Below are 55,749 nucleotides of genomic sequence, written 5' to 3'. Positions count from 1 at the left end.
CCAAGTAAAATCGGCCACGGTTTTAGGGCCGCGGCTTGGTGGGGTGGTTTTTTTGGGGGGCGTCTGCTGTTTTGTGGTCGTGTTTGATTGTTAGCCTAGAAGTGTGTAGTTGAGTTCTTCGCACACCCTGGCCAGTGGTAGGTCTAGGCCTGGGTGGTCCAGTGGTAGTAGTACGTCTGGTGCTGCTGGTAGGCAGGTTGCTCCTGGTGGGTCCCATAGGCATACTGCTGGGTCGCCTGAGTCCATTGATGAGCGGTACCAGAGGCCGTCTAGTTCTGGGTGGGCTGCGCGGATTGCTCTTGCCCAGGCCTGGGTTAGGTGTTTTGGGCCGCTGCTTAGTTCTTGTGATGCGCCTACTCTTGTTGGCCATAGGCCGGTTAGGTCTAGTAGTCGTAGTGTTCTTCTTGGTCTTAGTGCTACCAGGAATGGGCTTCTTGTTCGTCTGTCTACTACTGAGGTTGCCTGGAAGACTTCTGCGACGCTGGTTCGTACCGTTAGGCCGAAGTACAGGACGCCGTGTTCTTGCGCTACTGCTGGTGTGCCGTCTGCTGTTGGGGGTTGTGTGTCGAACCTGGCGTGGGGCAGGGGGCCTGTGTAGCGGAACGTGTTCCAGCGTTGGGGGTGTTGCCCTTTTGCTGTGAATACGCGCACCAGGCGGGTTGCTCGGTGTACTGCCACGACGTCTTCCGTTCGGCGCAGTATCGCCTGGAGAACGGCGGGAGCAGGCGGCTGGGGGAGCCGTGACATGCGGATCCTGGTGGCTAGGGGACGTGGGGCTAGACGGGGGTGCCGAGCATGCCCGCCAGGTCAGCCACGCGGCGGGGGTCGCCGCCTGCCAGTAGCCATTCGCGCGGGGTGGTCGGGGTGCCGTCCACCAGCAGGTCTTCCTGGGCGGTGGTCATGAAGGCGGCCACCACCAGTGCTGGCTGGTCTTGAGCGACCGTGGCCAGCACGGATTCCAGGCCGGGGAGGACGCCGGTGCCCGCGAACTGCCAGGCGGGGAGGCGCCAGCTTCCCTTGTCCTTCCAACCGACGAGTCTGCCGACGCCCAGGCGGTGGCGGATGCGGCTGGTGTCGACCTGCAACTGGTGGGCGGCCTCGGCGACGGTGAGGGCGGAGTCGCGGAGCACGGCCAGCGCGACGACCGTGCGCGCTCTTGGTTGTGCGTCCGCCGCGGTGAGCGGACCGAGGTCCAGGCCCACCTCGGTCAGCACGTCGCGCTGGTCCGGCGTGAAGTAGCTCGCGGGCTCCGGGTGGGGAGGTGCGAGCCGCTTGGCGGCCTCTTCGACCAGCGAGAGGAACTTGGAGGGCGTGACCTGTAGGCCGGCCTTGGCCAGCACCGTCTCCAGCGCAGGACTCATGCGCACAGAGTATCCCGCGCGTGCGCCTTTGTGCGCCCGATCGGGAAAATTGGTCGGAATGTTCCACTGTGCGCGCACAACTCACCACACTACGTAAGCGTGGGAGGTCCGGCACTAGCCGAAGGTCGTGAGTTGGCCCTCATCGGGGGCCGGCTACCATTCGGTCCGCGTCACTCGGCGCGCTCGGCGGTGCGGGGGTGGTTGTTCGATGGTGGCGGATGCCGGGTACTCGGTCCGGTCGGACAAGCCGACGCTCGCGGTCGTCGCGGCGTGGCTCGTGGTGATGGTCGGGACGCTGGTCTACGTGATGCTGCGGCCGCACGACTGGTCGCTCGACCTCCGCGTGTACCGCAACGGCGGTGGCGCGTGGCTCGAAGGCCTGCCGATCTACATCGACCACTTCGGGTCCGCGATGGGCGGCCCCGACCTGCCGTTCACCTACCCGCCGATCGCGGTGGTGCTGTTCAGCCCGCTGGCCGCGGTCCCGCTGCCGGTGGCGATCTTCGCCATCGCGCTGCTGAACCTCGCCGCGCTCACGGCGCTCTGCCTGATCGCCGCGGTCCGGGTGTGCGGTCGTGGTCCGCTGGCCATCCGCTACGGCCTGGGCGCCGCCGTCGTCAGCTCGGTCTTCGACCCGGTGCGCGAGACGCTGTCGTTCGGCCAGATCAACCTGCTGCTGGCGGTCCTCGTGCTGCTGGACTGCCTGCTCGCGCGCACCCGGTACCCGCGCGGCGCGCTCATCGGCCTGGCGGCGGCGATCAAGCTGACGCCCGCGGTGTTCGTGCTGTTCTTCCTCGCCGCGAAGCAGTGGCGGCCCGCGGTCACGGCGTTCGTGTCGTTCCTGGTGTTCGGCGCGGTGGGCTTCGCGATCATGCCGACCGACGCCCGGCAGTTCTGGTTCCACGCGCTGCTCGACCCCGGCCGCGTCGGCAGGCTGACCTACACCGCCAACCAGTCGCTGCGCGGTCTGGTGGCCCGGCTGGGCCTGGACGGCACGCCGCAGGTCGCGGCCTGGGTGCTGCTGAGCCTGGTGGTCGTCGTCCTGGCCGTGGTCGCCGCCGCGAAGGCCCGCCGCGCGAACGACGACGTGACGGCGTTCCTGGTCGTCGCGGTCGCGGGCCTGCTGATCTCCCCGGTGTCGTGGGGCCACCACTGGATCTGGATCGCCCCGGCGCTCACGCTGTTCGCCGTGCCCGCCCTGCGCCACGTGCGCCAGTTCTGGTGGTTCGCCGTGCCGGGCGTGCTCATCTTCCTGATCGGCCCGCACTGGCTGTTCCCCAACGACAACGACGTCGAGCGGAACTGGGCGTGGTGGCAGCAGGTCATCGGCAACGCCTACGTCTGGTTCGGCCTCGCGGTCGTCGTGGCGCTGGCGCTGGCCCGGCGGGCCAAACCCGCGGTCGTCTGACCCGTTTCCCCGACTCACGGGGGTGCGGGCGGTCCGTGTGGGACGATGACCGGCGATGGCTTCAACTCCGTCCCTCCCCCGATCGAGCGCCGTGCCCCTTGCGCCGCGTGCTGCTGTCAGCACGCCGCCCGAGCCCACCGGCATCCCGGTCAGGACGATCCTGCTCGGGGTCCTCGGCGTCTCGCTGATCGCGCTCGGTGGTGCCGGCGCGGGCGCGGTGCTCAAGACGGACCCGTTGTTGACCGACACGTCGTTGAGCTGGGTCCGGTACGGGCACGGTCGTGATCTGGCGACGGCGGTGCTGTACGCGGGTCTGGGGTTGGTGATCTGGGCGTGGGTGCGGCTGGGTCGGATGGTGCGCAACCGGTACGTGGGCAGTGCGGCGGTGGTGATCGCGATCGCGGCGTGGACGTTGCCGTTGTTGTTGTCGCCGCCGTTGTTCTCGAAGGACGTGTACTCGTACTTGGCGCAGGGGCAGTTGGCGTTGCACGGGTTCGATCCGTATCGGGTGGGGCCGGCTGCGTTGCCGAGTCCGTTGAGCGACAACGTGAGTTGGGTGTGGCAGAACACGCCCGCGCCGTACGGGCCGCTGTTCATCCTGATCGCCAAGGCCATCGTGTCGGTGACGAGCGGCAGCGTCATCGGCGGTGTGGTGCTGATGCGGTTCGTGCTGGCGGCCGGGTTGGCGCTGTTGTGCTGGTCGCTGCCGGGGCTGGCGCGTCACCTGGGTGGGCGGTCGGCGGTGGCGCTGTGGTTGGCGGGGGCGAACCCGTTGATGCTGGTCCACCTGATCGGTGGTGGGCACAACGACATCCTGATGGTCGGGTTGATGGCGGCCGGGGTGTTGCTGGTGTTGGACCGGCGGCACGTGATCGGGATCGCGTTGGTGACGTTGGCGGTGGCGATCAAGGCCACGGCGGTGATCGCGTTGCCGTTCCTGGTGCTGGTGTGGGCCGCGCGGCTCGACGGCACGCAGCGGGCCCGGATCGGTCGGGCGATCGGCAACGGTCTCGCGGTGTTCGTGGCGGTGTTCGCCGTCTGCACGGTCGTGGCGAAGGTCGACCTGGGGTGGATACCGGCACTGAGTTCGTCCTCGACGATCGTGAACTGGTTGTCGCTGCCCAGTGCGGTGGGTGATTTCGCCTTCACCGTGGTCAACGCGTTCGTGTCGGTGGAGCCCGGTGTCTTCATGACCGTGGCGCGCGGTGCCGGGTCACTGTTGTTGATCTACATCGCCTGGCGGCAGTGGCGCGCGGCGGAGGACGGTGGGCCGAACGCGATCCGGCACGCGGCGTTGACGATGCTCGCGGTCGCGCTGCTCTCACCCGCGACCCTGCCGTGGTACTTCAGTTGGGCGCTGGTGCTGGGGGCGGGGTTGGCGTGGACGTTGACCGGGCTGCGGGCGGTGGTGTTCTTCTCCTGCGTGCTGCTGCTGGTGACGTTCCCCAACGGCGACACGGGGCTGTACTCGTGGTTCTACCTCGCGTTCGTCGTCGCCGTCTCGGCGCTCGCCACCGTGGCCCTCACTCGGCCCGACCCGCTCGACCTGCGGCTCAGGCCGTTGCGGACTTCTTCAGCCGGAGGCTGAGCAGCACCAGCACGATCCCCCAGAGGATCGCGAACGCGCCGATCGTGACGACCAGCGCGAGCGCGCCGGTGCTCGGCGTCGACAGCAGGATGATCCCGAGCACGACGGACAGCAGGCCGCTCAGCGCGAGGAACCGCTCGTGCTCGATCACCTTGCGCAGCCGGACCGCCGTGACGATCTCCAGGACCCCGCCGACGATCGCCCACACGGCGATCACCACGAGCAGCACCAGCGCGGTGATGCCCGGCCAGAACAGCGCGACCAGGCCCGCGACCACGCCCAACGCGCCGAGCACGCCGTGCGCGAAGTCCTTGTGCGTGACGGCCAGGTACAGCTCCGTGGCGCCGTCGACCAGCGTGTACGCGCCCCACAGGACGACCAGCGCCACCAGCGTGAGGCCCGGCCAGATCAGCGCCAGCAGGCCGAACAGGATGGCGAAGCCACCGCGCAGCGCGAACAGCCACCAGCGGCGGGCGAGCATTTCCCTCATCGCGGGCCTCCCCGATCGGATCATCGCTCTCCCAATCGTGGCACCGCCGCGGGAAACGGCAACACGGGAGAACGACCCGGTGGAGGCCCGTCGCGGCGCCGGGGTGACCGGCGCCCGCGATGGTCAGTCCTCAGTGGACGGACGGCGGCTCACTGACCGGTGATCAGCGAGACCGCGACCTCCTTGGTCGCCTCGTCCACGGCGGGCGGCTGGAACCCCAGCCGCACGATGTGCGCGACGAACTCCGGCTCCGGCGGCAACCCGTACTTGCGCAGGTAGTGCGGCACCGCGCCCGCCCAGATCCACGTGCCGTCCGTGCGGAAGTTCAGCGGGACGTCCTGCTCACCGACCGAGAACTCGTCGAGGTCCAGGTTCCGCGCCGCCAGCACGACCGGCGCGCCCTCCAGGAACGCCGTCAACTGCTCCCGCATCCGCGGGTCCACCGGCGGCCGGTTCACGAACGGCCGCCCGTTCGGCGCCTTCCCGTCGTACACCCGCGCCGTCCGCAGCGGCGCCGGGACGCCACCGGGCGGCGTGTCGACCGGCGCTTCCAGCGGGGGCATCCCGATCCGGTGCCGCCACCAGTTCGGGATCCGCACGTCGGCGCGCGGGAACGTCCGCAGCTCGTCCTGCAACCCGATCGGCGGCGGCGGGTTGCGCCACCCCGGCTCGTCCTCGGAGTTGAAGTCCACCGTGAAAGCGCTGGGCGCTTCCAGCTCGTACACCGCGGTCAGCCACGTGCCCCGTTCAGCCGAGTGCATGCCCGCCCGCAACTGGCCCAGCGACGTCACCACGTCCATGGGAGGTCGGACCGGCTGCAACTGCCCGTCCGGGCCCGCCACCGCCATGTCGACCTCGATGTGCCGCCCGGCCGCCCGGTACTCGGCCCGCACCTTCTGCCACCCCTGCGGGAGCATGGGCAGCATCGCCCGCCCGATCTGCCGAACGAGCTGCTGCTGCTCCTGCTCGCTCAGCGGTGTATTCGGCTGGCTCATCCGTCGCGCACCCCTTCGAAATCCCCCCGGAACACCGGTGCGCCGATCTTAACGGCCTGCTTCCGGCGGCGTCGGCCGGTTGACCCGCGGTCCGCCCACGGGGCACGTTCTCGCCGCGCCGCGGCGGACGTCCCCGCCACCGATCACGTCGGGAACTCGCCCAGCCAGGAGCGTTTGACCAGGTGTTCCGGCAGGTAACCCGATTCGACCTCGACGGGGAACTCCGCGTCGTGCGCCAGGCAGGCCAGTGCCAGCGGGGCGAGCGCGACGAACCCGGTGGGGTCCCGGAACCGGTCCTCGTCGCCCGAGGTGAAGAAGTCCTTGTGGAGTTCGACGGCCTGGAGCAGGGCGGCGTTGAACTCGTCGTGCTCGTCGCCCACGAAGCGGTAGAACACCGGGAGCGGCGGGTAGAGGATCTTGAGGAGCAGGTCCCGGCTCACCGACGTCGCCACCTCGGGATCACTGCCCACGATGGCGGCCTGGATCTTGTCGGCGAGCCCGTCACCCTCCGACCAGTAGGTCCGCAGCGCGTCGACCCAGTCGTAGACGAAGGCCTCGTACTGGGCGCCCGAGGCCCGCAGCAGGTCGAGCGGCGTGGCGGCGAGCAGGTCGAGGCGCGCGGTGTCACGGCACACCACGGCCAGCCAGAACGCCGTCAGCCAGTTGCCCGCGTCGGTGTGCCGGTTCGGCCCCGTACCGGGCAGCGTCCTGACCTCACCCGCGATCCGGCACTCCACCTCGGCACCCGGCTCGGCGTTCGCGGTGGCGAACAGCGCCGAGGACACCTGCATGGCCGCGACGACGCTCTCCCAGGTCTCGAGCTTGTTCGCGGTGGGGTCCGACACGCACCTGGCGCCGAGCAGGATGAGCGCCGTGCTGAGCGCGCCACCGAGTTCGTCCGGGTCGGTGGTCGCGGAGGCGATGTCGCGGTCCAACGACTTGCCGAGCCGCTCAAGACCCCGGTCGGACACGGGGATGTCGGGCTCGTGACGCTCAACCGTGGTAGCCACCCGGCTGCGCCTCCTTGTCCAGGTCGAAGTGGGTCAGAGCGTATCCGTTGTACTCGCCACCGGCGTCGACCTTGGCCTTGACCATGACGTAGTCCACGTTGCCCGCCTTGAGCGCTTCCCGCAGCTCGTCGGCGAGATCACCCTCGACGTCGTCGAACGCGCCCCTCTTGTCCATCTCGGCCAGGATGGCCTCGAAGTAGTCCAGACGTCCTTGCTGGACCTTGCGGCCGGTCAGGCTGTCGCGGGCGCCGAGTTCGGCGGTGGGGGCCTTCGCCTCGACCACGACGAAGCCGCCGTCCTCGCGGCGCCAGATCTGGTCGAAGCGGTTGTTGCCGTCCGCGCGGTTGTCGATGCGTTGCGCGCCTTCGAAGTGCTCCGGGATGGCGTGGAGTTCGGCTGCCTTGTCGCCGAGGTCCTCGCCCGCCTTGCCCATCTCGTGGTGCGGGGCCCGGTGGCTTTCCTTCTGCTCGTCGTACTCCCGCTGCGCGGCGTCCTCTTTGGACTTCGCGTCCTCGTGCGCCTTCCTGGCCTCGGGGCTGTCCTCGGTGGCCAGCCGCTGCTGGGCGGCCTCGACCTCCTTCTTGGCATCCTCCAGCTCCGTCTTGGCCTTCCCCAAGGGCTTCTCGGCCTTGACGTCCTCCTCGATGGCCTTGGTGCGGCGTTCGACGGCCTTGTCGATGGTCTCGCGGTTCTTCTCGGGCAGGGTGTCCGCGCTGCCGTCCGGTTTGCCGTCGGGAGTGGGCTTGTCCTTCTTCGGCATGGGAGGCGGTGCGTCCTCGGTGGCCCGCCACTTGCCGGTGTCGGGGTCCCTGCTGATCTTCGGCAGCGGGTGCCCGTCGACCATGCGATCGGCGCTCAGGCGGTGGCCGTCTTCCCGGTAGTGCTTCTTGAAGAAGTCGTTGTCCGTGTTGGCGCGCTCGACCGCCCGGTCCCTGGCCGCGCGCGCCTCGTCCGGGTCGGTGGCGGCGCGGTCCCTGGCGCTGCTCGGGTCGAGCCCGTCCTTGTCCTTGTCGTGCGTGCCGGGGACGAAGCCGTCCTCGCTCGCCTTGGCCCTGGTGCCGTCCGGGTGGTGGGTTTCCCACTCGCCGTTCGGCGGGATCTTCGGCTGGCGGTTGCCGTGGGCGTCCACCTCGGCGTCGGAGGTGTAGACGCGGCCCTGGCTGTCGGTCCACGCCGGTTTCGTGGGGGCCAGCACGGGGGCGTCGGTGTGGGCCGCGAGGCGACGGGCGAAGTCGTTGCTGCCCGCGTCGCAGCCGATCAGCCGGATCGGGGTCTTGCCGTCCCAGCCGCTGCGGCGCAACAGGTCCCCGTACTCCTCGGGGCTGTAGGAGTGGTTGCCGATGCGGGCGCGGCCGTCGGGGGTGATGTGCACGTCGGCGGTGAAGTAGCGCGGGTCGTTCGGGACGCGGCTGGGCAGGTCGCCCATGTCGGAGTCGCCGCGGTGGTGCGAGACGCCGGCGGGGGTGGTTTCGCCGTGCCGCGCGTGCGCCTCGTCGATGTTCGGCCGCGGGTCGGGCTGGTGCGGTGGGCCGTCGGGGCCGGGCTGGTGCGGTGGGCCGTCGGGGCCGTGGTGCCGCGGTGGGGTGTCCGGGGTGTGGTGCGGGGCGTGCGGCTGGGCCACCGGGCCGCGGGGTTGTGGCTGGTGGGGGGTGTTCTGGTGCGGCGGGCCCTGGTGTGGGGGCCTCGTCTGGGGCGGGCCCGCGTGGGGTGGACCGGCCTGGGGAGGTCGGGTGGGTCCGGCGTGTGGTGGGCCGGACTGGGGTGGGCGGGTGGGTCTGGTGTGTGGCGGTCCGGCCTGGGATGGGCGGACGGGGCCGGTGTGCGGCGGTCCGGCGTGGGGAGGTCCGGCCTGGGGATGTCGGACGGGTGGTGGGCCCGCGTGTGGGGGACCGGCCTGTGGGGGACCGGCGTTCGAGGGGCTCGTGTGTGAGGGGCCAGCGTGCGAGGGGCTGGTGTGCGGTGGACCCGACTGTGGGGGACCGGCGTTTGAGGGGCCGGCGTGCGAAGGGTTGGTGTGTGAGGGGCCGGCGTGTGAAGGGCTGGTGTGCGGTGGGCCCGCCTGTGGGGGACCGGCGAAGGGTGGTCGTGCTTGCGGTGGTGGGCCTGCGTGTTGTGGTCGTGGGGTGCTGTCGGGTGTGCGGGACTGCGGGATGCCGGACGCGGTGTCGCCGCGGTGGCCGGACGTCCCGGTCCACCCGCCGCCACCGGTCCTGGGCGGACCACCCGCGCTCGGTGCGCCGCCGGGCGAGCCGCCGCCGTGGGGTGCGCCGCCCGCCGGTCCCTGCTGCGGGGGAGCGGATGACGGGGTGGTGTCACGGGGAGCGGCGTTCGGCTGGTCGGGCCTGGACGGCGCGTCGGGCGTGGTCGTGCTCGCCGAGTGCGTCTGGTCCGTGCGCGGTGGTGCGGGTGTCGGGCTGCTGCTCGGGGTCGTGCTCTGGCCGGTCGGGCTGTGGCCGGACGGCGTGGAGTCGGGACCGTGAGCCGACGGCGAAGGGCCAGGACCACCGTCCGGAGCACGGCCACCCGGAGCGGGGCTCGACGGCGTGCTGCCGCTGTGCGGGGTCGGCGAACCGGGCGACGACGACGGCCCGTCAGGTGAAGGCGAAGGGCCACCAGGAGACGACGACGTGCCGCCGGATGAAGTGCTGCTGGGCGAGTTCCCGCTGGGCGAACTTCCGCCGGGCGAACTTCCGCCGGGCGAACTTCCGCTGGGTGAACTTCCACCGGGTGAGCTGCCACCCGGTGAGCTGCCCCCAGGTGAAGAGCTACTGGGCGAACCACCGCTGGGCGAACTCCCGCCCGGTGATGTCCCGTCCGGCGAGTTGCCCCCGGACGACGTGCCCCCAGGCGAACCCCCGCCGGGAGAGCCAGGAGAACCAGGCGTGCCGGGAGAGCCGGGCTCCGTTGTGGTCCTCGATGGTGACGTGCTGTCAGGTCCGGAGCCGGGTGCGTCGCCGTCGGGACCCGACCCGTCCGACCCGTCCGACCCGTCCGACCCGCCGCCACGGCCACCGGACGGCCCGTCCACGCCGTCCCGCCCAGTCCGGCGCACGAACCCCGGATTGTCGATCTTCGTGCCGAGCACGTCCAGCCCGGTCGCCTTGCCCGCGAGCTTCCCCAGCACCTTCATGATCTTCTCGAAGACCTCCACCAGACGCTTGAGCATCGGCGAGACCTTCTTGATGGTGTCCAGCAGCTTCTGCACGAGCTTCGCGATGCGCGCGGCCCACTTCGCGATCGCGGTGATCGCCTGCGCGACGATCACCGGCGTCCCGAAACCCAGCGAGAACACCGCTTCCAGCACCCACGCGATCAGCTTGGCCACCAGGTCGGCGATCAGGTCGCGGACCATCTCGCGCACGAACGCCACGACCATGCCCATGACGCCGACGACAGTGCCGACGGACCCGGCGGCGCTGGCCGCGCCGGCCAGCGCGTCACCCTGCTGCGCGGCGGCCGCCCGGTAGGCGTCCGCGGCGACGCCGGTCCACCCCTCGGTGCCGGACTTCAGCGCGGCGGCGTAGTCCTGGCTGATCTTGCCCATCTCGGTGGCGACGTTGTTCCACGTCGTGGAGTACGACTCGATCACGGGCGGGTCGCCCGCCAGCCAGTCGAGCATGTCCTTCAACGGCTGGACGTGCTCCATCAGGAACGACGCCGCCGATGACATCAACGTCCCGAACGGGTCGATCGCCATCGACGCGGCGTCCGCGGCCAGGCCGACGACGCCCAGCCCGCCCTCGATCCAGTTGCCCTCCTTGAAGCCGTTGAACGTGTCCATGGCCGACTCGGCGATGGAGATCCCGGTGGCCCAGCCGTTGTCGCCGGTGCCCTGGTTGAACCCGGAGCCCTCCTGCGGGGCCTGCGCGACGAGCGGGTTCGTCATCAGGCACCGCTCCGGAACACGTCGGCGATGTCGTCGTCCTGCTGCCGGTACTGCTTGACCGAGGTGTTGACGCCGGTCGCGGTGGCGTCCATCGCTTCCACCGCACCGTTCAGCGCGTCCAAGCCCCACTGCTCGACCGGGTCGAGCATCATCCGGAACGGCTGGCACAGGATGCCGTACGCGTCGGTCGGCATGCTGACCGTGCGGGCGGCGTCGAGCGCGCCGCGCAATCGTTCGGAGAGGTCGTCGAGCTGCTTGCGGTGCCCGTCCAGGGCCTCACCGAGGACCTCGAACTTGTCGGCCATGAGAACCCCCAACGCGATCAGGACAGGAACGAGCCGCCGTCGAAGTCCTCGTCGTCGTCCGGACGGCGGGGACGGCGCGGTGCCGGTGGTGCCTGCGGTGGAACGGGTCGTGGCGGCTGGTCGTCCTCGATGCCGAACCGCAGCTCCTGGTTGACCGGCGGCGGCACGTCCTCGGCGGGCGCGGGCGGGAAGTTCTTGCGCGCCTCGGCGAACAGCACGTTCGCGGTCTCGTCCTGCGTGCCGATGGTCTCGGCCATGGCCTGCTGGAGCAGTTCGGGGATGCGCGACTGGGCCTTCTGCAACGTCCGCATGATCTCGGCGGAGACCTCGGACATCCGCTTGTCCCGCGCCGATTCCGCGATGTCCACAGAGGACAGGATGCCGTTCGACCCGATCGTCAGCCTGATCGTGCCGTCCCTGGAGGTCTCGGTGATCGACAGGCCCTGCACGCGCTCGGCCATGTCCTGGTAGCGCTCGGCCTTCTCCCGGATGCTGGTCTCCCACTGCGCGAGCATCCGCTCGGACCCGCCGACGTCGTCAGGCACCGCCATTCCTTCCCCCAGGCGAACAACTTCACCGGAAAGAATGACGCACGGTGGAACGCGCTGGTTCCGGTACGGATCAAATACCCCGAACGGACCAGAGCACGACGCAGCCCGCCCGCTCCGGGGAGCGGACGGGCTGCGGGGAAGCGGGGGCGGTCAGCTCACGGCGAGCAGGTCCACCACGAAGATCAGCGTCTCGCCCGGCTTGATGGCCGAACCGGCGCCGCGGTCGCCGTAGGCGAGGTGCGGCGGGATGACGAGCTGGCGGCGGCCACCGACCTTCATGCCCGCGACGCCCTTGTCCCAGCCCGCGATGACGCGGCCGCCACCGAGCGGGAACCGGAACGGGTCGTTGCGGCTCCAGGAGGAGTCGAACTCCTCGCCGGTGGCGTACGAGACGCCGACGTAGTGCACGGTGACGGCCTGGCCCGGCGTGGCCTCGGGCCCGTCGCCGACCGTGAGGTCGTTGATGACCAGGTCGGCGGGCGGCGGGCCCTCGACCAGGTCGACTTCGGGCTTCTGCGTGGCCATGCGGGTCCTCCTCGAACGGGAACAGGTCTGCCGGCGAGTCAATCACGTCGCCGTCGACGCTGCCGAATGGCCTACGTCTAGTGGAGCTTGTGGCGGCAGTAGTCGGTCTGTTGCTCTGTGTGCACCCCGGAAACGGGGTCACAACCCAAGGAGATGATCATGGCGGCAACCCTGCACCGCCTTCGGTCCTGGCTGGGCGCGCTCGTGGTGGCGATTCTGCTCCCACTGGCGGGTTTCAGCGTGGCCGCGGCAGCTCCGGCACCCCCGACCACCGACGGTGAGGTCGGTGCCCAGATCGTGGGCGGCACCCGTGCCAGCACCAGCACCTACCCGTGGGTGGTCTACCTGGCCACCAGCGGCGGCTCGCAGTACTGCGGCGGCACGCTGGTCGCCGCCAACAAGGTCGTCACGGCCGCGCACTGCACGGTCGGCGACTCGCCCTCCGTGGTCCGCGTCGTGGCCGGCCGCGACGACAAGCAGTCCACCGCGGGCGTCGTCGCGCGCGTCACGAAGATCTGGATCCACCCGAGCTACCGGGACGCGACCCAGGGCAACGACGTCTCGGTGCTGACCCTGGACCGCAACCTGACCCAGGCCAGGCTCCCGATCGCCACGTCGTCCGACACCGCGCTGTACGCGGCGGGCACGTCCAGCACGATCCTCGGCTGGGGCACCACGTCCTCCGGTGGTTCGGCGTCGCGCTACCTGCTCAAAGCCACCGTGCCGCTGACCAGCAACGCGACCTGCTCCTCGGCGTACGGCTCGGACTTCAAGTCGGCGCACATGGTCTGCGCGGGCTACACCCAGGGCGGCACCGACACCTGCCAGGGCGACTCGGGCGGCCCGCTCGTCGCGGGCGGCAAGCTGATCGGCATCACCTCGTGGGGCGAGGGCTGCGCGGCCGCCGGGTACCCCGGCGTCTACACCAGGGTCTCGAACTTCGCGACGCTGATCACGCAGCAGATCAACTCCTAGTTCCGGCAAGGGAAGTGCCGGGGGACCTCCGGGTCTCCCGGCAATTCCGCTTCCCTTGCAACGCGATCCGCCCCCACCACCGTCCTCCTGCCATGAAGCGCTCGGGAATGGTGTTGGCGGGGATCGTCGTCGTCGGGGTGTGCGCGGCGTCCGCGCCCGCGGTGCTGGACAGGGGATCGGTCCTGGTGCCGCCGGTCGCCACCGCGTCCGGTCCGGTCGAACTGGTGGCCTACGACTCGTGCGACGAGGTGCTGTCGCAGTTCAGAGCGGCTGAACGACCGCACCTCACCGAGTACGGCAGAGGCGCGTACGCCACCGACGAGGGCGGCGTGGTGATGAACTCCGAAGCCGGGGTGGCCGCCGACTCGCGGCAGAAGGCGGCTCCCGCCGCGCCACCGCAGGCGGACACGCCGGACCACTCGACCACGAACGCCCAGGAAGCGGGCGTCGACGAGCCCGACCTGGTGAAGACCGACGGCAAGCGGATCATCACCGTCGTCGACGGAACCCTGCGGGTCGTGGACGTGGCGTCCCGCGCCGTCACGGGTTCGCTCGAACTGCCCGGTGCGGCGATCTCCCAGCTCCTGCTCAGCGGTGACCGCGCCCTCGTCGTCACCACGTCACTCGCGGTGCTGGAGAAGCCGTTGGCGCCCAACGAGTTCGCGCCCACCGGCGGTGCGAGCCTGGTGCTGGTCGACCTGTCCGGCGCGCCGAAGGAGATCGGCACGCTGTCGGTCGACGGCGCCTACGTCGACGCTCGGCAGATCGGCGGTGTGGCGCGGGTCGTCGTCAGCTCGTGGCCCCGGCTGAACTACGTCTACCCGGACGGCGTCCGCACGACCGCGCAGGCCCTGCGGGAGAACGAGCGGATCCTCCAGGACGCGCCGGTCTCCGCGTGGCTGCCGCGCTACGAGCTGACCACCCCGACCTCCCGCGCCGACGGCACGCTGGTCGACTGCTCGAGGGTCAGCTTCCCGCGCCAGCCAACGGCTTCCTCGCTGCTGACCGTGCTCACGTTCGACCTCGCCGCAGCGCTGGGCACCGGCGACCCGGTGTCGATCGTCGCGTCGGGCGACACCGTCTACGGGTCGGAGAAGAACCTCTACGTCGCCGACCAGCGGCAGGTCTTCCAGGCCAGGGGGAAGGTCGCGCCGAACCCGTCGACCGCGATCCACCAGTTCGACATCTCCCAGCCCGGTCCGCCGAAGCACGTCGCCTCGGGCGTGGTGAACGGGATCCCGCTCAACCAGTACTCGTTCTCCGAGCACGCGGGGCACCTGCGGGTCGCGACCACGACATCGTCCGGGCGGGCCAAGTCGCAGAGCTCCGTCACGGTGCTCCGGCGCGAGGGCGACACCCTCGTGCGGACCGGCCAGGTCGACGGACTCGGTGTGGGGGAACGGATCTACAGCGTCCGGTTCCTCGGTGACGTCGGCTACGTGGTCACGTTCCGGCAGACCGACCCGCTCTACACGCTCGACCTCGCCGACCCGGCGAAGCCGCAGGTGGTGGGCGAGCTGAAGATCAACGGCTATTCCGCGTACCTGCACCCGGCCGGTGACGGCAGGCTGATCGGCGTCGGCCAGGACGCGACCGACCGCGGCCGGGTCACCGGGACGCAGGTGTCGCTGTTCGACGTGAGCGAACCGGCCAAGCCGGTGCGCCTCGCGCAGTACCACCTCCCCGGCGCGAGCAGCGAGGTCGAGTACGACGCGCACGCGTTCCTGTACTGGTCGCCCACCGGCCTGCTCGTGCTGCCGCTGGCCGACCGGGCCGGCGTTGACGGCGGCGGGTCGCTCATGCTCCGCTTGTCCGACAACGGGTTCAGCGACCTCGGCACCGTCAAGCACCCCACGGGCGTGGTGCGCCGCTCGCTCGTCATCGGCGACGACCTGTGGACCGTGTCGGACGCCGGGCTGATGGCCACCAGCGCCGACCGGGCCGCTCAGCTCGCCTGGGTGCCGTTCCGGTAGGGCTGGTAGGCGGGGACGCGGCCGGGTTGGCCGGTGATGAGGCGGTGCGCGAGGACCGTGCCGCCCGCCATCGCCGCGGGCATGACCACGATGGCCGCCAACGGGATCAGGCACAGCAGGTACGACGGCACGGCGAAGCCCAGCGCGGTCGCGCGCTTGGTCCGCAGCATCGCGCGGCGCTCCTTCAACGTCTTGCCGCGCCGGGTGAACGGGATGCCGGTCAGCTCGATCCCGAGCAGCCACCCGTTGACGCAGACGGCGATCACCGGCACGACCGTCTGCCCGACCACGGGGATGAACCCGGCCGCGAACAGGGGGACGGCGAACAGGATCGCGAGCCCGATCAGCAGCACCGCGTCGCGGACGCCGTTGAGCGCGGACCGCCACCACGGCACCTGCTCGGCGTCCGGCACACCGCCCAGCTCGGTGTCCTCGATCGTCTCGGCGATGTGCTCGTAGAACGGGCCGCCGATGACGATCGTGATCGCGGTGAACGCGAGCATGCTGACCGCCAGGAACGCGCCGAGCATCGAGATCCCCGCCGCGACGCGGGTCACCGTGCGGACGGTCTCGCTCCAGTCGTCGGCGAACGGCGTGGCCCACTCGGCGATGCCGTTGATGTTCGTCGCCAGCAGCACCAGGCTGCCGATCAGCAGCGCCGAGCTGATCACCGCCGGGATCGCGCCGATCAGCAGCAGCTTCGGCGACCGGAACACCAGGCCGAAGCCCTTCGCGAGCAGCCCGACACCGGTGGAGAAGTCCTTCAGCACCCTGATCACGCGGGCAGCTTAATGCCGTGGGCGCGAACATTCCCGCGAAGCGCCCGGAAAAGTGCCCGTCGCGGGGGTGACCCGCCCGGTCAGGCGGCGCCGTTCCCGGCTTCCGCGTTCACGGGGCCCGCGTTCCCGGCTTCCGCCTCGGCGACGCAGGCCGTGCCGATCCGGCGGAACCCGACCCGCTCGTACACCCGCGCGATGTCCTCGCTGCCCGCCGACAGGAACACCCGCTCGGCCCCGCGGTCCAGCGCGTCCCGCGCCAGGACCGCCGTGATCGCCGCGCCGAGGCCGCGCCGCCTGGCGAACGGCAGCGTGCCGACGCCGACCACCTCGGCCACCGCCCCGGCCGTCTGCGTCATGCCCGCCGCTACCGCGCCGTCGGTCGCGTCCTCGGCGAGCGCGTACCGGAACTTCGGCACGTGCACGGGGATCACGGTCGGCAGCAGCGTGTCCCGGTCCTTCGGCCCGGTGTCGCCCTTGTGCGTGCCGGGGGTGGAGAACGAGAGCTGTGCCACGGTCTGCACCACCGCCACGTCCTCCAGGAACCCGGCGGCGTCCGGGTCGAGCACGCGCAACGCGGCGTCGACCTCCGGCGCCACCAGCGGCTTGTCGAGCACCATCAGCGGCGCGCGCAGCACGGCGAACCCGAGGTGCTCCAGCACGGCGAGCAGTCCGGGGGTGGTCTCGTGCACCCACTCGAACGCCTCCGCGACCCCCAGCTCCCGCTGCCGGTCCCGCACCAGGCGCACGTCGACCGCCGTCGGCTCCCCGCCGTCGACGGAAGGCCGCGCGTAGTACGGGAAACCCTCACCGTCCCGGACGAACAGCGTCAGCGCGCCGTGCTGCTCCGCCCGCGCGTCGATGCGGGGGATGGCGTCGTAGAAGGACTCGAGCTGGTGGAATAGACCGTGGGGCACCTGCGGCAACGTAGTGGCCCGAGGCCGCTGTGGCCACCGGATTCCACGGGGGACGAGTGCCGCCCCCGCTAGCCGGTCGCCAGGAACAGGTAGCGGTTGAGGCTGAAGAAGTAGTCGGACCCGAGCGCCCGCTGGCCGTCGGCCCAGGCCTCGGCCTCCGCCGCGGTGATCCCGTCGCGCCCCACCACGAACGTCGCGACCAGCGCGAGCAGACCCTCGCTGAACGTGTCCGGCGCGTAGCCGACGTTCAGCACCGGCAGCACGCTCGTCCGCACGTCGCGGAACCCGGCGGCGGTCAGCGCGGCGGGCAGCTTGCGCGGCAGCCTCGGGTCGGCGAGGTGCTGCTCGAACGCGCGCAGCACCCGTTCGGTCAGCGCGTCGTCCGGCGACCGCCAGACGATCGAGTCCCAGTCGGTGTCCATCACCAGCAGCCGACCGCCGGGGCGCAGCACCCGCCGCACCTCGGCCAGCGCGCCCGGCACGTCCTCCAGGTACTCGAACACCTGGGTGGACACCACGGCGTCGAAACCGCCGTCGGGGTAGGGGATCCGGTCGGCCCCGGCCTGCCGGAACTCCACCGCCCCGCCCGACCGCCGCTCGGCCATGGCCAGCATGGACGCCGCCGGGTCGATCCCGCACACGACGCCGTCGGCGCCCACCTCCCCGGCCATCTCGACGGCGAGGAACCCCGGCCCGCTGCCGAGGTCGAGCACCCGCTCGCCCGGCCGCAGCGCCAGGGTTCCCCGCACGACCTGCCTCTGCCGCACCACGTCCGCCGTCAGGTACGTCGACTCGACGCGGCGGGACGTCCGCTCGTCGAACTCCAGTGCGCTCATGCGGACATGGTGCACGTCAGCGCCGACGGCGGAACGCGGGCCGCTTGACGCCCGCGCCCACACCGGCCAGGTGCAGGGCGACGCACAGCAGGCCCGCGGTGAGCAGCGTGCCGCCGGTGATGACCGATCCGATGGACGCGTCGGCGAGGTCGAGCAGCAACGCCAGCCCGAAGAAGACCGCGGCGATGATGGCGAGCATTGGTGCCTCCTTGTGTGACCTGAACTCCTGCCACGTCACTACCCGGCTGCGGAAGCCCCCAAGCGGGCATTCGGCCCAACTTCGAGGCCTGGAGGGCCAGGTCTCCGTGAGCCGGCAAGGAGGCGCCGGTTATTGAGAGCGCTCTCACTAGACCATGGCGGAAAACACTGTTTTAATGCGACCCGCACATTTGCGGAAAGGAACCCGATGGGGTGGTGAACGTCAACCGAATGGCCCAACTCGTGGACGAAAACTCCCGACTCGCCGCGATTCGGTTCAAAACGATCCCAAAGCGGTGCAATACTCTTCTACCGCACTACCTTCGGGTGATCACCGGGGCCCACCGGGTCACAACGAACGGTGGGTGTGATCCGATTGACGAATGAGCGAATGCCCGAGTTGCCATGGCTCCGGAATCGCCATGGACAGGAGCATCTGTGGAACCTGCGGCGGAATCGGCCAGGTCCCAGCGCCCCTGCGACCTGTGCGGTGGAGCGGGCGAGATGGTGTGGCTCCAACCAGAGCCCGGTCCGACGGGGTTCGTGCTGAGAGAACGCCGCCATCCCTGCACGAACGGCTGTTCGGGCTGGTGGAGGGCCCCGGCCGCAGAACGCCATGACACCGATGGCTGGGTCGTCCAGGCCAACGCCACCTTCTGGCCCCACCCGCTGACACCGTCCTAGGTCCAGCGGCCGTCCCGCAGTTTCGCGGCTCCGCTGGTCACGACCTCGGGAAATCGGCTTTTCCGATTCCTCTTCGCGACCTCCGGGCCCGGATCGTGAATCCTCAACCCCTGGCCAAGCCGCGTGGAATTCCGGTAATCGACTAATCGGCATCAGTGCTGTTCACGGCGGGAGTCCGGCGTCCGGGAGCGGTTTTCCCGGTGGTTCTACCGCGTTACCAGGCGCGGGGTGTTCCGGGGCAGGTCGATCTCCCCCGTGGTGCCGTCCAACGTCGTCGCCAACGCCTCCGCCCATTCGTGCAGGCCTGCGACGTCGATGCCGTGCGGCGGCCCCGACCGGTACTCCGCGACGTTCTTCGCGCCCCGTCGCAACAACGCGGCGCCGCCCGTCGTGTTGCCCCGCGCCGCGTGCGTGAGCCCGACCGCGAGCTGCGCCAGCCCGCGCCACAGCTCCCGCTCGGGGGCGTCGGATGTCTTCCACGCGTCCTCCAGCACCTCGTGCGCGTGGAACGGCATCCCGGCGTCCAGCAGGCGCTGCGCCTCCACCAGCGACTCGGCCGGGGTGCGCGGCACGCCTTCCGGCTGCCGCTCGACACCCGGCACCCCGTAGGGCAGCGGCCTGCCGAGGCCGTCGCGCGGACGGGCGTTGCGGGCCCTGCCGTCGGGGTCGCGGTCGCGGACGGACGTGGTCGCCGGAGCGGCGACCAGACCGTCCACGTGGCCGCAGTGCTCGCACGCCACCGACGCCGGACGTTCCCTGATCCGCCCGCACTCAGGGCAGACGGCGTCCAGCCAGCAGGCCGGGTCCCCGCGTTCGTCATCCACGACCCCGATCCTCCCACTCCGCCGGGGTGCTGGCCCCACCACGGGCACTGGTGTCGGCCCCATCGTGGAAAACCACTGGCACTCCTAGCTTTGGGTCTTCGCAACAGGGGGGACACGGAGCATGGACACGGTTGTCGACGCGCCTGCGCGGTCGCGGTTGTCGTACGGGGTGGCGGGGGTGGTGGTCGTCGCGCTGGTCGCCCTCGCGGGTGGGTACGGCTACCACGGTGACGAGCTGTACTTCCTGGCCGCGGGCCGCCACCTCGCCTGGGGGTATCCGGACCAGCCGCCGCTGACACCGCTCCTGGCGCGGCTGATGGACCTGATCGCGCCGGATTCGCTGGTGGTGCTGAGGGTTCCGGCGGCCGTCGCGGCGGGGCTGACGGTGCTGTTCGTGTCGTTGACCACCCGTGAGATGGGCGGACGGCCGCGCGCGCAGCTCATCGCCGCGTCGGCCGCGGCGGTGTCCGGGTTGGTGCTCGTGCCCGGCCACATGCTGCACACCACCACGATCGACATCTGCCTGTCCGCCGCGCTGGTGTGGCTGGTGGTCCGCGTCCTGCGCACCGGCGACCAGCGGCTCCTGCTGGTGGCGGGTGCGGTGCTGGGGTTGGGACTGCTGAACAAGTACCAGATCGCGGCGGTCGCGGTGGCGCTCGTCGTGGGCCTCGCGGTCGTCGGACCGCGCGGACTGCTGCGCAGCCCGTGGTTCCTCGGCGGCGTGGTGCTGGCGCTCGCGCTGTGGGCGCCGAACCTGTGGTGGCAGGCCCAGAACGGGTGGCCGCAGATCGCGATGGCGAACCTCCTCAGCGAACGCGGCGGCAATGGCGCCCGGCTTTCGTTCGTACCGCTGCAACTGGTGTACGTCAGCCCGTTCCTCGCGCCGCTGTGGATCGCGGGCCTGGTCCGGCTCGTGCGCACGCCCGCGTTCCGCTTCCTCGGGGTCGCCTACCTGCTGCTGGCGGCGGCCTTCATCGCCGCGGGCGGGTCGGCGCTCTACCTGTTCGGCGCCTACTCGGCGCTGCTGGCCGCGGGCGGCCTGGTGGTGGACGGCTGGCTCGACCGCGGCGCGACGGGCCGTCGTGTCACCGCCGGGGTGCTGCTGGGCGCGTCGGCGGCGTTCGTCGCACCGCTGGCGCTGCCGCTCGTGCCGCTGGACAAGCTGTCGACCATTCCGGTCGTGCAGCTCAACGGGCTCACGTCCGAGCAGTTCGGCTGGCCGGAGCTGACCGACACCGTCACCGGCGTCTACCGGGCGCTGCCCGCTGCCGAACGTGAGCACGCGGTGGTGCTGACCGAGAACTTCGGCGAGGCGGCCGCGCTGGAGCGGTACGCGACCGACGGCGGTCTGCCCGCCGTGTACAGCGGGTACCGGGGCTACGCGGACTGGGGGCCGCCGCCGGAGACGGCGACCACCGTGGTGATCGTGGGACCGGCGAAGAGGACCGAGCCGCCCGCCTGGGCCGTGCGCGCCTGCCGCGGTGGAGTCCGGCAGGTGGCGACGACGGACAACGCCCACGGCGTCCGCAACAAGGAGCAGGGCGGCCGGGTCTGGGTGTGCACCGGTCTCGGCGAGTCCTGGGCTTCCCTGTGGCCGGGCATCCGCCACCTGGACTGAGCCACTCCGACATCGGATTGCTCCGTATCGTTCATCCGCCAGTGGCGATTGTCGTGGCAGTCTTCATCCCATCGTGTGATGTTTGATCACACCGCGTTATCCCGTGGATCCCTGCCCACGGGAAGCGCACGCCCTCGGGAGAGGACACCACAGTGCTGAAATCCCGTGCCACCGGGTGGAACGCGGTGGGCCTGCTCGTCGTGGCGGCGGTCGTCGCCGTCGCCGTGCAGGCAGCGCCCGCCACAGCGGCCACACCGCTCACCGTCGCCCAGGCCATCGCCCAGCAGACCGGCGCCTCCGCGACGGTCCGCGGCTACGTGGTCGGCCAGCCCACCGCGACCACCACGGTCGTCCGCTCGAACTTCCCGACCGACTACGCGCTGGCCCTCGCCGACACGGCGGGTGAGACCAGCACGTCGAAGATGGTCTACGTCCAGATCACGGCGTCCTTCCGGGCCGCGTGGGGTCTGAAGACCAACCCGAGCCTGCTGGGCGAGCGGATCGACGTCACCGGCCCGCTCGGCGCGTACTTCTCGCACGCGGGCCTCACGGCGCCGACGGCGTTCGCGCTCGCGGGCGGCGGCACGACCCCGCCGACGACCACGACGACCACCACCCCGCCGACGGGCACGCCCGGCGACTACGACGGCACGTACTACAAGAACGCGATCGGCAAGTCCGGCACGGCGCTGCGCACGTCGTTGAACCAGATCATCACGCCGCAGACGAAGCTCACCTACGACCAGGTCTGGGACGCGCTGAAGCTGACCGACCAGGACCCCGCCAACTCCAACAACGTGATCCTGCTGTACTCCGGCACGTCACGGGCCAAGAGCCTCAACGGCGGCAACCCGGACGACTGGAACCGCGAGCACGTCTGGGCCAAGTCGCACGGCGACTTCGGCACCGCGACCGGCCCCGGCACGGACGTCCACCACCTGCGGCCGACCGACGTGACGGTGAACTCAAACCGCGGCAACAAGGACTTCGACCTCGGCGGCACCCAGTCGACCGAGGCGCCGGGCAACTACACCGACGCCGACTCGTGGGAGCCGCGCAACGCCGACAAGGGCGACGTGGCCCGGATGATCTTCTACATGGCCATCCGGTACGAGGGTGCCGACGGCTTCCCGAACCTGGAGGTCAACAACAGCGTCGGCAACGGCAGCAACCCGTACATCGGCAAGCTGTCCGTGCTGAAGCAGTGGAACACCCAGGACCCGCCCAGCACGTTCGAGAAGCGCCGCAACCAGGTCATCTACGACACGTTCCAGCACAACCGGAACCCGTTCATCGACCACCCGGAGTGGGTCGCCTCGATCTGGGGCTGACGTCGAAGGGGGTCGTCCTGCCGGGCGGCCCCCTTTTCTCGGGCTTTACATGTGACCAAATGGTCACCTATCCTTCCGGGGTGACCGACGACGACCGCGTGTTCAAGGCGCTGGCCGACCCCACCCGCCGGTTCCTCCTCGACCTGCTCTTCGAGCGCGACGGCCGCACGCTCACCGAGCTGGAAGCGGAGGTGGAGATGACCCGCTTCGGCGTCATGAAGCACCTGAGGGTGCTGGAGGAAGCCGGGCTCGTCGTCACCCGCAAGGCGGGCAGGGAGAAGCTGCACCACCTCAACGCGGTCCCGATCCGCCTCGTCCACGACAGGTGGATCGACAAGTACACCGAGCGCCGCGTCTCGGCGCTCGCCGACCTCAAGGCCGAGCTGGAGGCACGACATGAGCGCGAGCACCGTCCAGGTGAACAGGGTGTGGATCAAGGCGACCCCGCAGGCGGTGTGGGACGCGATCACCAGCACTGACTGGAACGACAGGTACGGCTACGAGTGCCCTAGCCACTACGACCTGCGCCCCGGCGGCTCCTACCGCGTCACCGCCAGCGACGCCATGAAGGAGCACGGCGCCCCCGACGTCATCATCGACGGCGAAGTCCTCGAATCCGACCCGCCGCGCAAGCTCGTGCAGACGTGGCGGGCGAACTTCTCGCCGGAGCTGACCGCGGAGGGCTTCACCACGCTCACGTGGGAGATCGTCGAGGAGTACGGGTCGGTGCGGCTGACCGTGACGCACGAGGTCGGCGGGGCGCCCATGGCGGCGGAGCAGGTCGCGGGCAACATCCCCGGCGCGGGCGGCGGCTGGTCGTACATCATCAGCGACATCAAGACGCTGCTGGAGACCGGGAAGTCCCTGGCGGGAACGGCCGCGCCGCAGCCGTGACGGCGGTGATGCCCGTGACTCGAGGCGCGGTGCGCGTGATAATCGTTCCCCGTGACGAGTTCCGAGCAGCAGCGGGTGGGTCCGTTCGACGTTCCGCTGGATGGCGAGCGCGTCCAGCTCGACGCGTTCGTCGAGGACTACCGCCGTGCCGTCGAGGCGACCCTCGACTCCCTCACCGAGGAGCAGGCCCGCCGCGGGCTCGTGCCGTCGGCGACGACGCTGTTGGGGCTGCTCAAGCACGTCACGTGGATGCAGCGGGTGTGGTTCGAGGAGTGCGTCGGCGGCACACCCCGCCAGGAACTCGGCCTGGTGGGCACCCCGGACGAGTCCTTCCGGCTCGCTGACGACGACACCGTCGCCTCGGTCGTGGCGGCCCACCGACGAGCGTGCGCCACGGCCAGGACGACGGTCGCGGACCTGCCGCTGGACGCGGTCGTGACCGGCCACCGCTCCGGCCCGCGCACGCTCCGCTGGGTGTACCTGCAAGTCCTGCGGGAACTGGCCCACCACTGCGGGCACGCCGACATCCTGCGCGAACAGGTGCTGGCTGACTGACCCCGGTCGTCGCCGGGTGCGTTCGCCCAGGTGACCGCATACTGGCCGACATGCCCGAGCCGTACTGGGTGCTGCACGTCGACCTCGACGAGTTCATCGCCGCGGTCGAGGTCGCGCGGAGGCCGGAGCTGCGAGGGAAGCCCGTGGTGGTCGGCGGCACGGGCGATCCGGCGCGGCGGGCGGTCGTGGCGACGGCGTCCTACGCGGCGCGCGCGTTCGGCGTCCACTCCGGGATGCCGTTGCGGCTCGCGAAGAAGCGCTGCCCGGACGCCGTGTTCCTGCCGACCGACCCACCCGCGTACGACCGGGCGTCCGCCGAGGTGTTCGCGGTGCTGCGGACGTTCGCCGTGGTCGTCGAGGTACTGGGCTGGGACGAGGGTTTCCTCGGGGCGCACACGGACGACCCGCACGCGCTCGCCGTGGACGTCCGGCGCGCGGTGCAGGACGTGACGGGGCTGGTGTGCTCGATCGGCATCGGCGACAACCGGTTGCGCGCCAAGCTGGCCACCGGTTTCGCCAAGCCCGCGGGGATCTTCCGGCTCACGCGGGACAACTGGGTCGAGGTGATGGCGGACCTGCCGACCGGGGCGCTGTGGGGGATAGGCCCGCGGACGTCGGCGAAGCTGGCCGAACTCGGCGTCACCACGGTCCGCCTGCTCGCCGCGGCCGACGACACCGACCTGGCCGCACGCTTCGGCCCCGCCACCGGTCCGCACCTCAGGCAGCTCGCGCTCGGCGCGTCGGCCACCGAGGTCACCGCGACCCCGCACGTGGCGAAGTCGCGCAGCCGCGAGACCACGTTCCAGCAGGACCTGACCGACAGGGCGCGGATAGACCGCGAGATCACCGCCCTGGCGGCACGGGTGGCGGAAGACGTGGCCGCCGAGGGAAGACCCGTGCTTCGGGTAGCGGTGAAGATCAGATTCGCCCCGTTCCACACCGCGACCCGCAGCACCACCCTGCCGAACCCGACCAGGTCGACCACCGACATCGAACGCGCCGCACTGGACGTCACGAACCGCTTCGACCTCACCCGCCCCGTCCGACTGCTCGGCGTACGGGCGGAGTTCTAGCGCTTGGTCGACCACCGGGCGCACGCCGAACGGGCCGTGGTGGAGGACTGTTCCACCGCGGCCCGTTCCGGGGGCTAGTAGCGGTACTGGTCCGTCTTGAACGGGCCCTCGACCTCGACGCCGATGTACTCGGCCTGCTTGGGCGTGAGCTTCGTCAGCTTCACGCCGAGCGCGTCGAGGTGCAGGCGGGCGACCTTCTCGTCCAGGTGCTTGGGCAGCACGTAGACCTGCCGGTCGTACTCGCCCTGCTTCGTGAACAGCTCGATCTGCGCCATGGTCTGGTTGGTGAACGAGTTCGACATGACGAAGCTGGGGTGGCCGGTGGCGTTGCCCAGGTTCATCAGCCTGCCCTCGGAGAGCACGATGACCGAGTGCCCGTCCGGGAACCGCCACTCGTGCACCTGCGGCTTGATCTCGACCTTCTTGATGCCGGGGACCTTCGCCAGACCGGCCATGTCGATCTCGTTGTCGAAGTGGCCGACGTTGCCGACGATGGCGTTGTGCTTCATCCTCGCCATGTCCGCGGCCATGATGATGTCCAGGTTGCCGGTCGTGGTGATGAAGATGTCGCCCTTCGCGACCACGTCCTCCAGCGCCACGACGTCGAGGCCCTCCATCGACGCCTGGAGCGCGCAGATCGGGTCGATCTCGGTGACGACGACCCGCGCGCCCTGGCCGCGCAACGACTCCGCCGCGCCCTTGCCGACGTCGCCGTACCCGCAGATCACGGCCAGCTTGCCCGCGATCATCACGTCCGTGCCGCGGTTCAGACCGTCCACAAGGGAGTGCCGGATGCCGTACTTGTTGTCGAACTTGGACTTCGTGACCGAGTCGTTGACGTTGATCGCCGGGAACAGCAGGGTCCCGTCGGCGGCCAGCTTGTAGAGCCGCTTGACGCCGTTCGTGGTCTCCTCGGTGACGCCCTTGATCGCCGCCGCGATGCGGGTGAACCGGCCCGCGTCCTCGGCCAGCGACCGCGCCAGCGTGGCCAGCACGATCTTGTACTCGTCCGCGTCGTCGTCGTCGGTCGGCGCGGGCACGGCGCCCGCCGCCTCGAACTCGACGCCCTTGTGCACCAGCATGGTCGCGTCGCCGCCGTCGTCGACGACCATGTTCGGGCCGAGCCCGTCCGCGAACTGGAAGAGCTGGTCGGTGCACCACCAGTAGTCCTCCAGCGTTTCACCCTTCCAGGCGAACACCGGCGTGCCGGTCGGCTCCTCGGGGGTCCCGTCCGGGCCCACCACGACGGCCGCCGCGGCCTCGTCCTGCGTGGAGAACACGTTGCACGACACCCAGCGCACGTCCGCGCCCAGCGCCACCAGCGTCTCGATCAGCACGGCCGTCTGCACCGTCATGTGCAGCGAACCGGCGACCCGCGCGCCCTTGAGCGGCTGCGCCTCGGCGAACTCGCGCCGGGTGGCCATCAGACCGGGCATCTCCTGCTCGGCGAGCCGCATCTGGTGCCGACCGGACTCCGCCAGCGACAGGTCCGCGACCGCGAACTCGATCCCGTTGACCTTCTGCAACTTGGAACTCAAAACCCACCAGCCTCCTGTGTCAGGAGGCGCCCTTGGGGGTTGGAGTCGTGAGCCGAGCGTGGCGGGCCGTGCCCGTCGCAGCGCCTCTCGACTCCCTTCCAGCATGGCAATCCCGCCCGCGCGTTGTCAACGTGGCCCGCTTGGCACAATCGGGTCATGCCGGGAAAGCGCAGTGCGGGAATCCTGTTGTACCGCGGGGCGGACGACACGACCGAGGTCCTCCTGGGCCACATGGGCGGCCCCTTCTGGGCCCGCAAGGACGAGCACGCCTGGTCCGTGCCGAAGGGCGAGTACCTGGACGACGAAACCCCCGAGGCCGCCGCCCGCCGCGAGTTCCGGGAAGAACTCGGCCTGCCGGTCCCCGACGGCGACCTGGTGGAACTGGGCGAGGTCAAGCAGTCCGGCGGCAAGGTCATCACGGCCTGGGCCCTGCACGCCGACCTCGACCCGGCCGACGTGGTGCCCGGCACGTTCGAACTGGAGTGGCCGCCGAAGTCCGAGCAGCTCAAGGAGTTCCCGGAGGTCGACCGGGTCGAGTGGTTCACCGTGGAGGTGGCGCGAACCAAGATCGTAAAAGCCCAGGCCGCACTGCTGGACCGCCTGCTCGCGCTGCCGTGACGCCTGGGGGACAGGTCGGCCGCTGAACAGGGCGTTCGACGCCTGGTGTCAGGCCGCTTCTCGGGAGATGTGGCTGATGTGGTGCGAGGTGGCCATCGCGATCCACTGCCACGACGCACCGGCGTTGACCCTTCCCTCCTTGCAGCCCAGGAGGCGTTCGTCGCCCCAGGAGTAGCGGTGGCCTGCGAAGTCCGGGAGCCTCACCAGTTCTCCCGCCAAGTCCGCGAAGCTCGAGGCGGCGGTGGATTCCACGTTCTCCCGGTCCGGTTTGCGGCGGAGCGCGATCCGCCTCCCCGTGACGGTGTAGTACAGGTAGGGATGGGGTTGCCGGAGTTCCGACGTGGTCCGGGGCCGCACGACCGGGTGCGCGATGCCGTAGTCGCCGTAGCGGACCGGTGGCTCGACCAGGCGGCTCACGTGTTGCCACAGTTCGAGTTCAGGTCGGTCTTGGGTGCTGGTGTCGTAGGTCGTCCGCTTGGTCGGCACCGATCCGGCCAGCAACGTCACCGAGCCGCAGCCCGCCGCCGCGCGCACGGTGTCCACCGCGTCACGCACCACCGGCGGGGTCACGGCGTCGACGTACCCGACGTCCACGACGACGTGCACCTGAGCCGGGTCGACGGAGGTCAGGTCGACGATCCGCCCGATCCGCCCGATCCGGCCCGCCAGGTCGCCGGCGGGCCGGGTGAGGTCGCGCACCCGCACCACCACCGGTCGATCGTGGTGCTCCCGCAACAGCGCCACCTTGCGGAGGACGTCGTCCGACGAATCCACCGCGACCACGGGGACGAGTGCGGGCACGCTAGGGGCGAACAACCCCAACCTGCGACTCAGCTCGCCCTCGATCATCTCGTCCAACTGCCCGAACGCGCCGCCCGGAGTGGACCGCAGCCCGCTCGCCGAGGTGAGCCAGTGCGCGTCGACCCACAACGACCGGTCGTCCCTCGCCAACGCGACCGCGGCGTCGACCAGTGGAAGTGATGGAGAGGCCGAGTCACCCGGCAGAGTGAAATAGTTCGTCGGATCGCGTACTGCCGAGGTGACGCGGGGTCAGCTCTCGAAGTTCGGCAGTGCTGCTCGGACGTCGTCGCTGCGGTCCTTGGGCAGTTCCCACTCCTCCTGCCGCCCCAACGCCGTCAGGTCGAGGTAGTAGTACGACCCGCCGGTCGCCTCGGTGCCCCGCGCGAACGTCGAGTACGTGTGGAACACCCGCTCCCCGTCGCGCAGGAAGAAGCTCTGACCAGGTGCTTCGCCCGGCGACGCGTCCTCGACCGGGCGGTAGTTGTACTCCGCGGGCAGGACCGCCGGGTCGAGGGTGACGTGGTAGTCGTAGTTGAAGTCGCTGCCGAACGACGAGTACCAGGGGAACGTCCAGCCCTTCTTCGCCTTGTAGGCCTCGATCTTCGCCAGCGGGGCGCGCGAGACGAACGCCATCGACGTGTCGCGGACCGCCAGGTGGCGGACCAGGCCGTCGGACACCTCGTCCGCGCCCGCGCTGCACGACGAGCAGCCGTCGTCCCAGCTCGGGTCGAACATGAAGTGGCCGAGGACGAGCTGGCGGCGGCCCTCGAACATGTCGAGCAGCCGCACCTCGCCGGACGGGCCGTCGAAGACGTAGTCCTTGTCGACCAGCACCATCGGGAGCGACCGGCGTTCGGCGTTCAGCTCGTCACGGGCGCGCGTGGCGGCCTTCTCCTTGACCAGCAGCGCCCTTCGGGCCTCCAACCACTCGGAACGCGACACGACCTCGGGCAGGCTCATGGAACTCTCCTCTCGTCACAGGGGTAGACCCGCGGACGGGGGAGAAGTCATCGGTCAGAGCGCCGCGAGTTGCGCCCGGCCGTGCCGGGACAGCCACATCTCGAACGTCATCAGCCCTGGGTGCAGCGCGCGCAGCGCCGGTACGTCGGCCTGCTCCGCCGCCGAGGAGTCGAACACGTCGGCCAGGCCGGGGTCGTGCTGCCTGATGATGTCCAGCGGGATCTGGTGGTAGGCGACGGGGTGGCCGAGCGCGCGGCCGAGGACCGTCGCGAGTTCACGGGGTGTGCGCTCGTCGCCCGCGATCGTCAGCGAGCGGCCCGCGTAGGACTCCGGGTCGGCGAACGCGAGCGCGGCGAACGCGCCGATGTCGTCCACGGCGATCATCTGGTACCGCGTGTCCGGCTCCAGGAGGTGGGCGAACGAGCCGTCCAGCACGTCCTTCGAGACGACCAGGTCCTCCATGAACGTCGCCGGGCGCAGCACGGTCGCGGGCAGGCCGATGGCCGCGATGTGCTGCTCGACCTCCCACTTGCTGTCGAACGACGGCACGCCCGTGCGCTCGGAGGCCTCGACCAGCGACGCGTAGACGAGGTGCTCGACGCCCGCCGCCTTGGCCGCGTCGGCGACCGCGCGACCCCACCGCGCCTCCGTCTCGGTGCTGTAGCCCATCGGGGCTCCGGGGTCGTGCGGCGCGGGCTGGACGCTGAACACGCCGTGCGCGCCCGCCATGGCTCTGACCAGCGAGGACGTGTCGTCCATGTCGGCGGCGACGACCTCGGCGCCCGCGGCTGCCAGCGCCGCGGCGGCCGGACCGGTGGTGTTCCTGGTGAGGGCGCGGACGTGCCACCCGGCGGTCAGGAGGTGGGCCGCTGTCGCGCCGCCCTGCTTGCCGGTAGCCCCGACCACCACGACGGTCTTGCCCAAAACTGCCTCCAAGGCCGGACTGTTTCGTCCCATACTATCTAGTACGGGACGAAACTGGTCAGGCCGCGGGAGGAGCGGTGCTGTGCCGCACGACCAGCGTCGTGGCCAGCTCGATCCGCCGGTGCTCCGGCTTCTCGCCGCGCGCCAGCGTGATCGCCAGCCTCGTGCCCGCGGCGGCCATGTCCTGCAACGGCTGCCGCACGGTCGTGAGCGGCGGGCCGACCCACTCGGCGAGCGGCAGGTCGTCGAAGCCGACCACGCTCAGGTCCTGCGGCACCCGCAGGCCCGCGGCGCGCGCGGCCTCGTACACGCCGAGCGCCTGGAGGTCGCTGCCCGCGAAGATCGCGGTGGGACGGTCCGGTCGGGACAGCAGCACGGTCGCCTGCTTGAACCCCGACTCGACGTGGAAGTCGCCGTACCGCACCAGTTCCGGGTCGACGGTGAGACCCGCGGTCTCCATCGCCGCGCGGTAGCCGTCCACCCTGGCCCGACTGCACAGCACGCGTTCCGGGCCGCCGATCATGCCGATCCGGGTGTGCCCCAGCTCCAGCAGGTGGCGGGTGGCCGTGAGGCCGCCGTTCCAGTTCGTCGCGCCGATCGACGGCGTCTCCGTGCCGGGCTCGCCGACCGGGTCGACCACGACGACCGGGATGTCACGGGCGCGCAGCTTCGCGAGCTGCGTCGCGCTCAGGTCGGAGAACACCGCGATCACGCCGAGCGGCCTGCGCGCGATGACGCTCTCCAGCCAGCCGTGACCGGGCGTCAGCCTGCCCTGCGACTCGGACATGACCACGGCCAGCCCGTGCTCGCGGGCGACCTGCTCGGCACCGCGGATGATCTCCAACGCCCACGCGCTCTCCAGCTCGTGGAACATCAGTTCGACCAGTGTGGACCGACGGGAGCGGTCGTCGCCCCGGCGCTGGTACCCGTGGCGCCGGATGATCGCCTCCACCCGTTCACGGGTGTGGGCGGCGACGTCCGTTCGCCCGTTCATCACCTTCGAAACTGTCGGCACGGACACGCCAGCCTCAGTGGCGATGTCGGCGATGGTGATCTTTCCCGACACGGGCCCGCCTGCTGCTGAGGGCTCGGCTTTCGCTGACATGCCCGCAGTCTACGGTAGGGGCCCACCAGGTCGAAACTATCGACACTTATTTGCCGAACCCGGCGGTCAGGCCGCTGAGCAGGTATCGCCTGCCGATCAGGTACACGACGAAGATCGGCATCACGGACAGCGTAACCGCCGCGAGCAGTGCGGGCACGTTGGTGCCGAACTGGCCCTGGAAGTTCCACAGCCCGAGCGTGAGCACCCGGCTCGACTGCGACTGCGTCAGCACGAGCGGGAACAGGAACCCGTTCCACGCGTTGAGCGCGGTGTAGACGACGACGGTCACGATCGCGGGCCTGGCCAGCGGCAGCACCAGGTACCGCAGCACGCCGAACGCGCTCGCGCCGTCGATCGTCTGCGCCTCGTACAGCTCCTTCGGCACGTCGCGGAGGCTGTTGGTCAGCACGAGCGTCGCCACCGGCAGCGCGAACGCCGCCGTCGGCAGGATGATCGCGGTGAGGCTGTCGTACAGGTTCAGCCTGGTGATCAGCAGGTACACCGGGATGATCGTGGCCTGGGCGGGGATCGCCAGCCCGGCCAGCAGCAGGGTGAACCCGCGCTGCACGAGCTTGCTCGGGCTGCGCGCGACGGCGTACGCGGCGGGCACGCCGAGCAGCACCACGATCGCGACCGTCGCCGCCGTGACGACGACGTTGTTGAAGAGGTAGCCGCCGAACCCTCCATCCAGGACGGTCCGGTAGTTGTCCAGGGTCGGGTCCTCCGGCGGCTTGAGCGGGCTGGAGGTCAGGTAGTCGGCCCGGCCGCGCAGGCTGGCCGCGACCATGAAGTACAGCGGTCCCACGACGAGGACCAGCCACACCAGCGCCGAGGCCCCCGCGGGCCAGTTGCGCTTCACGCGCCCTCCTGCTGACTGGTCATGGACCGGAAGCCGGTCACCCGCATCACGAGCAGCGACAACCCGGTGCCGACGACGACGAGCAGCACGGCCATCGTGCTGGCGTAGCCCATCTCGAAGCCGCTGAACCCGGTGATGTACATGTGCAGCGGCGCGATCCGGGACGCGGCGCCCGGTCCGCCGTTGGTGAGGATCAGGACGGTGTCGAACGTGGTCAGCGAGCCGACGATCATCAGGATCGACGACGTGATGACCGTGTACCGCAGTTGCGGCAGCGTGATGTGGAAGAACTGCCGCACCCGGCCCGCGCCGTCGATGGTGGCGGCCTCGTACAGGGTCTGCGGGATCGCCCGCGCCGCGCCCTGGTAGAGCAGCGTGTGGAACGGCACGTACTGCCAGGTGATCACGAAGGCCACGGTGTACAGGACGATCGACGGGTTGCCGAGGAACTGGACGTCGCCCAGCCACCCGCCGATCGACTGCGTCACGCCGAAGTTCGGGTCGAGCATCACCTGCCACAGCAGGGCGATGGCCGCCGTGGACAGCAGCAGCGGCAGGAAGAAGATGGAGCTGAGCACCGCGCGGGTGCGCTGGCGGCCCGCGGCCCAGACGCCGATCAGCAGTGCGATCGGCGTCTGGACCAGCCACGAGACCACCATCAGGATCGCGGTGCGGCCCACCGCGTCGCGCGCTTGACCGTCGTCGGCCAGCCGAGCCCAGTTGTCCACCCCGTTCGGTTGCGGTGTGCCCAGTCCGTCCCACGACGTGAAGCTGAGGAGCACGACGAGGACCATGGGCAACGCCGCGAACAGGGCGAAGAACGCGAAAGCGGGTGCGGCGTACCAGAAGGACGGTCGTTGGCGCATCGTCAGCCCGCCGCCAGCGCGTCGACGAAGGCCTGCGGCGTCACCTTGCCGAGGAACAGCTCCTGCAACTGGGTCAGCATCTTGGTCGACTGGTCGGCCGTCAGGTCCTGGTCCCAGGAGAGCTGGAACACCGTGGCCTTCTCGACCAGCTCGTAGATCCAGGTCGTGTACTCGGAGTTCGGGGCCTTGGCCAGCTTCTCCTTCATGCCGACCACCGCGGGCACGTCACCCGCGTCGATCAGCGACTGCACGTACTTCTCGTCGTTCAGGCCGGACGCGACGAACTTCTTGGCCGCGTCGACCGACTTCGAGGACTTCGTGATGGAGTAGTAGTTGGACGAGTTGCCCACCACGGTCCCCGGCTGGCCCTTGCCGCCGGGCAGCGTCGGGAACGCCACCCAGCCGAGCTTGCCGTTCTTGACGAAGTCCGGGCTCTGCTGGAGCTGGTTCGTGTACTCCCACGACCCCATCAGGTGCATCGCCGCCTTGCCCTGGGCCAGGATCGTCGACGCGCCACCCACGTCGTAGCCGACGGAGGCGTAGTTGGTGCCGAAGCCGCCGCGGTCGACGAGTTCCTTCACCTTGGTCGCCGCCTGGAGGACCGCCGGGTCCTTCCAGCCCGCGGGGCCCTTGTCCCTGATGTTCTTGAAGACGTCGGAGCCGCCCTGCCGGTCGAGCAGGTACTCGATCCACATCAGCTCGGTCCACGCCTGCGAGCCCGCCAGCGAGATCGGCTGGACGCCCGCGGCCTTGAACTTGTCCACGAGGGCCAGCAGTTCGTCCCACGTGGTCGGTGGCGTCGCGCCCGCCGCGGTGAAGACGTCCTTGTTGTAGAAGAGGACGACCGGCTGCATGCCGCGCATGGGGATGCCGTAGTACTTGCCGTCGATCTTCGCGCCGTCCAGGACGCTGGGCAGGAACGCGCTCTTGAGGGAGGGGTTCTCGTCCAGCACCGGGGTCAGGTCGACGATCTTGTCGGCGTCGACGTACTCCTTGAGGTTGCCGCCGCCCCAGTTGAAGAAGACGTCCGGTGCGTTGGGCGAGCCGATCGCGACCCGCAGCTTCTGCTTGTACGGGTCGTTGCCGAAGGTCTCCAGCGTGCCGCCCGCGCCTTCGGCGGAGGCCTTCTCGATCGGGTTGAGCGCCGGGTCCTGCAGCGCCCACACCTTGAAGGGGCCGCCACCGCCGCTCCCCGCTGAGGGACCGGATGTGCCGCACGCGGCCGCCACGGCGACCATCGCGACCATCGTGATCAGGGCGTGCGTTCTAGACCGGCGGAACATGCGACCGCCTTCCTCTCTGCCACGGTGCCGAGTTCGAAACATTTCGAAACCTGTTCGACTTGCGCAGACAGTAGGGCTAGGTCTTTAGGGTGTCAAGGGTCACTATCCTGGCCTATTTGTGCCGTTCTCCCAGCTCATTGTGTTTCGAAGTGTTTCCGATAGTATCGGTCACAATTCAGGAACTTGCGTTGAGGAGGAGTTGGAGTGCATCCCGATTCCCGCACCACCGGAGCGGCGTGGGCCGATCCGAGCCGTCCGGTCGACGAGCGGGTCGACCTGCTGCTCGCCGACATGACGGTCGAGGAGAAGCTCGCCCAGTTGGTCGGGGTCTGGGTGGGGGTTTCCCCCGACGACGCCGAGGTCGCCCCCGCCCAGCACGAGTTCTCCGAGCCGCTGCCGGAGTGGTCCGAGCTGACCAAGCCCGGTCTCGGCCAGCTCACCCGCGTGTTCGGCACGAGCCCGCTCGACCCCGCCGTCGGCGCCAGGGTCCTGGCCGACACCCAGCGCAGGCTGGTGGAGGGCAGCAGGCTCGGCATCCCCGCGATGGCGCACGAGGAGTGCCTGGCGGGGTTCACGGCCTGGCAGGCCACCGTGTTCCCCATCCCGCTGGCGTGGGGGGCGACGTTCGACCCCGACGTGGTCGAGCGGATGGCCACCGCCATCGGGGAGCAGCTCCGGGCCGTCGGCGTGCACCAGGGCCTCGCGCCCGTGCTCGACGTGACCCGCGACCCCCGCTGGGGGCGCACGGAGGAGACGATCGGCGAGGACCCGTACCTGGTCGGGCTGCTCGGCGCCGCCTACACCCGCGGACTGGAGTCGACCGGGGTCGTCGCGACGCTCAAGCACTTCGCGGGCTACTCGGCGTCGCGGTCCGGCCGCAACCACGCCCCCGTCTCGATGGGGCCGCGCGAGTTCGCCGACGTGGTGCTGGCGCCGTTCGAGATGGCGCTGCGGCTCGGCGGGCCGCGGTCGGTCATGCACTCCTACGCCGACGTCGACGGCGTGCCGCCCGCCGCGAACCCGATGCTGCTGACCGAGCTGCTGCGCGACACGTGGGGCTTCGACGGGGTCGTGGTGGCCGACTACTTCGGCGTCTCGTTCCTGGAGAGCGCCCACGGCGTGGCTTCCTCACCCGGTCACGCCGCCGCGCTGGCGCTCGCGGCCGGGGTCGACGTCGAGCTGCCGACCGTCCGCTGCTTCGGCGACCCGCTCCTCGAGCTGGTCCGCAACGGCGACGTGTCCCTCGACCTGGTCGACCGCGCGGTCACCCGCGTGCTGCGGCAGAAGTGCGAACTCGGCCTGCTGGACGCCGCCTGGAAGCCGACCCCGGCGGCCGAGGAGATCGACCTCGACCCGCCCGCGCTGCGCTGCCTCGCCAAGACCGTGGCGGAGCGGTCCGTGGTGCTGCTGGACAACGACCGGCACACCCTGCCGCTGGCGGCCCCGAGCCGCATCGCCGTGGTCGGCCCGTGCGCGGACGACGTGTTCACGATGATGGGGTGCTACTCGTTCCCCAGCCACGTCGGCGTGCAGCACCCCGACGTGCCGCTCGGCGTCGAGATGCTGACCGTGCTCCAGGCGCTCCGCGAGGAGTTCCCCGGCGCGGAGGTCGAGTACGCGCAGGGCTGCGCGGTCGACGGCACGGACCTCGGCGGCCTCGCCGAGGCCATCCGGGTTGCCCGCGACGCGGACGTGTGCGTCGCGGTGCTCGGCGACCGCGCCGGGCTGTTCGGCCGCGGCACGTCCGGCGAGGGCTGCGACGCGGAGGACCTGACGCTGCCCGGCGTGCAGTCCGACCTGCTCGCGGCGCTGCTGGAACTGGACGTGCCCGTGGTGGCGATCATGGTCGCGGGCAGGCCGTACGCGCTCGGCGACTTCCGCGGCGCGGCGGCGACCCTCCAGACGTTCTTCCCCGGCGAGGAGGGGGCGGGCGCCATCGCGGGCGTGCTCAGCGGGCGGGTCAACCCGTCCGGCAAGCTGCCCGTGCAGGTGCCGAACGGACCGGGCGGGCAGCCGTCCACCTACCTGCGCGCCAAGCTCGGTGGGCCGGGGGGCGTCAGCTCGGTCGACCCGACGCCGCGCTTCCCGTTCGGCCACGGCCTGTCCTACACCGCGTTCACCTACCGCAGGCTGGAGCTGTCCCGCGACACCGTGCCGATCGACGGCGAACTGGAGATCTCCTGCGTCGTCCAGAACACCGGCCTGCGCTGGGGGGCCGAGGTCGTGCAGCTCTACCTGCACGACCCGGTCGCCTCGGTGGCGCGCCCGGTGCGACAGCTCGCGGGCTTCGCCCGGATCGAGCTGGAGGCGGGGGAGTCGGTGCGCGTGACGTTCACGCTGCACACGGACCGCACCTCGTTCACCGGCGTCTCGGGGCGGCGGATCGTCGAACCCGGCGTGATCGACGTGCACGTCGGCGCGTCGAGCGAGGACACCCGGCTGTCGGGCAGCTTCTCGGTCGTCGGGTCGCCGCGCGAGGTCGGCTTCGACCGCGTGCTCACGACCCCGGTGGCACTCGGCTAGCCACGCGGTCGGCGTCGGCGAGCCTGCGCTGGGACCGGTACAGGGCGGAGGCTCGGCGCCACGCGTCGTGGGCCTCCGCGGTCCGGCCCAGCGCGGCGTACGGGTGGCCGAGGCGTTCCAGCGTCTCGGCCGCGCTGTGCGGGGCGTTGAGCTCCTCGTGCAGCGCCAGGGCTTCCCGGTGGTGCTCGACGGCGTCGGCGTGCCTGCCGTCCTCGTGCGCCACGACGCCCAGCGCGTCCAGCGCGCCCGCCACGCCGTGCCGGTTGCCGTGCGAGCGGCCCAGCGCCAGCGACTCGGCGCAGAGCCCCCTGGCCCGGTCGAGGTCACCGAGCCGCGCGGTCGCGAAACCGGCGGCGGTGAGCGCTATCGCCTCCCACAGGCGGTCCCCGGCGGCCCGGAAGAGCCGCACGGCGTCGTGCGCCTGCTCCAGGGCGCGACCGTTGTCGGCGCGCAGGAACCACGTCGCCGCGAGGCTCAGCCGCACGTGGCCCTCGAACCGCTGGTCCCGCCCCCGTTCCAGCGCGCGCTCCAGGTGCGCCAACGACTCGTCCAGCCTGCCGACGAGCGAACAGGCGTGCCCGAAGAGCTGGTGCGCCACGGCGAGCGCGTGCTCGTCGCCGAGGTTCTCCGCGGCTGCCAACGCCCTCCGCCAGGACTCGACCTGGTGCCCGTGGTGGGCGCGGCGGAAGTGGAACGGGTGCAGCGCCCACACCAGGTGCCACACCGCGAGGTCGTCGTCGGTGGTGCGCAGCGCGGCGAGCAGGCACTCGTGCTCGGTGTCGAACCAGCGCAGCGCGGCGGTGTCGTCGGCGAACGAGCCCTCGGGTGCCAGCGGGATCGGCGAGGGTTCCGGGTCGAGCGGGAGGCGGGCCGCGCCGGCAGTGCGGGTCCAGTGGTTGAGCAGTCGCGCCAGCGCGGCCGGGCGATCCTGGTCGGGCAGGTCGGCCGCGTACCGCCGGACCAGGTCGTGCATCCGGTACCGGCCGGGAACGTGGGCGGTGAGCAGGGACGCCCGTTCCAGCGCCCGCAGCACCGACTCCGGCCGACCGGTCGCCGCCACGGCCGCCGCGACGCCGATGTCCGGACCGGGAACACCGCCCAGCAGCCGGAACGCCGACGCCTGCTCCGGCGGCAGCGCCCGGTAGGACCACGACAGCACGGTCGACAGGTCGCCGTGGTCGGGGCGTTCCAGCGGGAAACCGGGGTGCGCCAAGGCCTGCCCGGCGACGAGCGCCAGCGCGAGCGGCAGACCGCCGCACCACTCCAGCAGGTCGTCGTCCGGAACCCGCCCGGTGCCCAGCCGTCGCGCCAGCACCGCTCGGGAGTCCACTTCGGACAGCACGTCCAGGTGCAGCGGCCTCGCCAGGTGCGCCGTGACGAGCCCGGCCAGCCGGTCGCGGCTGGTGACCACGACGGTGCTGCCGGACGTGCCGGGCAGCAGCGGCACGACCTGGGCGGCGTCGCGCGCGTTGTCCAGCACCACCAGCATCCGCCGGTCCGCCAGCAGGCTCCGGTAGAGCGCGGCCCTGGAGCCGGTGTCCGGCGGCATCGCGGCGGGAGGGACGCCGAGCGCGTCCAGGAAGCCGCGCAACGCCGTGTCGGGGTCCAGCGGCTCACCCGTCGGGTCGAACCCGCGCAGGTCGACGAAGAGCTGCCCGTCCGGGAAGCGCTGCCCGTGCGCCCAGTGCAGCGCCAGCCACGTCTTGCCGACGCCGCCGGTGCCGGTGATCAGCAGCAGCGGTGCGTTCGGGTCCAGCGCGGCCAGGTCGTCGGCTCGACCGGCGAACGCCGTCGGTGCGGCGGGGAGTTGGCGCGGCACGGGTTCGGTCAGCCTGGGGTCTGCGGCGAGGACGCGCCGGTGCAGGTCCGCCAGGTGCGGGCCGGGGTCGACGCCCAGTTCGTCGCGGAGTCGGGACCTGACGCGGCGGAGGTGGTCGAGGGCGTCGGCCTGGCGGCCCGCGCGGTAGAGCGCGGTCGCGAGCTGCGCGGCCAGGCGCTCGTCGAGCGGATGCCGTTGCGCGCGGCCCGTCAGCGGCGCGATGAGCGCGGGACCGCCGCCGCGCCGCAGGACCAGGTCGGTGCGGTCGAGGTCGGCGGCGTGCCGTTCCCGGCCCAGCTCCGCGCGGACCCCGGTCAGCCAGGGCGTGTCCAGGTCCTCGAACGGCTCGCCGCGCCACAGGTCGTCGGCCTGGGCGAAGAGCGTCTCCACGTCGTCGGTGGCGGACGTGCGCGCTTGCCGGACGAGCGCGCGGAACCGGTGCAGGTCAACGGTTTCCGGGGCGGTGGACAGCACGTAGCCGCCCGACCGGTGGGTGATCGGCACGCCGGGCAGCGCACGGCGCAGCCGCGTGAGATAGGTGTGCAGGGTGGCGCGCGCCCGTTGCGGAGCGCGGTCACCCCACACGCGGTCGACCAGGCGGTCGACGGGCACGATGGTGTTGACCTCCACCAGCAGCACCGCGAGCACGCACCGCTGCCTCGCCGGGCCGACGTCCAGCCGGGCACCGCCGTGCCACACCTCGACACCACCGAGCAGCCGGAACTCCACGCGACCCCCTGAACAGCGGATTCAAGCGTTCGTCCAGAAGTATCCCCGGCCCCTCGCGCACCGTGGGCGGCATGGGGAAACACGTGGGAGCGTTTCGGAGCCCGGCCGCGGAGGCCACGTTCGTCGAGGCATACCGGCAGGCGTTGACGCCGCCAGCGGAGACGCACGACGTGCCGACGTCGTTCGGCGTCACCAGGGTCTACCGCTACGGGCCGCCCGAAGGGGAGCCGATCGTGCTGCTGCACGGCTTCAACTCGACCTCTGCGCCGTGGAAGCCGTTCCTGCCGTCGTTCGCCGCGGCCAACCCGGTGTACGCCGTCGACTCGCTCGGTGAAGCGGGGGGCAGCGTGCAGACGAAGCCCTTCCGCGACGCGGCCGACCGGGCGAAGGCGCTCGACGAGGCACTGGCGGGGCTGGGGTTGAGCGGGGTGCACCTGGTCGGGGCGTCCGAGGGCGGCTGGTTGGGGACGACGCTGGTCGTGCACGCGCCGGACCGCGTGGCGACGCTCAGCCTGGTGGAGCCCACGACCGTGACGTCGCGGTACTCGTTCGCGGTGATGTGGCGGGGGCTGCTCGCGGGCCTGACGCGGTCGGACCGGCTCATGCGGCGGATGCTGGTGCACTCGATGGGCCGCGACCTGCTCGACCGGCCGGACGTGCGGGTGGTGTTCACCGGCGTGAAGGCCTACCGGCCACGGCTGCCGATGCTCGCGCCGCCGTCGGAGGACGCGCTGCGGGCGGTGCGGGTGCCGGTGCTGGCGTTGTTCGGGGCGCGGAACGTCGTGCACGACGCCGTGTCGGCCGCCGCCCGGTTGGGGGAACTGGTGCCGCACGCCGTGGTGGAGGTGTGGCCGGACGTGGGGCACGACCTGGGGCAGTTCGACGACACCCGGCCGGTGACCGATCGGGTGCTGAGGTTCGTGCGGGAGCACGCGCCCTGAAATTGTCGGTGCTCGTGGTTATGGTCCGGAGGACGTGATCGGACCTACCGGAGGACCCGCGATGAGCTACGTGACCGGCGTGCAGCCGAACGGCACGCCCACCTGGATCGACCTCGGCATACCCGACCTGGAGCGGGCGCAGGAGTTCTACGGGGCGCTCTTCGGATGGGAGTTCGTCTCGGCGGGCGCCGAGGCCGGTCACTACACGACAGCCCTGCTCGACGGGCGGCGCGTCGCGGCGCTCGCGCCGAACGAGGGGGAGAGCGAGTTCTGGTGGAACGTGTACTTCGCGGTCGACGACTGCGACTCGGTGGCGAAGGGCGTCGTCGAGGCGGGCGGGCGGGTCACCGTCGAGCCGGTGGACGTGATGGCGCAGGGGCGGATGGCCATCGCGCTCGACCCGACGGGGGCGCAGTTCGGGCTGTGGCAGGCGCGCGACCACATCGGGTGCGAGGTGGTGAACGAGCCGAACTCGTTGGTGCGCAACGACCTCGTCACACCGTCCGCCGGTCCCGCGCGTGAGTTCTACTCGTCGCTGTTCGGATTTTCGTTGGACCGCAACGAGGACGTGCCGGACTTCGACTTCACGTTCCTGCGGAGACGGGACGGGCACGAGATCGGCGGGATCTTCGGGAACCCCGAGGCGGCGCGGTCGCGGTGGGAGACGACGTTCGAGGTCGCGGACACCGACGCGGCGCTGGCGCGGGCCGTGGCGAGCGGAGGGGTGGCGGGGGAGGCGAGCGACATGGTGTACGGACGGATCGCGACGATCACGGACCCGTTCGGGACGGAGTTCTCGGTGATCACCAGGGCCTGACCGGCTATCCTCGTGGTGGCTCCTCGACCAGTGCAGCCCACCTCGCGTGCGTTTTCGGCGGAACCACCGCCTCGTCGTGCGCGGTCCCTACCGTGGATGTTCGAGGAGTTCGGTGATGAAGCACGTCGAGAGTTCGCCTGTCCGTGACCTGCTGGCCCTGATCGACCGGCCCGAGGTGATCTCGTTCGCGGGCGGGTTGCCCGCGCCCGAGCTGTTCGACCTGGACGGTGTTCGGGCGGCGTTCCACGAGGCGTTGTGCGAGCCCGTCGGGCGGCGGAACTTGCAGTACGCGCCGACGGAGGGGAATCCGGAGCTGCGGGCGTTGGTGGCCGCGCGGTTGAGCGCGCGGGGGTTGGCCACCTCCGGTGGTGATCTGCTGATCACGACCGGGTCGCAGCAGGGGTTGACGCTGGTCGCCGCCGCGCTGCTGGAGCCGGGGGCCGTCGTCGCCGTGGAGGAACCGACCTACCTGGCCGCGTTGCAGTGCTTCCGGATGACCGGGGCGCGGATCGTGCCGGTGGCGGGCGACGAGTTCGGCATGATCCCTGCGGCTCTGGAGGAGGTGATCAAGTCCGAGAAGCCGTCACTCGTGTACCTGGTGCCCACGTTCGCGAACCCGACCGGACGGACGCTGTCCGCGGATCGTCGCGTCGCCATCGCCGGATTGGCTGTGGCGCATGGGGTGTGGGTGGTCGAGGACGATCCGTACGGGGAGCTCCGGTATCGCGGGGAGGCGTTGCCGGCTGTCGCTGTCGGGGCGCCTTCTCGGGTGATCTACCTGGGGAGTTTTTCGAAGGTGGGGGCGCCTGGGCTGCGGATCGGGTGGGTTCGGGCGCCCGCGTCGTTGTTGCGGACGTTGGTGATCGTGAAGCAGGCGGCCGATTTGCACACTTCGACGATTGATCAGGCTGCTGCGGCTGTGTATCTGGGGTCTGTGGATCTTGATGCGCATGTGGAGGTGTTGAGGGGGGTTTATCGGGAGAGGAGGGATGTGATGGTGGGGGCTTTGCCGTTGGTGGCTCCGGATGGTGCTGTGTGGACGGATCCGGATGGGGGGATGTTCGTGTGGGTGAGGCTTCCTGGGGCGGTGGATGCTGGGGAGTTGTTGAGGGTGGCGTTGGGGTGTGGGGTGGCGTTTGTGCCTGGGGAGGCGTTTTTTGTTGGGGATGGGGATCGGGCTACGTTGCGGCTTTCGTTTGTGGGTAATGGGGTTGAGGTGATTCGGGAGGGGATGGGGAGGTTGGGGGAGGCTTTGGTGGGGGTTGGGTGAGGGGGGCTGGGGGTCGGGTGGGGGCTGGGTTGGGGGTGGGGTGGGTGGTTGAGGGGGGTGGTTTTGCCCCGGTGCGCAATTGTTTCGATGCCCGCTCTCGCTTGTCAAGGCGGGAAAGATGCCTTGACAAGCGAGAGCGGGCACGAAGGCGCTTGGGATCGGGGCGGCGGGGGAGGGCTGGGCAAAACCCGAGTCTGCGGATCGGTTGGTGGTTGGGAGGTGGGGGCTGGGTGGGAGGTGGGGGCTGTGAGCTGGGCGGGCTTGAGCGGCAGCATGGTTGGGTGGGGCAGTTCGGTCGGTCCTGCTCCGGCTTTGCCTGTTGGTCCGGTTCAGTCAGCCTGGCCCAGTCCTGGTAGCCAGTCCGGCTTAGCTCTGCCGGTCAGCCCGGCTCTGTTGCCCAGCCCAGCCCAGCCCAGTCCAGCCCAGCCCAGTCCCGTCCAGCCAGCCCAGTCCCGTACCCAGCCTGCCTGGCCTCGCCCGCCTCGGCCCTGCCCTGCCCAACTCGGCCCCGTCCAGCCAGCCCGGCCCAACTTGGCCCCGCCCAGCCAGCCCGGCCCGGCTGGCCCTGCCTGGCCCTTTCCAGCCCTGCTTCCCCTACCTTTCCCTGCCCTGCCCTGCCCTGCCCTGCCAGCCCGGCCCTTCCCTGCCCGTGGCTCTGTGGTCGGCTAGCGGCGGGTCCAGCGGTGCCACCAGTGGGTGCGTGGTGGTGATTCTGGCTTTGCCGGTTGTGCCGGGGTAGGTGTGCGCTGGTTTTCCGTGCGCCAGCGGTCCACTGTCTTGTCTGCGTTGACCGGGCCCAGGGGGACTCTTGGGCCGTCGCCGAAGCGGAGCCAGTTGACGATGCGGTGGTTGAGATCGGCGACCAAAGCGCGGACCTCTGCCTCGGTCTTCAGTGTCCGCACGGTGTCCGGTAGGGCGTCGACTTCCTTGCGCAGCAGCAGTGGTGTGGGTAGCAGGGCGTCGCTCGGCAGGTCTTCCCGGCGTAGGTAGTCCTTCAGCCACCACTGCTCCTCCACCGGTCCCTGCGCGCCCGGTAGTGGCTTTCCGGTGCCTGGGAGGTTGTCGAATTCGCCTCGGTCTGTGGCTTCGCGGATTTGCCGGTCGACCCACGACTCGAAGGTCATGTCGGTGGGTTTTCGCTCGGTCACCCTTCCGAGTGTGCCTGAGGTTCGTGTGCTCGGTCGGCGGCTTGAGCGAGCGGTTACCCTCCTTCGGTGACGGAAACGGATACCCCAGCCCCGACCGAGTCCCGACGACTGGTGGTGGTGCTCGCCATCGCGGTGGTCGTGCTGGTGCTCGACCAGGCGACGAAGTACTGGGCTGAATCCGCGCTCACCGGTAAGGCGCCGATTCCGCTCGTCGGCGAGTTCTTGCAGCTCAGGCTGCTCTACAACCCCGGTGCGGCGTTCTCCATCGGTAGTGGCTCCACGTGGATCTTCACGATCTTCGCCGCCGTCGCGGTGGTGGTGCTGGCGCGTCTTGCCACCCAGCCGCAGAGCCGGTCACGGGCCATCGCGTTGGCGTTGCTGCTCGGTGGTGCCTTCACCCACCTGCTGGACCGGCTGTTCCGGGATCCCGGCTTCGCGCGCGGGCACGTCGTGGACTTCATCGACTACAACGGGTGGTTCGTCGGCAACGTCGCGGACATCGCGCTGTTCGGCGGGGCTGTTCTGTTCGTGATCCTGACGTTCGTGCACGACCAGGCCGAGGCCAAGAAGGAGTAGTGCGCGCGAGGCTCCCCGCAGGAGGGGAGCCTCGCGCGATACGGGTCTAGCTGAACGGGTCGAGCGTGATGTACGCCTGGGCCGGGTTGCCGTCGTGGACGAGCGACTCGTGCGCGCCGACGTCGTCGAAGGCGAAGCCGTACGCCTTGCCGTCGACCATCTGGGCGTGGATCTTCTTGGAGTACTGGTTGGTCACGCCGTCCTGGTAGAAGCCCGAGTTGTTGGCGTCGGGCTGGTTGGGGTTGGACAGCAGGGTCGAGCGGTTGTACCCGGCGCACAGGGTGCGCGAGATCGGGCCGCGGACCAGGTCGTTCGGGGCGTCCAGGAGCTTGTAGCACCCGAAGATGCTGTCGGAGTCGGGCTTCTGGAACGAGGTGACGACCTGGCCGGCGCTGTTGGTGAAGTTCATCGTGTTGCCCGACACCCGGCCGAAGTACTTGAGGTTCGGCTGGTTGCCGAACGGCGTGACGGTGAGCGTGGAGGACGAGTACTTCGTCCACACGCGGTTCACGTAGTCGCTCAGGACGTTCGCGGGAAGCGCGCCCGCCTCGATGCCGTGACCCGGCGCGAGCGCCCGCACGATCGTGCCGTCCGAACGGGTGCGGATGAGGTTGGCCCAGCCGCCGGACTGGCTCCGCAGGGAGTTGTAGAAGGCGTTGTAACCGCCGGGCTTCAGCTTGCCGGTGGTCTTGGTCGCGCCGCTGACCGGGCGCACACCCACGTTGTACGGCGCGGAGACGAAGTCGACCTGGGTGCTGTTCAGCCAGAGGCCCGAGTCGTTCAGGGTGTACTCGGACCAGTTGAACAGGATGTTGACGTTCGGGTCGGACGGGTTCTGCACGGCGGGCTGCACGAGGCCGCCCGTGGTCACCTTGAAGACCAGCTTCTGGCCGTAGGAGAAGTAGACGCGGCCGGAGAACTTCGGCATCTGGATCGTCTTCGACTGGCCCTGCGCCGGGCCCGCGATCGACGCGTCCGGGGCCGCGGTCGGCGGGTTGCCCCCGGCGGGCCACGGGTGGAACCCGCCGTTCGCGTCCGCCCAGCCCTGACGGCCGGTCGAGAGCTCCGTGCCGAGGTTGTAGATGTAGATCGCGTCGCCACGACCCGAGTTGTTGGTGATCGTGAGCGGGATGGTGGCGGGTACGGCCTCGGCCGCGGTCGCCAGGGCCGTGAGTCCGGCCGCGGCGGTCACCGCGGCTGCTACCAGCGAGAACACCTTGTTTTTGACGTGCACCGGCTGTCCCCTCCTCAGGATGGAGTTGTGAGAGCGCTCTCACAGACTCGCGCGGAACCGGTGTCCGTGTCAACGCCCGGTGAAGTCGGGAAGTCAAACAGGTTTCTCGGACGTTCGGTTGGATGCTTTCCACCATTGGCGATACCGTGTGAGGTATCGACGTGGAGGTGGCCCGTGATCGCCGTCGTCCTGCTGCTGGGAGCCGCGATGCTCACGCCGATCTCGACCGCGCTGGTCGACCACCACGAGTGGCGCTCGGCCGCCTTCGCCGAAGGTGCCTCCGAGGGCGTGCGGCTCGCTGCGGACGGCCTGGTGGTCGACCACCCGATCGGCCGCGAGAACGGCTACGACTACGCCCGCTGGACGTCGCCGCCGCACGCCACGGGCTTCGGCGCGACGCAGGTCGTCCCGTCGTGGAACGCGGACACGCCTGCGGGGACGTGGATCCGGATCGACCTCCGCGGTCCCGAGACAGGCTGGTACGTCATGGGGCGCTGGGCCTTCGGCGACACCGACATCGCGCGCTCGACCGTGTCCGGGCAGTCCGACGAGAACGGTCGGGTCGACGTCGACACGTTCCGGGCGGCGGAGGGCCACTCCCAGCACGGGTTCCAGTTGCGCGTCACGCTCTACCGCGCGGCGGGCACCACGACGACGCCCACGCTGCTGATGGTGGGCGCGATGGCCTCGGCCGTCCCGGACGCGTTCACCGTGCCCGCCAGCGCGCCCGGCCCGGCGAGCGGCGTGGAACTGGCCGTGCCGCGGTACTCGCAGAACACGCACGTGGGCGGCGAAGCGCTGTGCAGCCCCACGTCCACGGCGATGGTGCTCGAGTACTGGGGTCGCGGACCGAAGCCGGAGGAACTCGACCCGAACCTGCCCGACCCCCGCGTCGAACACGCCGCCGAGCACGTCTACGACCACGACTACGAGGGCGCGGGCAACTGGCCGTTCAACACCGCGTACGCCGCGGCCTACGGCCTGCGCGGGCACATCACCCGGCTGAGGTCGTTGCCCGAACTGGAGGAGTACATCGTTCGCGGCGTCCCGGTGATCACGTCCCAGTCGTTCCGCGAAGATGAACTCGACGGCGCGGGCTACGGCACCGAAGGCCACATCATGGTGGTCGTGGGCTTCACCGAGGCGGGCGACGTGATCGCCAACGACCCGGCGTCCAGCTCGAACGAGACCGTCCGCCACGTCTACCCGCGCGCCCAGTTCGAGACGGTCTGGTTGCGCACCAAGCGCCTCGACGAGGACGGCGCCGTCGCGGAGGGGCCGGGAGGCGTCGTCTACGTCATCGAACCGGCGCCCTGACCAGGTCAGTCCAGGCCGTCGAGGTACTGCTTCGCCAGCCGCTTCGGTGCCCGCACCAGCCACGATTCGACGACCAGCTCCTCCAGTTCGGCGGAGCCGATCCTGTCCAGCCTGGCCAGGACCATCGCGTACCCGTCGAAGTGGGAGGTGGTGAAGTAGACGTCCGGGTCGTCGGCCAGCAGCGCCTCCTTCACGCCCAGGTCCGCCACCCGCAGGCCCAGGATCGGGCCGTCCGGCGCGTCCGCGCCCAGTTCCAGCAGGTCGGCCTTGCGCAGCGGGCGTTCGCAGACGAACCCCTTGCCCTTCACCCGCCAGTCGCGCGGCGACCGCTCCTCCGCTTCGGGCATCGCCATCGCGATCCGGTGTACCTCGTCCCAGGTGGCCATCCCGGCACTCTAGGACTCCACCGGCGTTCGGGCTCGCCGTGCTGTCACACCCGCGCGTCGGGATCCGTCATGCGGTCGACCGGACTCGACCAGACCCCCGAGGAGACGCCGTGCTCGGCATGAGCAGCTACCCCCAGACCTACATTGACGACTGCCGGGCGCGGATCGACGCCCAGGTCGACGCGTACCGCGCGGCGGCCGCGAGCCGCGACGCCGAGTTCGAGGTGGTGTTCTTCACGAACCTCGTGCTGGTGCTCGAACTGCACTTCGTGCACCGCCTCCGCACCAAGGAGCTGAAGGACGGGAACCCGCTGAACGAGGTCCGCCTGCTCAGCGGCTCCATCATGGCCAACGGCGGCGTGTTCACCGGCGAGAAGTCGATCAGGTGGGACCCGGAGAAGTCCGTGCTGAAGCACCGGGTCGGCGACGTGATCGCGCTGCGCGAGGCGGACTTCACCGCGTTGGCGAAGGCGTTCTTCGAGGACCTGGAGCGCAAGTTCCGCTAGGTCACCCGGTCGCAACGCGCGGCGCGTAGCCTCCACGTCCTCGACGAGGAGGCGCGCATGCCAGGTCGACGGCACCCGTCCGTGCTGATCAGGAAGCTGGTCAGCGAGCGTTCCGGCAGTTCGCAGGCCGCGATCCTCGCCGAGTTGCGCCGGTGCCTGCTCGACGGCGGGGTGCCGCCCGGCACGCAGATCCCGCTGGACGAGGTCGCGGCGGTGTTCGGCGTCAGCCGCATCCCGGTGCGCGAGTCGTTGAAGACGCTGATCGGGGAGGGGCTGGTGGAGCACCGGCCCAACCTCGGTTACACGGTCGCCAAGCTGACGGCCCGGGAGCTGCACGAGCTGTACCTGGTGCGCGGGGTGCTGGAGGCGGCGGCGCTGAGCGCGGCGGTCGGGGCGGCGAGCGCGGCCGACGACGTCGCGGCGCGGGCGGCGTACGAGAGCCTGGAGGAAGCGGTGCGGGCCGGGGACGTGCAGGCCTACCACCGGGAGAGCCGCAGCTTCCACCTCGCGCTCGTCGCGCCGTGCGGCATGCTCCGGCTGCTCGGCATGTTCGAGGCGGCCTGGAACGTCACCGAGCCGTTGCGCCCCATGGCACACGTGCCGGAAGCGGAGCGGACCCAGTTGCACAGCGACCACGACGCCATGCTCGCGGCGTTCGTGGCGCGGGACGAGGAGGCACTGCTGGAGGCCGCCAAGGCCCACCACCGGAGGCTCCAGTCGTCGCTGGAGCTGCTGCCCCGGCACACCGGGCTGTTCGCCGAACCGGACTAGAACGGCGGAAACCCCGGCAAGATATATGTTTCCCGTGATGGACGTGTAACATCGCGCTCCTACTTTTACCTGGCGTAGCCGTGATGGACTGGCGAGCCGGGAGTGACCATGACCGAGATCGTGCCGCACGCGCAGGAACTGCTCCCACCCGCCGAGGTCCCCGTGACCGGGGGCCTGAAGCCGGAGTACGACCCGAGACTCGCGAACGAGGACCTGGCCCCGCTGGAGAAGCAGACCTGGGGCTCCTACAACATCTTCGCCTTCTGGATGTCCGATGTGCACAGCGTCGGCGGCTACATCACCGCGGGCAGCCTGTTCATGCTCGGCCTGAATAGCTGGCAGGTGCTGGTCTCCCTGCTCGTCGGCATCGGCATCGTCTACTTCTTCTGCAACCTGGTCGCGAAACCCAGCCAGGTCACCGGTGTCCCGTACCCGGTCATCTGCCGCAGCGTGTTCGGCGTCCGCGGCGCGAACATCCCCGCGATCATCCGCGGCCTGATCGCCGTGGCCTGGTACGGCATCCAGACGTACCTGGCGTCCGCCGCGCTGGAAGTGGCGCTGCTCAAGCTGTTCCCCGGTCTCATGCCGTACGCGAGCGTGCAGGAGTACGGCTTCCTCGGCCTGCCGCTGCTCGGCTGGGCGTGCTACACGGTGCTGTGGATCCTCCAGGCGGCGGTGTTCTGGACCGGCATGGAGAGCATCCGCAAGTTCATCGACTTCTGCGGGCCCGCCGTGTACGTCGTCATGTTCCTGCTCACCGGCTACCTGCTGTACCGGGCGGGCTGGGGCGCGATCGACCTCAACCTCGGCGACGTCAAGTACACCGGCACAGCGGCCATCCCGGTCATGCTCGGCGCCATCGCGCTGGTCGTCTCGTACTTCTCCGGCCCCATGCTCAACTTCGGCGACTTCTCCCGCTACGGCAGGTCGTTCGCCGCCGTCAAGCGCGGCAACCTCCTCGGCCTCCCGGTGAACTTCCTGGTGTTCTCCATCCTCGTGGTGGTCACCGCCTCCCTCACCGTCCCGGTCTTCGGCGAGCTGATCATCGACCCGGTCCAGACGGTGGCCAGGATCGACAGCACCCTCGCGATCGTCCTGGGCGCGCTCACGTTCACCATCGCCACGATCGGCATCAACATCGTCGCGAACTTCATCTCCCCGGCGTTCGACTTCTCCAACGTCAGCCCGCAGAAGATCTCCTGGAGGGCGGGCGGCATGATCGCCGCGGTCGGCTCGGTGCTGATCACCCCGTGGAACCTGTACAACAGCCCGGACGTCATCCACTACACCCTGGAGACGCTCGGCGCCTTCATCGGACCGCTGTTCGGCGTCCTGATCGCCGACTACTACCTGGTGCGCAGGCAGAAGGTGGTCGTCGACGACCTGTTCACCATGTCCACCACCGGCAGCTACTGGTACCGCAAGGGCTTCAACCCACCCGCCGTCATCGCCACGGTCGTCGGCGCGGCCATCGCCATGGTCCCGGTCCTCTGGACCACGGGCCCCGGCATGAAGGGCGCCGCCCCGTACACCTGGTTCATCGGCATGGTGCTCGGCTTCGCCGTCCACGCCGTCCTCTCCCGGCGGCGGTGACCGTGCGCATCAAGGTCGTCAACCCCAACACCAGCGCGGCGATGACCCGGAACATCCACGGCGCGGCACGGGCCGTGGCCGCTCCGGGCACGACGATCGAGGCCACCAGCCCGGCGATGGGCCCGGCCTCGATCGAGAGCCACTACGACGAGGCTCTCAGCGTTCCCGGTGTCCTCACCGAGATCGCGGCAGGCGAACGGTCCGGAGTGGACGGTTACGTCCTGGCCTGCTTCGGCGACCCCGGCCTGGACGCGGCGCGGGAGCTGGCCACCGGTCCGGTCGTGGGCATCGCCGAGGCCGCGATGCGCACGGCCACCTACCTGGGCCGGACGTTCACCGTGGTCACGACGTTGGCGAGGACCCGAGGCCGGGCCTGGGACCTCGCCGAGCGCTACGGCGTGACCAAGTTCTGCGCGGGCGTGCACGACGTGGACATCCCGGTGCTGGAGCTGGACCAGGACCCGGACACGCTGCGGAAGCTCACCGAGGCCTGCGCGTCGGCCATCGCCGCGGACGACGCGGACGCCGTGGTGCTCGGCTGCGCGGGCATGGCGGACCTCTGCGCCGACCTGACGAAGGCGCTGGGCGTCCCGGTGATCGACGGGGTCCGGGCGGCGACGCTCCAGGTCCAGTCGTTGATCACCATGGCCCTGGCCACCGACAAGCGGGGCGAGTACGCCAAGCCCCCGGCCAAGGCCTACTCGGGTCTGCTCAGCACCTTCACGTCGCCGCTCTGACCACCACGGACACCAACCGCGCCTGACCACCGCGCCACCCGGTGCCGACCGCCAGGTATCGCGCGGACGTCCCGACCACGACGCTCGCCCTGCGCCCCCGCCCGACCACACCGGCGGGGGCGTAGGCGCGTCCGTCGACGCTCGTCGCCACGGCGGCGGACGGCACCGCGCCCGCCGTCCAGGTCAGCACGACCTCCCCGATCGCCACGACGGCGCCGAGGTCCACCACCACCCGCCCGTTCGCGCCGGGCGTCCACGAGGTCCGCGGGTCGTCGTCCACGACCGCGCCGGGGTCGGACATCCCGGTGGGCAGGGGAGCGGAGGGGAACGTCACCCGGCCCACGGCCAGGTCCGCCAACGGGTAGGGCCGCCCGCCGGGGAACACGACCTCGACGCCGGGCACCACCGGCAGTTCGATCCCACCGGCCTGCTCCACCAACAGCATCGCGGCGGGCCCGGTCACCCGCACCCGCTGCCCGTCGAGCACAGTCACGGTGACCCCGACGGGCACCGCGCCGCCGCCGACCCGCCGCACCGTGAACCGCGGGGCCTCGACGCGGGCCGAAGCCGCCTCCAGCACCACGTCGTGATCGGTGCCGACGGCCGTGATCCGCTGAACCCCCTGGTAGACCCGCACGGCCGTGCGCGACTGCCGCACCGAGACGACCCCGGTCACCCGTCGCGCGTCGAGGTTGAACAGGCTGAGGTACCCGTCCGCCACGCTGGCCCGCACGCCGTCGGGGCACACCGGGGCCCCCGCGGCGGCGATGGCCCGCAGGTCCCGCTCCGCCCCGACGTAGCCCTCCGCCACGAACCCGGCGGCGGGCCCGTCGGACAGCACCACGGTCGTCCCCCGGACCGCGATCGGGGCCGCGGAGCCGTGCACCACGAACCCCGCCCGCCCGTCCACGTCCAGCCACCTCCCGGTGCTGCGCAGGTCGTCGCGCGGGTAGGTGGCCACCACGTCCCACCGCGTGCCGTCGGGGGACGCCTCGACGCGGTACGCCTGACCCGCGGCGGCCTCCCAGTGCAGCCGCACCCGGTCCAGCGGCACCGCGGCCCCGAGGTCGACCGCGAGCCAGCTATCCGCCCTGGGCCGGTCCGCCTTCGACACGGCCCACCGCGTGCCCGCGTCCCCGTCGACCGCGAACCCCGGCTCGCGCCCGGTGTCGAACGAGGAGGCCGACGCCGTCCGTCCACGCGCCAGGTCCGCGCCACCGCCGTCCCGGACCTCGAAGGCGTAGAGCGAGTACCCGTAGGTGGGGTGCGGCGTGATCCCGACCATCCGCACGTACCGGGCGGTCGTCCTGCCGAACACGTGGTCGTCGGCACGTCCGACGCCCTCGGGCGCCCGCACGGTCGTGCTGCCCTCGGCGGCGGTGAACACCCGGTCCCCGTCCAGGCCGGGAACTCCGGGCATCGTCAGGTTGTGCACGGACACGCGACCTTCGCCCGCGGCGACCCCGGAGGTCGCGTAGACGACGGTCCCGGTCGGCAGCGTCACCATGCCCGCCCGGCCGCTGTCGAACGCCAGCACGCTCGCCGTGGCGTCGAACCCGTCCCGAACACCGTTGTACGCCTTGGCGAACCGGCCCCGCACCGCCAGCCCGGTGGACGGCAGGAGCATCGGCGTGCCGCCGCTGATCACGAACAGCCAGTCGTCGTGCGACGGCTGCCAGGCGAACTTCACCAGCCCGGCCTTGCTCACCGTCCCGGCCCAGGCCCGTTCGGACTGCTGGGCCAGCAACCCCGGTCCGGCGCCGAAGTCCGTGGCGCCGCTCGCGAACCGGAACAGCTCCGCCGACTCCACCGGCACCGGTCGCGGCCTCAGCTCGTGCAGCAGGTAGGCGATGGTGATCTCCGCGCGCGCCTCGGGCTCGTACTTCGGCTCCCCTGAGAACTTCGCCATCCGGTCGGCGGGCGGGTACGCCTGGTAGGCCTCGAGCCGGGCCGCGAGGTCCGCCTCGGCCCGAGCCGCGTACCGGTCGCCCAGCACCTGGGCCCGGAACGCCAACGGGATGACGTCCCGCCCGTACAGGTGCTCGCGGTCGGCGACCATCGGCATCAGCGGCTCACCGGCGTCGCTCATCGTCCCCAGGATGGTGCGCCACAAGCGGTCCCCGTTCGGCTGGGCGGTGATCACCTCGGGCAGCGGTCGTCCGGCCAGGAGGAAGTGGACCGCGTTCCGCGCGGACGTCCGCCACAGCTCCTCCTGGTAGTGCGGCCCGAACGACCCGTGGTTCTCCACGACGTACGTGTCGTGCACGTTCGCCGCGGTGTTCGCGCTGACCGCCACGCCGTCGACCAGGACCGGGTTCGCCAGGTCGGCCGCGGGCAGGCCCGCCATGTTCCGGCTCCACCGCCCGAACGCCGTCCGCCACTCCTCCGGCACCGTCGCCGCCCACGCCAGCCCCGGCGCGAGGGACTGCGCGTAGACGCCCATCTCCTCCAGCTTGGTGTCGCCCTGGTACCCGCCGGTCAGCCCGTTCGGCGTCCACGCGCCGGACCTCGGGTCGTTCCCGGTCCCCAGCGACACCGTGTACTCGGCCTGCGCCCGCGCGATCGTGTCCACCGCTTCGCGCGTGGCGGCGTCCAGGCCGGCCCACAGGAGCCGCGCGGCCAGCACGAAGTACGACTGGAACGTCGTGTCCCAGAACAGCGTCTTGCCCCACTCGGTGCCGCCGACCAGCGCGTTCGACGCCGCGAAGTGCTTGATCGTCGCCACCGTCCGCGTGCGCAGGTCGTCCTTCGAGATCCCGGTGACCTGCGCGTCGTAGGCGCCCCTGGTCAGCAGGAGCGCGTTCCCCAGTACCACGGCGAACCCGAAGTCCGTCCTCCGGTAGCGCCCGGCGGTGGCGTCGAACTGGGTCTCCGACCACCGCGTGTGCCGCAGCAGGACCCGGTAGTAGGTGTCCGCGACCGGGTCGGCGGCCTTCGCGGACGCGCTCCCGTCCCAAGCGCTCCCGTCCCACGTGACGGCCACGGTGCTCGCCCCGATCAGCCCCAGCAACCGCCGCCGGTTGAGCAGAAAGTCCGCCACGTCAGCTCCCGCCGCCTTGACAACGTTGTCGCACGTCCGTGCGGCCATGGAACCACGCGACCCCGTTCGCACAGGAGCTTTCTGTCCCGAACAAGTCAGGCCTTGCTCCCGATGGCGGCACCCCCGTTGGTCTGCCACGATGCTGGCCTGTCGCGACCAAGGAGCACGTCATGGCCTCTCGCCTCAACCCGTACATCAGCTTCGTGGACAACGCCCGCGAAGCGATGGAGTTCTACCAGAGCGTTTTCGGCGGCACCCTCGTGCTCAGCACGTTCGGCGAGTTCGGCGGCGCCGCCGACTCCGAGTTCGCCGACAAGATCATGCACGGCATGCTCGAAACCGAGAACGGCTTCGCGCTGATGGGCGCCGACACGCCGCCGGGCATGGACCACAACCCCGGCACCAACATCACCGTGAGCCTCAGCGGCGACGACGTCGACGACCTGCGCGGCTACTGGGACAGGCTGTCCGAGGGCGGCACGGTCAGCGTCCCGCTGGAGAAGCAGATGTGGGGCGACGAGTTCGGCGCGTGCGTCGACCGCTTCGGCATCCCGTGGATGGTCAACATCGCCCAGCCCCAGCCCTGAGGGGTCACGCCCCGAGGTGCCCGAGCACCAGGCCGACGGCCTGCTCGACGGCGTTCCGCGACTGCTCGGTGTGGTCCAGCACGTCGAACGCGTGCTGGCCGTCGGGCACCTCGACGACCTGGGCGTCCGGCGCCTGCTCCAGGAGCCGGTCGACGGTGACCTGCCGCTCGGGCAGTTCCAGCCCGACCCTGGTCACGACCAGCGGCCGTCCCGGTCGCACCTCGTCGGCCGACCCCAGCAGCGGGTAGCTGAACGCCAGGCACCGCAACCACTCCGGCGACTCCCCGAGCCACCGCCCGACCAGCAGCGCCCCACCCGAGAACGCCCACACCGCGACCCGGTCCCCGTCGACCTCGTCCGCCGCCCGCACGGCCTCCACCACCCGTGCCACCACCTCGGCCTGCTCGGCCACGTCCTCGACCGAGTGGTAGGGCTGGTCGACCACCACCCCGGCCACCCCCCGCGCCGCCACCAACCGGCTGTACCCCTGGTAGACCGGCCACTGCCGGGGCCGGAACGGGTACCTGGCAGGCGCGGGCCCAGGCACGACCACCACCGCGGGCACCGGTTTTTTCACGCCCGGCGGCAGGTACAGGTCGTACCCGTCACGCTGCTCGACGGCCCCGGAGAACGGCGCCTCGACGACGAACTCCATCTCGTGCGGAAGCTGTGGCATGCCACCATCCTGACAGCGCGGAACCCCTCTCTGCGATCCTCCGAATGCGCTGGTCCACAGTGGACGGTCGGCGAATCGCGCTTGTGCCCAGGGCTGGGGGCTGCGATCATCCGTCCATGACTGATCGAAAGGGCGGTTCCGCCCTGGCGCTGTGAGCGCCCGCCGCGGGCGAACAGCCCGGCCCCTCGCCCTTTGGTGGCGGGCGGTCACCCTCCGCTCCGAGTGGTTCGACCACGCCCTCTCCACCGCACCCGCCGACCGGCAGGCGTCCGAGGACGCCATCACCGACCTGTACGCCCTGGTAGGCAGGCCTCGGCCGTCATTCGTGTGGGTCGATTCACCCGCCGCCGCACAGCCGCTGCTCCCGCCGTCCGCGGGCATCCGCTCCGATCTGCCGCTGCCACTGGAGAGCCTCGTGGCGTCGCTGGTGTCGTCGCTGCGGGAACGGCTGGACCGCCGGATCGGCGCGGACCGCGACATCTCCTTCCAGCCTCCCGACCCTCCGCTCGACCCGGTGGCGAGCCTGCGTTCCGGCGTGCCGCTGCGGACCGTGCTGGAGGCGGGGGTCCGGGATCCGCTGCGCCGCACCGCGGGCGAGTCCGTCGCGGGAGCGATCCGCGCGGCGCTCCCCGAGCGGTCCGGTCTCGTCTGGTACGGCCAGCACGAGGCCGCGTGGGTGGCGCACTACGACGTGCACCGCCGCGTCGGCGTGTCCCTGTTCGGGGCCGATGACCTGGTGCAACTGGAGCTGTGGGCGACCATCGCCCGGTCGTGCGGCTGGTGGTGGCCGCGCGAGGGCGTGTGCGTGGTCGCCGAACGTCCGGCGGAGGTCCACGTCGAACCGGTGGCGGGCAGCGCGTACGGCGAGTCCCGCCTCCACCGGGACGACGGCCCGGCGGTCGTCTTCCGCGACGGTTGGTCGCTGCACGCGTGGCACGGCACCGCGGTGCCGTCCTGGGTCGTCGAGTCGCCCACGGTCGACCTCATCGCGGCCGAGCCCAACGTCGAGGTCCGCCGGTGCGCGATCGAACACCTCGGCTGGGCGGAGTTCATCGAGCGGGCGGGGCTGACCCTGGTGAGCCGGTCACCGGATCCGGGCAACCCCGACGCCGAACTGCGGCTCTACGACCTGCCCTACCAGCGCTGGGGCTCGCGGGCCCGGCTGCTGCTGGCCGTCAACGGCTCCGTCGAACGCGACGGCACCCGACGGCGCTACGGCCTGCGCGTCCCGCCGTGGTTCGACGACCCGATCGACGCCGCCGGGTGGTCCTACGGCCTCACCGGCCCCCAGTACGCCCAGCTCCAACGCCGCACCTGACCCTCCGAGACCACCACAGGTGATCACCTTGGAA

At 70.7% G+C, this 55,749-nt stretch carries 51 protein-coding genes, 2 pseudogenes and 1 riboswitch; of the genes and pseudogenes, 25 read left to right on the top strand and 28 right to left on the bottom strand.

The genetic code is table 11. From position 1 onward, the window contains the following. Nucleotides 1-90 precede the first annotated feature (90 nt). Entirely contained in the window at nt 91-747 is a 657-nt protein-coding gene (locus NZH93_RS14735) for an RES family NAD+ phosphorylase (protein ID WP_259623624.1), read from the bottom strand. A 29-nt stretch (nt 748-776) separates the two neighbouring features. Continuing rightward, nucleotides 777-1,361 (bottom strand): DNA-binding protein, encoded by a 585-nt coding sequence (locus NZH93_RS14730; protein WP_259623623.1) that lies wholly within the window; start codon nt 1,359-1,361, stop codon nt 777-779. Nucleotides 1,362-1,569: 208 nt separating this feature from the next. On the opposite strand from NZH93_RS14730, the gene NZH93_RS14725 reads away from it, so the two are divergent. Both NZH93_RS14725 and mptB read left to right on the top strand, forming a co-directional pair. Next, entirely contained in the window at nt 1,570-2,769 is a 1,200-nt protein-coding gene (locus NZH93_RS14725; protein ID WP_259623622.1) for a glycosyltransferase 87 family protein, read from the top strand. A gap of 55 nt (nt 2,770-2,824) precedes the next feature. Beyond that, nucleotides 2,825-4,357, top strand: a complete 1,533-nt coding sequence (gene mptB / locus NZH93_RS14720) for a polyprenol phosphomannose-dependent alpha 1,6 mannosyltransferase MptB (RefSeq protein WP_259623621.1) — start codon at nt 2,825-2,827, stop codon at nt 4,355-4,357. On the opposite strand, the gene NZH93_RS14715 is transcribed toward mptB, so the two are convergent. The 4 genes from NZH93_RS14715 to NZH93_RS51445 all read right to left on the bottom strand — a co-directional run bounded on the left by NZH93_RS14715 (nt 4,323) and on the right by NZH93_RS51445 (nt 8,278). Next, complete coding sequence (locus tag NZH93_RS14715) at nt 4,323-4,847, bottom strand: HdeD family acid-resistance protein (protein WP_259623620.1); 525 nt, start codon at nt 4,845-4,847, stop codon at nt 4,323-4,325. The two genes, mptB and NZH93_RS14715, sit on opposite strands and share 35 nt — an antisense overlap. A gap of 149 nt (nt 4,848-4,996) precedes the next feature. Continuing rightward, on the bottom strand, nt 4,997-5,842 hold the full coding sequence (locus NZH93_RS14710; RefSeq protein WP_259623619.1) for a hypothetical protein: 846 nt from the start codon (nt 5,840-5,842) through the stop codon (nt 4,997-4,999). Between the two features lie 143 nt (nt 5,843-5,985). Then, complete coding sequence (locus NZH93_RS14705) at nt 5,986-6,852, bottom strand: immunity 49 family protein (RefSeq protein ID WP_259623618.1); 867 nt, start codon at nt 6,850-6,852, stop codon at nt 5,986-5,988. Beyond that, nucleotides 6,836-8,278 (bottom strand): DUF8616 domain-containing protein, encoded by a 1,443-nt coding sequence (locus tag NZH93_RS51445; protein ID WP_505011377.1) that lies wholly within the window; start codon nt 8,276-8,278, stop codon nt 6,836-6,838. Before NZH93_RS51445 ends, NZH93_RS14705 begins: the two co-directional genes overlap by 17 nt. Nucleotides 8,279-8,652: 374 nt before the next feature. Between NZH93_RS51445 and NZH93_RS51240 the strand changes: the two genes are divergently transcribed. Then, nucleotides 8,653-9,984, top strand: a complete 1,332-nt coding sequence (locus NZH93_RS51240; RefSeq protein ID WP_372506649.1) for a pentapeptide repeat-containing protein — start codon at nt 8,653-8,655, stop codon at nt 9,982-9,984. Nucleotides 9,985-10,737: 753 nt separating this feature from the next. On the opposite strand, the gene NZH93_RS14695 is transcribed toward NZH93_RS51240, so the two are convergent. The 3 genes from NZH93_RS14695 to NZH93_RS14685 all read right to left on the bottom strand — a co-directional run bounded on the left by NZH93_RS14695 (nt 10,738) and on the right by NZH93_RS14685 (nt 12,119). Beyond that, a complete protein-coding gene (locus tag NZH93_RS14695) occupies nt 10,738-11,043 on the bottom strand; it encodes a type VII secretion target (protein ID WP_259623616.1) in 306 nt (101 codons plus the stop codon). A gap of 17 nt (nt 11,044-11,060) precedes the next feature. Beyond that, complete coding sequence (locus tag NZH93_RS14690; RefSeq protein ID WP_276023441.1) at nt 11,061-11,594, bottom strand: YbaB/EbfC family nucleoid-associated protein; 534 nt, start codon at nt 11,592-11,594, stop codon at nt 11,061-11,063. Nucleotides 11,595-11,744: 150 nt separating this feature from the next. Beyond that, a complete protein-coding gene (locus NZH93_RS14685) occupies nt 11,745-12,119 on the bottom strand; it encodes an FKBP-type peptidyl-prolyl cis-trans isomerase (protein WP_259623614.1) in 375 nt (124 codons plus the stop codon). A 159-nt stretch (nt 12,120-12,278) separates the two neighbouring features. Between NZH93_RS14685 and NZH93_RS14680 the strand changes: the two genes are divergently transcribed. Both NZH93_RS14680 and NZH93_RS14675 read left to right on the top strand, forming a co-directional pair. Further along, complete coding sequence (locus NZH93_RS14680; RefSeq protein ID WP_259623613.1) at nt 12,279-13,094, top strand: S1 family peptidase; 816 nt, start codon at nt 12,279-12,281, stop codon at nt 13,092-13,094. A 92-nt stretch (nt 13,095-13,186) separates the two neighbouring features. Next, nucleotides 13,187-15,067, top strand: a complete 1,881-nt coding sequence (locus NZH93_RS14675; RefSeq protein WP_259623612.1) for a beta-propeller domain-containing protein — start codon at nt 13,187-13,189, stop codon at nt 15,065-15,067. Here NZH93_RS14675 and NZH93_RS14670 read toward each other — a convergent pair. The 5 genes from NZH93_RS14670 to NZH93_RS14650 all read right to left on the bottom strand — a co-directional run bounded on the left by NZH93_RS14670 (nt 15,040) and on the right by NZH93_RS14650 (nt 19,185). Then, the gene (locus tag NZH93_RS14670; protein WP_308214198.1) at nt 15,040-15,846 is read right to left on the bottom strand and encodes an EI24 domain-containing protein; all 807 of its coding nucleotides are present in this window, start codon (nt 15,844-15,846) and stop codon (nt 15,040-15,042) included. The two genes, NZH93_RS14675 and NZH93_RS14670, sit on opposite strands and share 28 nt — an antisense overlap. Before the next feature lie 80 nt (nt 15,847-15,926). After that, a complete protein-coding gene (locus NZH93_RS50675; RefSeq protein WP_259623611.1) occupies nt 15,927-16,760 on the bottom strand; it encodes a GNAT family N-acetyltransferase in 834 nt (277 codons plus the stop codon). Between the two features lie 68 nt (nt 16,761-16,828). Beyond that, nucleotides 16,829-17,596: a methyltransferase domain-containing protein gene (locus NZH93_RS14660; protein ID WP_259623610.1), complete on the bottom strand. Its 768-nt coding sequence runs from the start codon at nt 17,594-17,596 to the stop codon at nt 16,829-16,831. 16 nt (nt 17,597-17,612) lie between these two features. Further along, entirely contained in the window at nt 17,613-17,795 is a 183-nt protein-coding gene (locus NZH93_RS14655) for a hypothetical protein (RefSeq protein ID WP_259623609.1), read from the bottom strand. Between the two features lie 889 nt (nt 17,796-18,684). Then, nucleotides 18,685-19,185: a DUF309 domain-containing protein gene (locus NZH93_RS14650; RefSeq protein ID WP_259623904.1), complete on the bottom strand. Its 501-nt coding sequence runs from the start codon at nt 19,183-19,185 to the stop codon at nt 18,685-18,687. 238 nt (nt 19,186-19,423) lie between these two features. On the opposite strand from NZH93_RS14650, the gene NZH93_RS14645 reads away from it, so the two are divergent. The 7 genes and pseudogenes from NZH93_RS14645 (at nt 19,424) to NZH93_RS14615 (ending at nt 24,773) form a co-directional block, all read left to right on the top strand. Continuing rightward, nucleotides 19,424-20,920, top strand: a complete 1,497-nt coding sequence (locus tag NZH93_RS14645) for a glycosyltransferase family 39 protein (protein ID WP_259623608.1) — start codon at nt 19,424-19,426, stop codon at nt 20,918-20,920. A gap of 152 nt (nt 20,921-21,072) precedes the next feature. After that, a pseudogene (locus NZH93_RS14640) lies at nt 21,073-21,477 on the top strand (DUF6359 domain-containing protein); the annotation flags it as partial. Nucleotides 21,478-21,567: 90 nt separating this feature from the next. Then, nucleotides 21,568-22,251, top strand: a pseudogene (locus NZH93_RS14635) (endonuclease I family protein); the annotation flags it as partial. A 59-nt stretch (nt 22,252-22,310) separates the two neighbouring features. Beyond that, nucleotides 22,311-22,730, top strand: coding sequence for an ArsR/SmtB family transcription factor (locus tag NZH93_RS14630; RefSeq protein ID WP_259623607.1), 420 nt, complete (start codon nt 22,311-22,313; stop codon nt 22,728-22,730). Then, a complete protein-coding gene (locus NZH93_RS14625; protein ID WP_259623903.1) occupies nt 22,678-23,145 on the top strand; it encodes an SRPBCC domain-containing protein in 468 nt (155 codons plus the stop codon). Before NZH93_RS14630 ends, NZH93_RS14625 begins: the two co-directional genes overlap by 53 nt. Before the next feature lie 75 nt (nt 23,146-23,220). After that, on the top strand, nt 23,221-23,700 hold the full coding sequence (locus tag NZH93_RS14620; protein ID WP_259623902.1) for a DinB family protein: 480 nt from the start codon (nt 23,221-23,223) through the stop codon (nt 23,698-23,700). A 50-nt stretch (nt 23,701-23,750) separates the two neighbouring features. Further along, nucleotides 23,751-24,773 (top strand): DNA polymerase IV, encoded by a 1,023-nt coding sequence (locus NZH93_RS14615; RefSeq protein ID WP_259623606.1) that lies wholly within the window; start codon nt 23,751-23,753, stop codon nt 24,771-24,773. A 74-nt stretch (nt 24,774-24,847) separates the two neighbouring features. On the opposite strand, the gene ahcY is transcribed toward NZH93_RS14615, so the two are convergent. Next, the gene (gene ahcY / locus NZH93_RS14610; RefSeq protein ID WP_259623605.1) at nt 24,848-26,311 is read right to left on the bottom strand and encodes an adenosylhomocysteinase; all 1,464 of its coding nucleotides are present in this window, start codon (nt 26,309-26,311) and stop codon (nt 24,848-24,850) included. A gap of 17 nt (nt 26,312-26,328) precedes the next feature. Further along, a riboswitch (S-adenosyl-L-homocysteine riboswitch) is annotated at nt 26,329-26,406 on the bottom strand. Between the two features lie 61 nt (nt 26,407-26,467). Between ahcY and NZH93_RS14605 the strand changes: the two genes are divergently transcribed. After that, entirely contained in the window at nt 26,468-26,929 is a 462-nt protein-coding gene (locus tag NZH93_RS14605; RefSeq protein WP_259623604.1) for an NUDIX hydrolase, read from the top strand. A gap of 48 nt (nt 26,930-26,977) precedes the next feature. Here the strand turns inward: NZH93_RS14605 and NZH93_RS14600 are convergent, their stop codons facing one another. The 7 genes from NZH93_RS14600 to NZH93_RS14570 all read right to left on the bottom strand — a co-directional run bounded on the left by NZH93_RS14600 (nt 26,978) and on the right by NZH93_RS14570 (nt 33,727). Beyond that, nucleotides 26,978-27,880: a beta family protein gene (locus NZH93_RS14600; RefSeq protein ID WP_259623603.1), complete on the bottom strand. Its 903-nt coding sequence runs from the start codon at nt 27,878-27,880 to the stop codon at nt 26,978-26,980. A 99-nt stretch (nt 27,881-27,979) separates the two neighbouring features. Beyond that, nucleotides 27,980-28,690: a DUF899 domain-containing protein gene (locus NZH93_RS14595; RefSeq protein WP_259623602.1), complete on the bottom strand. Its 711-nt coding sequence runs from the start codon at nt 28,688-28,690 to the stop codon at nt 27,980-27,982. A 54-nt stretch (nt 28,691-28,744) separates the two neighbouring features. Then, on the bottom strand, nt 28,745-29,626 hold the full coding sequence (locus tag NZH93_RS14590) for an NmrA/HSCARG family protein (RefSeq protein WP_259623601.1): 882 nt from the start codon (nt 29,624-29,626) through the stop codon (nt 28,745-28,747). Nucleotides 29,627-29,672: 46 nt separating this feature from the next. Further along, entirely contained in the window at nt 29,673-30,719 is a 1,047-nt protein-coding gene (locus NZH93_RS14585; RefSeq protein ID WP_259623600.1) for a LacI family DNA-binding transcriptional regulator, read from the bottom strand. Nucleotides 30,720-30,765: 46 nt separating this feature from the next. After that, the gene (locus NZH93_RS14580) at nt 30,766-31,578 is read right to left on the bottom strand and encodes a carbohydrate ABC transporter permease (RefSeq protein WP_259623599.1); all 813 of its coding nucleotides are present in this window, start codon (nt 31,576-31,578) and stop codon (nt 30,766-30,768) included. Continuing rightward, nucleotides 31,575-32,444: a carbohydrate ABC transporter permease gene (locus tag NZH93_RS14575; RefSeq protein ID WP_259623598.1), complete on the bottom strand. Its 870-nt coding sequence runs from the start codon at nt 32,442-32,444 to the stop codon at nt 31,575-31,577. The genes NZH93_RS14580 and NZH93_RS14575 overlap by 4 nt, the downstream gene beginning before the upstream one ends. 2 nt (nt 32,445-32,446) lie before the next feature. Then, on the bottom strand, nt 32,447-33,727 hold the full coding sequence (locus NZH93_RS14570) for an extracellular solute-binding protein (RefSeq protein WP_259623597.1): 1,281 nt from the start codon (nt 33,725-33,727) through the stop codon (nt 32,447-32,449). Nucleotides 33,728-33,931: 204 nt separating this feature from the next. Between NZH93_RS14570 and NZH93_RS14565 the strand changes: the two genes are divergently transcribed. Then, a complete protein-coding gene (locus tag NZH93_RS14565) occupies nt 33,932-36,250 on the top strand; it encodes a beta-xylosidase/alpha-l-arabinosidase (protein WP_259623596.1) in 2,319 nt (772 codons plus the stop codon). Here the strand turns inward: NZH93_RS14565 and NZH93_RS14560 are convergent. Further along, nucleotides 36,225-38,798, bottom strand: coding sequence for an AfsR/SARP family transcriptional regulator (locus tag NZH93_RS14560; protein ID WP_259623595.1), 2,574 nt, complete (start codon nt 38,796-38,798; stop codon nt 36,225-36,227). The two genes, NZH93_RS14565 and NZH93_RS14560, sit on opposite strands and share 26 nt — an antisense overlap. Nucleotides 38,799-38,869: 71 nt before the next feature. Between NZH93_RS14560 and NZH93_RS14555 the strand changes: the two genes are divergently transcribed. From NZH93_RS14555 to NZH93_RS14545, 3 genes are all read left to right on the top strand, one after another. Beyond that, nucleotides 38,870-39,739, top strand: a complete 870-nt coding sequence (locus tag NZH93_RS14555; protein WP_259623594.1) for an alpha/beta fold hydrolase — start codon at nt 38,870-38,872, stop codon at nt 39,737-39,739. Nucleotides 39,740-39,800: 61 nt separating this feature from the next. Beyond that, nucleotides 39,801-40,556 (top strand): VOC family protein, encoded by a 756-nt coding sequence (locus NZH93_RS14550; protein ID WP_259623593.1) that lies wholly within the window; start codon nt 39,801-39,803, stop codon nt 40,554-40,556. A gap of 115 nt (nt 40,557-40,671) precedes the next feature. Beyond that, the gene (locus tag NZH93_RS14545; RefSeq protein ID WP_259623592.1) at nt 40,672-41,826 is read left to right on the top strand and encodes an aminotransferase-like domain-containing protein; all 1,155 of its coding nucleotides are present in this window, start codon (nt 40,672-40,674) and stop codon (nt 41,824-41,826) included. Nucleotides 41,827-42,491: 665 nt separating this feature from the next. Here the strand turns inward: NZH93_RS14545 and NZH93_RS14540 are convergent. Then, nucleotides 42,492-42,974: a DnaJ family domain-containing protein gene (locus NZH93_RS14540; RefSeq protein WP_259623591.1), complete on the bottom strand. Its 483-nt coding sequence runs from the start codon at nt 42,972-42,974 to the stop codon at nt 42,492-42,494. A gap of 66 nt (nt 42,975-43,040) precedes the next feature. Here NZH93_RS14540 and lspA point away from each other — a divergent pair, with 66 nt between their 5' ends. Beyond that, nucleotides 43,041-43,550 (top strand): signal peptidase II, encoded by a 510-nt coding sequence (lspA, locus tag NZH93_RS14535; RefSeq protein ID WP_259623590.1) that lies wholly within the window; start codon nt 43,041-43,043, stop codon nt 43,548-43,550. A 46-nt stretch (nt 43,551-43,596) separates the two neighbouring features. On the opposite strand, the gene NZH93_RS14530 is transcribed toward lspA, so the two are convergent. After that, nucleotides 43,597-44,784 (bottom strand): glycoside hydrolase family 64 protein, encoded by a 1,188-nt coding sequence (locus NZH93_RS14530; RefSeq protein WP_259623589.1) that lies wholly within the window; start codon nt 44,782-44,784, stop codon nt 43,597-43,599. 207 nt (nt 44,785-44,991) lie between these two features. Here NZH93_RS14530 and NZH93_RS14525 point away from each other — a divergent pair, with 207 nt between their 5' ends. Next, the gene (locus tag NZH93_RS14525) at nt 44,992-46,101 is read left to right on the top strand and encodes a C39 family peptidase (RefSeq protein ID WP_259623901.1); all 1,110 of its coding nucleotides are present in this window, start codon (nt 44,992-44,994) and stop codon (nt 46,099-46,101) included. Between the two features lie 5 nt (nt 46,102-46,106). On the opposite strand, the gene NZH93_RS14520 is transcribed toward NZH93_RS14525, so the two are convergent. After that, the gene (locus tag NZH93_RS14520; protein ID WP_259623588.1) at nt 46,107-46,487 is read right to left on the bottom strand and encodes an MmcQ/YjbR family DNA-binding protein; all 381 of its coding nucleotides are present in this window, start codon (nt 46,485-46,487) and stop codon (nt 46,107-46,109) included. A 119-nt stretch (nt 46,488-46,606) separates the two neighbouring features. Between NZH93_RS14520 and NZH93_RS14515 the strand changes: the two genes are divergently transcribed. The 4 genes from NZH93_RS14515 to NZH93_RS14500 all read left to right on the top strand — a co-directional run bounded on the left by NZH93_RS14515 (nt 46,607) and on the right by NZH93_RS14500 (nt 50,094). Then, nucleotides 46,607-46,993, top strand: coding sequence for a hypothetical protein (locus NZH93_RS14515; RefSeq protein WP_259623587.1), 387 nt, complete (start codon nt 46,607-46,609; stop codon nt 46,991-46,993). 57 nt (nt 46,994-47,050) lie between these two features. Beyond that, nucleotides 47,051-47,764 (top strand): GntR family transcriptional regulator, encoded by a 714-nt coding sequence (locus NZH93_RS14510; RefSeq protein WP_259623586.1) that lies wholly within the window; start codon nt 47,051-47,053, stop codon nt 47,762-47,764. Between the two features lie 108 nt (nt 47,765-47,872). Beyond that, a complete protein-coding gene (locus NZH93_RS14505; protein WP_259623585.1) occupies nt 47,873-49,357 on the top strand; it encodes an NCS1 family nucleobase:cation symporter-1 in 1,485 nt (494 codons plus the stop codon). After that, nucleotides 49,354-50,094, top strand: a complete 741-nt coding sequence (locus NZH93_RS14500; RefSeq protein ID WP_259623584.1) for an aspartate/glutamate racemase family protein — start codon at nt 49,354-49,356, stop codon at nt 50,092-50,094. Before NZH93_RS14505 ends, NZH93_RS14500 begins: the two co-directional genes overlap by 4 nt. Here the strand turns inward: NZH93_RS14500 and NZH93_RS14495 are convergent. Further along, complete coding sequence (locus NZH93_RS14495) at nt 50,078-53,134, bottom strand: discoidin domain-containing protein (protein ID WP_259623583.1); 3,057 nt, start codon at nt 53,132-53,134, stop codon at nt 50,078-50,080. The two genes, NZH93_RS14500 and NZH93_RS14495, sit on opposite strands and share 17 nt — an antisense overlap. A gap of 170 nt (nt 53,135-53,304) precedes the next feature. On the opposite strand from NZH93_RS14495, the gene NZH93_RS14490 reads away from it, so the two are divergent. Beyond that, nucleotides 53,305-53,721, top strand: coding sequence for a VOC family protein (locus NZH93_RS14490; RefSeq protein ID WP_259623582.1), 417 nt, complete (start codon nt 53,305-53,307; stop codon nt 53,719-53,721). A 4-nt stretch (nt 53,722-53,725) separates the two neighbouring features. Here the strand turns inward: NZH93_RS14490 and NZH93_RS14485 are convergent, their stop codons facing one another. Then, on the bottom strand, nt 53,726-54,397 hold the full coding sequence (locus NZH93_RS14485) for a hypothetical protein (RefSeq protein ID WP_259623581.1): 672 nt from the start codon (nt 54,395-54,397) through the stop codon (nt 53,726-53,728). 151 nt (nt 54,398-54,548) lie between these two features. Between NZH93_RS14485 and NZH93_RS14480 the strand changes: the two genes are divergently transcribed. Further along, a complete protein-coding gene (locus NZH93_RS14480) occupies nt 54,549-55,715 on the top strand; it encodes a DUF6745 domain-containing protein (protein ID WP_259623580.1) in 1,167 nt (388 codons plus the stop codon). Nucleotides 55,716-55,749 lie beyond the last annotated feature (34 nt).

Source organism: Umezawaea endophytica (assembly GCF_025061645.1).
Lineage (GTDB): Bacteria > Actinomycetota > Actinomycetes > Mycobacteriales > Pseudonocardiaceae > Umezawaea > Umezawaea endophytica.
Note: the sequence above shows the minus strand (reverse complement) of the source record. Positions and strands in the feature narration are given on the sequence as shown.

What these genes read in the sequence shown, in the direction of transcription:
- NZH93_RS14735 (WP_259623624.1), bottom strand. Translation starts at nt 747, where the DNA reads ATGTCACGGCTCCCCCAGCCGCCTGCTCCCGCCGTTCTCCAGGCGATA.
- NZH93_RS14730 (WP_259623623.1), bottom strand. Translation starts at nt 1,361, where the DNA reads ATGAGTCCTGCGCTGGAGACGGTGCTGGCCAAGGCCGGCCTACAGGTC.
- NZH93_RS14725 (WP_259623622.1), top strand. Translation starts at nt 1,570, where the DNA reads ATGGTGGCGGATGCCGGGTACTCGGTCCGGTCGGACAAGCCGACGCTC.
- mptB (WP_259623621.1), top strand. Translation starts at nt 2,825, where the DNA reads ATGGCTTCAACTCCGTCCCTCCCCCGATCGAGCGCCGTGCCCCTTGCG.
- NZH93_RS14715 (WP_259623620.1), bottom strand. Translation starts at nt 4,847, where the DNA reads ATGAGGGAAATGCTCGCCCGCCGCTGGTGGCTGTTCGCGCTGCGCGGT.
- NZH93_RS14710 (WP_259623619.1), bottom strand. Translation starts at nt 5,842, where the DNA reads ATGAGCCAGCCGAATACACCGCTGAGCGAGCAGGAGCAGCAGCAGCTC.
- NZH93_RS51445 (WP_505011377.1), bottom strand. Translation starts at nt 8,278, where the DNA reads ATGGGCGACCTGCCCAGCCGCGTCCCGAACGACCCGCGCTACTTCACC.
- NZH93_RS51240 (WP_372506649.1), top strand. Translation starts at nt 8,653, where the DNA reads ATGGGCGGACGGGGCCGGTGTGCGGCGGTCCGGCGTGGGGAGGTCCGG.
- NZH93_RS14695 (WP_259623616.1), bottom strand. Translation starts at nt 11,043, where the DNA reads ATGGCCGACAAGTTCGAGGTCCTCGGTGAGGCCCTGGACGGGCACCGC.
- NZH93_RS14690 (WP_276023441.1), bottom strand. Translation starts at nt 11,594, where the DNA reads ATGGCGGTGCCTGACGACGTCGGCGGGTCCGAGCGGATGCTCGCGCAG.
- NZH93_RS14685 (WP_259623614.1), bottom strand. Translation starts at nt 12,119, where the DNA reads ATGGCCACGCAGAAGCCCGAAGTCGACCTGGTCGAGGGCCCGCCGCCC.
- NZH93_RS14680 (WP_259623613.1), top strand. Translation starts at nt 12,279, where the DNA reads ATGGCGGCAACCCTGCACCGCCTTCGGTCCTGGCTGGGCGCGCTCGTG.
- NZH93_RS14675 (WP_259623612.1), top strand. Translation starts at nt 13,187, where the DNA reads ATGAAGCGCTCGGGAATGGTGTTGGCGGGGATCGTCGTCGTCGGGGTG.
- NZH93_RS14660 (WP_259623610.1), bottom strand. Translation starts at nt 17,596, where the DNA reads ATGAGCGCACTGGAGTTCGACGAGCGGACGTCCCGCCGCGTCGAGTCG.
- NZH93_RS14655 (WP_259623609.1), bottom strand. Translation starts at nt 17,795, where the DNA reads ATGCTCGCCATCATCGCCGCGGTCTTCTTCGGGCTGGCGTTGCTGCTC.
- NZH93_RS14645 (WP_259623608.1), top strand. Translation starts at nt 19,424, where the DNA reads ATGGACACGGTTGTCGACGCGCCTGCGCGGTCGCGGTTGTCGTACGGG.
- NZH93_RS14630 (WP_259623607.1), top strand. Translation starts at nt 22,311, where the DNA reads ATGGTCACCTATCCTTCCGGGGTGACCGACGACGACCGCGTGTTCAAG.
- NZH93_RS14615 (WP_259623606.1), top strand. Translation starts at nt 23,751, where the DNA reads ATGCCCGAGCCGTACTGGGTGCTGCACGTCGACCTCGACGAGTTCATC.
- NZH93_RS14605 (WP_259623604.1), top strand. Translation starts at nt 26,468, where the DNA reads ATGCCGGGAAAGCGCAGTGCGGGAATCCTGTTGTACCGCGGGGCGGAC.
- NZH93_RS14595 (WP_259623602.1), bottom strand. Translation starts at nt 28,690, where the DNA reads ATGAGCCTGCCCGAGGTCGTGTCGCGTTCCGAGTGGTTGGAGGCCCGA.
- NZH93_RS14585 (WP_259623600.1), bottom strand. Translation starts at nt 30,719, where the DNA reads ATGTCAGCGAAAGCCGAGCCCTCAGCAGCAGGCGGGCCCGTGTCGGGA.
- NZH93_RS14575 (WP_259623598.1), bottom strand. Translation starts at nt 32,444, where the DNA reads ATGCGCCAACGACCGTCCTTCTGGTACGCCGCACCCGCTTTCGCGTTC.
- NZH93_RS14570 (WP_259623597.1), bottom strand. Translation starts at nt 33,727, where the DNA reads ATGTTCCGCCGGTCTAGAACGCACGCCCTGATCACGATGGTCGCGATG.
- NZH93_RS14555 (WP_259623594.1), top strand. Translation starts at nt 38,870, where the DNA reads ATGGGGAAACACGTGGGAGCGTTTCGGAGCCCGGCCGCGGAGGCCACG.
- NZH93_RS14550 (WP_259623593.1), top strand. Translation starts at nt 39,801, where the DNA reads ATGAGCTACGTGACCGGCGTGCAGCCGAACGGCACGCCCACCTGGATC.
- NZH93_RS14545 (WP_259623592.1), top strand. Translation starts at nt 40,672, where the DNA reads ATGAAGCACGTCGAGAGTTCGCCTGTCCGTGACCTGCTGGCCCTGATC.
- NZH93_RS14525 (WP_259623901.1), top strand. Translation starts at nt 44,992, where the DNA reads ATGCTCACGCCGATCTCGACCGCGCTGGTCGACCACCACGAGTGGCGC.
- NZH93_RS14520 (WP_259623588.1), bottom strand. Translation starts at nt 46,487, where the DNA reads ATGGCCACCTGGGACGAGGTACACCGGATCGCGATGGCGATGCCCGAA.
- NZH93_RS14515 (WP_259623587.1), top strand. Translation starts at nt 46,607, where the DNA reads ATGAGCAGCTACCCCCAGACCTACATTGACGACTGCCGGGCGCGGATC.
- NZH93_RS14510 (WP_259623586.1), top strand. Translation starts at nt 47,051, where the DNA reads ATGCCAGGTCGACGGCACCCGTCCGTGCTGATCAGGAAGCTGGTCAGC.
- NZH93_RS14505 (WP_259623585.1), top strand. Translation starts at nt 47,873, where the DNA reads ATGACCGAGATCGTGCCGCACGCGCAGGAACTGCTCCCACCCGCCGAG.
- NZH93_RS14490 (WP_259623582.1), top strand. Translation starts at nt 53,305, where the DNA reads ATGGCCTCTCGCCTCAACCCGTACATCAGCTTCGTGGACAACGCCCGC.
- NZH93_RS14485 (WP_259623581.1), bottom strand. Translation starts at nt 54,397, where the DNA reads ATGCCACAGCTTCCGCACGAGATGGAGTTCGTCGTCGAGGCGCCGTTC.